This window comes from Thermogemmatispora tikiterensis (assembly GCF_003268475.1).
GTDB classification, from domain to species: domain Bacteria; phylum Chloroflexota; class Ktedonobacteria; order Ktedonobacterales; family Ktedonobacteraceae; genus Thermogemmatispora; species Thermogemmatispora tikiterensis.
The window spans coordinates 3,065,738-3,122,299 of sequence record NZ_MCIF01000002.1 but is presented as its reverse complement, the minus strand read 5'-3'; the positions used below and the strand labels follow the sequence as shown (position 1 = coordinate 3,122,299).

Genomic DNA, 56,562 nt, shown 5'->3' with positions numbered 1-56,562 from the left:
GAGGCCCGGCTGTGGGAGGCGCTGCGGCGCATCATTGAGGAGAACGAGGTTGAGGCGCTCGTGGTGGGGCTACCGATCAGCCTTGATGGGCAGATCCATCAGCAGGGAGAGCGTGTGCTAGCCTTTGTCGAGCGCTTGAAGCGCCATATCAAGATCCCAGTCGATCTGTGGGATGAGCGCCTCTCGACCGTAGAGGCGCAGCGTTTGCTCGCAGAGCGGGAGCAGGAGGAAGGAGGGAGGCGTTCCAGGCGTGGTGGCCATCGAGGTGGTCAGGGAAAAGGAGGAAGGAACCGGCAGGGAGTCGATGCTCTGGCAGCGACGCTTATTCTGCAGCAGTACCTGAATCACCGGCACCAAGCTCCAGAGGAAGCGTCACAATGAAAGTACGAGGTCCTCACCCTCCTCGCTCACGGGGGGCCATTCTCAGCGTCTTTCTGGTCTTTGCCCTGGTTCTGGGCCTCATCTATGTCTCATGGAACCTGGTCACGGCGGTCTTAGAGCCTGTAAGCCCGCCCGGCCAGGGGCATACGGTAACGATCATTGTCCAGGAGAATGAGACGGTACAGCAACTGGCGAATGATCTGCAGGCCAAGGGACTGATCCGCAACACGCTGGCCTTTCGTTTCTGGGCCAAGATCAAGGGTCTGGACCAGCATTTGCAAGCTGGCGTCTATCGCAACCTGAACAGCAGCATGAACATGAGCGACATCATCGATGCGCTCATGACAGGAGAGCCCGATGAGATTGCCATACGTGTCCCCGAGGGCTGGCGTCTGGAACAGATTGCTGACAAGATTGAGGCAGCGGGCCTGCCACGTTTCAGCAAACAGGACTTTCTGACCTACACCAAGAATCCGGCCAAGTTCCCCGATCGTAACAAATTTCCTTTTCTCAAGCAGCTCCCCTCGGGGGCGACGATGGAGGGGCTTCTCTTCCCCGATACCTACTTTTTCACGCTTGGGGCGACGACCACGGATGTGATCGATCGCCTGCTGGAGGAGTTCCAGGCCAAGGTGCAGCAGTATCACCTGGACACGCAGGCGGCAGCGAACCATATGAGTCTCTACCAGATGGTCATTCTGGCCTCAATTGTTGAACGTGAGGCAGCCTTTGACAGCGACCGCCCGTTGATCGCCAGTGTCTACTGGAACCGTGTCTATCGTCCTAATGCCGAAACAGCAGGCTTTCTCGATGCAGATCCCACTGTCCAGTACGCACGCGATTCGCAGCCCGGCACAAAGAGCTACTGGGCGCCCCTGGCCGCTTCGGGTAGTCAGGTGCTACCCGATAGTCCCTGGAACACGTATACACATAAGGGGTGGCCACCGACGCCGATCTGTAGCCCGAGTCTGGCCAGCCTGCAGGCCGCGGCGTCGCCGGCCAAAACCGACTACTACTTTTTCCTGAACCGGCCTGATAACGGACGGGCCGTCTTTGCCAAGACTCAGGCCGAGTTTGATCAGGAGGTTCAGCAGTATCTGAAGTAAGGAAGCAACAGCGAGAGTAGAGCTGATGAATCTGAATCTCGGACAGGTCATTTTTCTAGCTCTGTTGCAGGGTATCACCGAGCTGTTTCCCATCAGCAGCCTGGGGCACACAGTAGTCATCCCCGGGCTGCTGGGTTGGGGAGATCTTGTAGGCAACGAACGCTTTCTGCCTTTGATTACAGCGCTCCACCTGGGAACAGCCCTGGCGCTCGTGATCTATTTCTGGCGCGATTGGCTCCAGGTGCTGCGCACCTTGTGGAAGAGCGTCAAAGAAGGCCAGGTACAACGAGGCACGGAGGAATGGGTGAGCTGGTTGATCATTATCGGCTCAATCCCGACGGGGATTCTGGGGGTCTTTCTGGAGAAGCCGCTGAAGCAGCTCTTCGCGTCTCCTGTTATCGCCGCCACCTTCCTGGTGGTCAATGGTTCCCTGCTCTTCTTTGGGGAGGCCTTGCGCCGCTATCGAACGGCACAAGAGGAGCGTCGTCAGGCTAATAAGGACGCCAAGAGTCTGCTGCGTCCTCTGGCCTCGCTCTCCTGGAAAGAGGCGGTGCTGGTGGGTCTGGGTCAGTCCCTGGCCTTGATCCCGGGTATCTCGCGCTCTGGCGCTTCGATGGTGGCTGCTCTAGGTGTGCGCCTCAGCCACGAGGATGCGGCCCGCTATTCTTTCCTGCTAGGAACACCCATTATCTTTGCGGCGGCTGTTCTTGAAATCCCTCAGCTCTTTGGTCTTTCAGGCTCCGTCTTGCTGCTGGTCTTTACGGGCATGGTACTCTCGGGGCTAGCAGCTTACCTCAGTACTAAATTCTTACTGAAGTATTTTGAGACGGGTAACCTCTATCCTTTTGCCGTCTATTGCTGGATCGCTGGCCTGGTTGGGCTTGTTTTGCTCTTCTTCGTATTGCACACCGCTGCCTGATTAGGTAGAATTGCTTAGAGGCTGTAGGGGGAAGACAGCTGCTGTCGGCAGGGGTTGGCCCTAGCGGTGGTGGCTCCCCCCAGCCTGGCAATGGTCCCCGTTCTGAAGGAGGAGAGTCCTGTCGCCAGCCCTGACAGGGCTTGACCCCGTGAACCGAGGTCCCTATTTTGAACTTTTGAGGAAAAGGTAGGAACACCGCGTATGAAGAACCAGTATCTCTTTTATGCCGCCCTTGCTGTAGGTATTATTCTGCTCATCCTCGGCGTCGTGTTCGAGGTAACTCATCATCCTGCGCGCGGCCTGGTCGGCCTGATCGTCGGTGCGATCCTGCTGATCGTTGGGATCGTCGGTATGGTGATGGGGCGGCCCAAGACGGCCTAGTTGGGCCGAGTCCTGTGCCGGTCTGTATTGGCCTGGCCTGGCTTGTTGTCTGTCTGCTTGCTGCCGCCTCTTCCTGACTGGATGGACGGGGCAGGCGCGCTTTGAAATGATAGGCAGGCAGGGGGGACAGGAGTAGGCCCGGACAGTAGAGGGCTGGTTATCCGGCTAAGGCTTCCTGTTACCCCTGGCCTCTTTCCTGGCCAGGTAGGGCGGCGGCCTATCTAGTAGGCCCAACCAGAGCCAGATTTTTCTCATCAACAAAACAAGTGACCTATTTCTTGCTCTCAGGAAAGGGTGGAACGATGAAGAACTCTTCTAGTCCTACGGTCTTTATCCTGGCGATCGTGGTGGCGATCGTGGCGTTGATTGCCGGCATCTATTATCTGATCCCCGGCATTCCCCATGTGCTCGCTTCGCCGCCGACCGCCGTCCATGTAAAACATGCGGTGCTCTTTTTTGCGATCGCTATTATCTGCGTCATTGGTGCCCTGGTGACTCGTCCCCGCGCCGCCTGAGCGCTGGTTCGCGGAGCGGGGGCCGGGAAGAGAGAGGTCCCTCAGTCGGCATCCAGGCCAGAGGCAGGCAGAGAGAAGCGATTGATAGCTCTCTCTGCCGGTTTTTCTAGGTGTTTCCCCGTTTCAGTCCTGTCTGCCTCCCAGTGGGACTCTGGCCTGAAGCAGTTTAGCTGGAAGACCCAAGCACGCTGCCGACGATCTGAGGGTAACCGCGAAGGAACTCAGCGGCACTGACCGCCTTGCGCCCTTCCAGCTGCAGGTGGCTCACTAGGAGCCAGCCTTCCCCACAAGCGATTGCCAGCAGCTCCTCGCCGGCAAGCGTGTGCCGATGCACCGTGCCGGGAGGCAGGTTCCTTGGAAGGGGGCTCTGCTCCTCGCTCAGGGCTGTGGCCTTCAGAATCTTGAGCAGCTTACCACGCCAGAACGAGTAGCTGCCTGGCCAGGGGGTATAAGCGCGCACCATCCGCGCCAGCCAGATTGCGGGCCGCTGCCAGTCGATCTGGCCGTCCTCCTTGCGCAGCATGCGGGTATAGCTTGCCTGGCTCTCGTCTTGGGGCTGAGGCGTGATCTCACCGGCGATCCAGCGTGGCAGTGTCTCCAGCAGGGCCGTTGCCCCCAGCTCTGCCAGTTTCGCGCTCAGCGTCTCCGCGGTATCATCGGGGGCAATCGGCAGACGGCGCTGGTGGAGAATGGGACCGGTATCGATGCCAGCATCGAGCAGCATGATGGTCACGCCGGTCTCGCTCTCTCCCTGCAGGATGGCCTCGCTGATCGGCGAGACGCCACGGTATTTTGGCAGCAATGAGGCGTGGATATTCAAAGTGCCGTAATGCGGCTGATCGAGCACGGCTTGGGGCAGAATCTGGCCGAAAGCCGTGACAATGTAGAGGTCGGCATGATAGGCCGCCAGGGCCTCGATCGTTTCAGGGCGCTTGAGAGAGCCAGGCTGCCAGACGTGTAAGCCATGAGCAAGCGCAACCTGTTTCACTGGCGAAAAAGCCAGGTGGTGACCACGGCCAACCGGCTTATCGGTACGCGTGATCACTGCTACAATCTCATAGCCCTCTGCTAAGACGGCCCCAGGTCTGGCGCCGCGGATCAAGGCTTCCAGGGGAGGCACGGCAAACTGGGGAGTGCCCATGTAAATCACTCGGAGCATAGATCTGCTAAGCCTTCTCCCTTCTACGCGAATTACGTCCCTATAATAGCATTTTCAGGCTATCCGCCCCTTGAGGCGTGCCAATATGGTATACTGCACTCACCACAAGTGAAACATCGAGGTACAACGTTGTATGCAAGGGTGGGAATACAACAACCTGGTCTCGGGGGGCGGGCAGGCAGGCGGAGGAACGCCGCCCTTATCGGCTGCGCTTCAGCCAACACCTCAGCGTCGGCAGCAGTTCACATTCGGGATCTATTCGACAACACCTCCAGCGACAGAACCTGAGTGCATTCTGCAGCGCGCCGATGAGGTGAATGCGGTGAGGCGCATGCTGAGCAACCCCAATACCAGCGCTGTCTTTCTCACTGGTGAGCCGGGGGTCGGTAAATCGACGCTGGCCGCGCTCGTCTATAAGAGTATCCAGGCAATGGCCCAGGTGGCAAAGGAGCCTCCGCTGCAGCCACGTTACTTTGTTTGGCTGAGCATTAGCTCGTTCGCCAATCTACCCGATGTCATCGCCGCTATCCTGCGTAGCATCAACGTTGACACCTCTACCTTCTTTCTGCTCAAGCCCGAGCAGCAGATTGCGGCCCTGGTGCGCGCCTTGCGCCGTCCACATGAGAGCGCCTTCATTGTCCTTGATCAGTTTGAGCAGTTGCTGGACCCGGAGACGGCCCAGGGACTGGTCGGGCGTGGAGCTCTGGCGGCCTTCTTTGAGATGCTTCAGATGGATTTGGGCACCAGCCGCCTCTTGCTGACGAGCTATCTCTCGCCCTATGGACCCCTCAACGACGACGAGAAGCGCGTGCGCTCGTATCTGGTCTCGCGGGTCAGTATCCCCGAGGGGGTTTCCTTGCTGCTGCAACGTGGCCTGCAGGGCAGCTATGAGGATCTCTCTCTGGTCTGGCAGCGCTGCGGGGGCCATGTTTTTGCCCTGTTGCTCGTGTGCGCTCTCGTGCAGCTCTCGGGAATTTCTCTGTCCTATCTCTTGCACGCCGCCGAGTATCAGCCGCTTTGGAGCGGCGATGTAACCCTCCAGACTATCGCGGCGCTCTATCGCCATCTCTCTCCACTGCAGACCTTGCTCTTACGCGCCCTGGCGCTCTTCTCCGAGCCGGTCCCACTGACAGGAATTGTAACTACGGTCACGGGCCAGTATGCTTCAGCACATGCCCTGCGCTTTGAGCAAGAGCTGCTGCAGCTGGCGCAGCTTTCGCTGGTGCAGTGCTCCCTGAATGAGGCAGGGACCACCTGCTACGACCTGCATAGCCTGCTGCGCCAGTATGTACTCGCTGCCTACCTGGAGGGGAACGATCTCCAGCATAGCGAGGCGCTGGAGAACATGCTGGGCCTGCGTAGCCCTTTGCTGGAGGCCCTGGCCGGCCTGAAACCAGATGAGCCAGAGGCCCGCGAGATCGCTCTGGCGAACAGCCATTTGCAAGTTGCGGCCTACTACCGTCGCCTGGCTCTGGAGCAGTGCCCACCTCGGGAACAGCGCACGGGCCTGCAGGACGTGGTGCCGCTGTTGCACGCTATTCGCCATCTCTGCCTGGGCTGGCGCTGGCAGGAAGCCTGCGATCTGCTTTTCGACGAGAGCTTGCATGAAAGCCTTATGCGCTGGGGAACGTGGAATACATTGATGAGTATGTATACAGGGATGCTGCCGCCCAGCGGTTTGCTGACACGCCACGATGAGGGCCTGGTCAATAGTCATCTGGGCTTGCTCTATGCCCGCCTGGGTGAGTATGAGCAGAGCCAGCTCTGCTATGAACGGGCGTTCAGTATTCAGCAGGCCCTGGGCGACCAGCACGATGCGGCAGTAACGCTGGTCAACATGGGCGAGCTGTATCGCAGCATGGGGGCGCTCCAGCAGGCCCAGACCTATTTCGAGCAGGCGCTGCTGCTCAATCGCCAACTTGCAGAGCCTGACCCTGAGATCGAGTGTGTGGCACTGCATAATCTGGGCCTGCTCTGCCAGACGCAAAAGCAGTATCAGCAAGCTCTGAGTTATTATCAACAGTCGCTGAAGCTGGCGCTGCGCACCCAGGAGCGCTACGATATTGGCATGATTGTCACCAACATGGGCATGCTGCTCTATGAGCAGGGAAGGCAGGTCGAAGGACTGGCCTTGCTCTTCTTTGCGGTCCAGTGGCGCCAGGCCCTGCAGGACCCAACGGTGAGCACAGTTGAGCTGTTTCTCAACACCCTGGAGCAGCGCCTGGGGGCGGAGACCTTTGCAGGCCTGCGCCAGGCCGCCCTGCTGCAGCAGGAACAGTTGCTTAGCCAGCTCTTTGCCTGAGCTGAGCTGCCTCCTGGGCTTCCTGGGCTGGTGATCGCTAGCTGGTGCAGGCGCCCCCGCTCATAGCCCGACGGGGTCCTGGAGGGTCTGGCCGGTTGCCTCTGGCCAAAAAGGTTCTGTTTGCAAACTTGCTGGAACAGCATGCGTTATAGTAAGTGACTACGAATCAGCGACGCTTTCTTATCCGGGACCAGGGTAGCGTCCACTGGCGCTGCAGGCCTGGCCTTGCCGGGCTGTTCCGCTGACAGGGCTGTGGGCTGGCGAGAGAGAGGCTATTACCCAGGTGGGCGCTGGATGACCGTCCTGCGTGATAGGGTTCGCTGGTGTCTGCTCTGCTCGTTTTGGCATGCATGCTTGCTGGCTCGGGCAGGTTGCAGCCGAGACGATACCTCGCTTTCTGGCTAGCCATTGGCCAGGAGCAGCTTCTTTCACGGATGGGTCTATTCTGCCGATGCAGGGTCCAGTCAGCAGGAGGGTAGGTCAGGCTAGAACGCCTGCTTTGGCTGACCAGTCTGCTTGTTGACCGTGAGCTGTAACACTTGCCTTCTCCTTACGGGGTTGCTTTTGCTATCCTGCAGGATAGCCATATTTTACGATGGCCACGGGAAACGACTTGCCAAAGCGTTGTACTTAACAGTACGCAAAGAAGAGGTAAGGCCCTGTCACAGAAGGAGGGCTACGACTTACTGAGGAAGCAGATAAACGAGCCAGCGAGACTAGAAACTGCTGCTAGGAAATTGGGAGAATGATGTGGGCGGTAGCAGGGCCGGAGAAGCACAAGGCTCCTGTACTGGAGTGAAGTGACCTGGAGCAGCATCAGTGCTGTGCGCGTGTGAGAATGTAGCGCGCATGCCAACAAGGCTCTCTGCTAGGAAGTTGTCAGGAAGTGAGTTTGAATGACTGCGAAACGCCAGTTTATCAAGAATCCGGCTCAGATTCTCAATGAGCCTGTTGAGCAGGAGCCTCAGTCGGGTCTGTGGTCGCCGAACGGCGGGCAAAGGGGGGGAGAAGCCGCGGCGCAGGATCAGCAGGCGGGACCGACTGCCACACGGTCAACAGGTTCGGGTCTCTGGCAGAAGAATCCTATGGGCGGACCGCCGATGCTCTCTCTGCCTGGTCTTGCCGGGCCTGCGGCCTCTTCGCCTCTTGCGACGCCTGCTGGCCAGTCACCAAACGGAACCGGCGACCTGCCTCTGCCACTTTCTCAACAGGGTCTTCCGCCCTTCTCTCTGAATCAGGTTTCGTCGCACCAAACGGACGCCAATGTTCCTCTGAATCGTCTGCCCGATCTGTTGCAGCAGGGGCTGGCTCAGTCGCAGCCCTCGCCTGCCCTCGGAGGGCCACTCAGTGCGCCGGGCCTGGGTCCCTGGCCAGCCGCACCAGGCCTCAGTGGCCCTGGCTCCATGCCTGGTGGCATGCCGGGCTATCCTGGTCAGGGGGCTGGCCTGGCCTCGGGTCCAGGAACGGGGCCGCTGGCTATGGGAGGGGCGATGACAGCTCCTCCGACGACCCCATCAGCCACTTATCCTGTGTCGCTACCGGGCCTGGGTAATGGTCTGCCAGCGGTGGGTGCTACGCCGGGCGTTGATTGGCCGTCCTCGGCTGGTTGGGGAGCGCCTCCTCAACCGGTGCCTCTCCACTCAGCTCAGCCAGCCAGTCCCTCGCTGCCTCGCCCTGCCAGGAAGGGAAAGACACGGAGACGCCGCTTCCCTCTCTGGGTGCGGATCGTGGCCGTAGCCTGCCTGGTGATCTTCCTTCTCACGGGCGCGGCGGTGGCTTACTATTACTATGCCTTTGCCGGAACCGTCAATAATATTGTTGGTCAACAGGTTCCGCGCCTGCGCGGAGATAGCGGTTCCGACACCTCGCAGAGCCAGAGCGGTGGCTCGATCCTCAGCGGGGGGCGCTTTAACATTCTCTTGCTCGGCAGTGATACCGATGAGAAATTCGCTGGTCACTATATTGCCCAGACGGATATCGTGGTGACTATTGATCCGGCCACCCATAGCGTCGGCATGCTCTCGATCCCGCGCGATTTCTGGCTGCCAATCCCCGGGGTCGGCATGGGCAAACTGGATGAAGCCTATGGCTACGGAGGCGTGGCCCTTTCGCGCGCTACGATCCACGCCGATTTTGGTATCCCGATTGATTACTATGCCTGGGTCGGCCTCGATGGCTTTGTCAAGGTGATCGATACGGTCGGCGGGGTCGATGTCGATGTTATGCACCCCATTACAGACGATACCTATCCCGATGATGTCGGCAATACGACTGGTGATATCCATGCCTACAAGCGCCTCTATATTGCGCCAGGGCCGCAGCATTTGTCAGGTCTCCAGGCCCTGGAATATGTCCGCTCGCGCCATGCCGATCTGGTTGGCGACTTTGGCCGTTCGGCCCGTCAACAGCAGGTGCTGACGCAGCTGAAAACCAAACTCGATAATCCCGAGATTTTTGGAAAATTGCAGGAGATCGCCCAGGACCTGAATGGATACGTGAAGACCGACCTCTCTTTGACTCAGGTGCTGGAGCTGATGAATTTCGCTCGTACGATCAATGCGGCGAGCGTGCAGCGTGTGACCCTGGGCCCGCCTTACTCACATGCCGCTACAGTGACGCGCGATGGCCAGGCAGTCGATGTCGAGATCCCCAACTGCGATGCTCTCCTGCCAGTGATTGCCAAGATGTTTGCTCTGGGTGACAAGGCTCAGTGCAATATTGGAACAGCCAGCAATCCCTCGTCGTCAACAGTGGCTCAGACGACGAGCAAGACCAGCAACAGCGCACTCTCGACGGTGCAATCTACCTCGGCTGTGGCTGACAGCGCGCAAGCTGGCAATCCGCTCTCCACCGCTGGCCAGATGGCTAATCTCGGCCTGATGAGCCTGCGGGGCGGCGGCAGCGATAACCTCCTAGGTATACGCAGCCTGCTTGACTTGATGCTGGCGGTAGTCTGTGAGTCGCTGGATGCGGCGAAGGTCTAGTCTGGTCAGCCAGTAGACCACGCCGGAGACGAGGTCGCTGCCTGACCAGGGAGGGATCTGATACCTGCCTCGAAGCTCGCCTTCATCAGGCAGAAAGATATTTATTGCCTGACAGGTTGGCGAGACGAGGCGGGCCTCTATGACGATTTATCCATAAGAATGGATGACAATGCCCGGGCGATGGAGCAGAGAGAGGAAAGGAGAGGTCTGTGGGTACTGATGGTACAAGATCACAGACTTGCTTGCCTCACCTTGCTCTCCCGAGGACGCTCGGCGAGCGCAGCCGGCGCTGGGCCTGGGGCAGGTGTGCTGGTGCGCCAGCGTCCGCTTGCGCCTGCCGCGTGGGGAGATAGTGAGAACCTCGCAATCTGGCAGCATTGTTGCAGGGCTGTAGACGTTGGTTGCAGACCTGCGAGCGCGAAAGGAACAAAGCGAGGTCGCTGCAGCTCTGCCTTCCGTCGATTCACCCCGGACCCGGGCATTATCCTGACGTACGAGCAAGTGAGCGAGCGGTTCAGAGAAGAGAAGAAGAGCGATGAAGAAGCAGAGCATCTCGTGGCGCCTGGGCATCTTGCTATCATGCCTGGTGGTTCTGCTGCAGGGCTGTCTCTGGTTTGGAGGTGGCAACAGCGAGTTCAAGCAGACCACGGTCGGGAACCGCCAGGTGGGAGTCAATCAGAACCCAAATCTCTTCAGAGGGAAGATTTACTTCACCATCGATCATAACCTGTGGGTCCTGGATGGCCTGACCAATAGCTTAAAGCAGCTCACCAAAGGTCAGACTGTGAGCGATCCGGCGGTCTCGCCTGATGGTAAATGGATCGCCTTCACAGTGCGCTTCAAGAACTATTCCGACATCGAGTATATGTCGGTCAACGGCGGCCCGTGGCATATGTTGCTCGATGGCAATGGCCATTACTACTTTGTGCCTGGCCTGGATGTCCCCAAGGATGATTTCAAATGGAATGTCCAGCCACGCTGGGCCCCCGACAGCAAGCACCTGCTCTTCCTGAGCGATTTCCAGAAGGAAGACTGGTATCAGTACACGCACTACGATGCGCCAGTACTCGACCTGCAGATCTATGAGATGTCGATCGATGAGCCTAACAACTACAATGCGGTCCAGGATGTGGCTTACGCCTATGTTGGCGATGGAGGTGACAGTGATCCCAGCTTCCGGCCCGGGCATCCTGACCAGATTATCTATACCCACTATGCCTACGATAACACACACACGCAGCAGGTGATTCAGCTCTTCATGGAAGATCCCAATGAAATTGCGCGTAAGCCTCACGGCACCTACTATCCTGGATTGCCGGGCTTCGATCCGGGGATTGCGATCACTCCGCCCAACGTGCAGTGTTTAGAGCCGGCCTTCTCCCCCGATGGCAACACCATTGCCTACATCCGGCGTGAGTCGGACGGCCAGATGGGCCTCTACGTCATGCCTACTCCGGAAGGCGTTACCACGAACCCGAACGATCCGACGGTGGAAAAGCAGGCCCTCTTGCCTTACCAGCAGTCCAAGCTGCTCGTCAAAGGGGAGTTTGTCAGCCAACCTGTCTGGTCCCCCGATGGAAAAGCCATCGCCTACTTTTTCTACTCCAATGAGGAGTTTAATCTCTGGCTGCTCAAGCTCAATTACAATCAGAAGACCAAGACCTACAGTCCCGCTGGCAGCCCAATCCAGCTCACAAGCGGTGGTGTCGATGGCGATTCTCACCCATTCTGGACGGCGTGAGTGTTTTGATGATATACTTACCCTACGCACTATACTGGGAACAAATAACGATCCTTTGATATCACCTTGCTGGGGGATCTGAGGTAGAGCCTTGAGTCAGCTGGAAGGCACGCTCATCGCGGGACGCTACGAGATTCGTGAGCATATTGCTACCGGCGGCATGGCTAGCGTCTTTAAGACCTGGGACCACCGCGTGGAGCGTATTGTCGCCATTAAGGTGCTGCGTTCGCTCGATAAGAATGATCTGCGCGCCGTAGAGCGCTTTCGCCGGGAGGCGCGCGCGGCGGCAGCTCTGGCCCACCCCAATGCGGTTACCATCTACGATTTTGTTGAGGAGGGTGGGCAGTATTTCCTGGTGATGGAGTACATTCAAGGCCCCACGCTGAAGCAGCTGATCACTCAGCGCCGCCGCCTGCAGGTGCGCGAAGCCTTTGAAATCGCCTGCCAGGTCTGCTCAGTGCTGCAGGTGGCCCACGCGCGCGGCTTTATCCACCGCGATATTAAACCTCAGAATATTATGTTGACCTGGAATGGGATCACGCCGCTGTCCCAGGATTTGAGCAGCGGACTCTGGGTCAAGCTGACAGATTTTGGGATTGTGCGCGTGGCCGAAGATGCTGGACTAACGAACAGTGGTATCGTGCTCGGGACGGCGGATTATCTGTCGCCGGAGCAGGCGCGCGGCGAGACGTTGACGGCCTCCTCCGATCTGTATTCGCTCGGCGTTGTGCTTTTTGAGATGCTGGCCGGGCGCCCGCCGTTTGTGGGGCCGACCGCAGTCTCGATCGCGATGCAGCACGCCTCTACCAATCCCCCGCTGCTGCGCCAGTTTAACCCCTCGTTGCCGATCAGTGTGGAGCGGGTGGTGATGCGCGCGCTGGAAAAAGAGCCGGGGGAACGCTTCCATTCGGCCATCGAACTGCAGCAGGCTTTGCGGGCCTGCTTGCGTGAGCTGGTGCAGCAAGGACATCCCGCTGTGGCCTCTCCCTGGCAGGGCCTGGCCTCTCCCGCTGGCGGTGGTGGCCCGCTGTTCCCACCGCAGCGCCAGTATCCGTGAAGAAGGATTGGCCCCGTCGGTATCATACTCTTAGAAGAGAACCTGGATGAGAAGGAGGGCGCTCACTCAAGCGCCCACGGTTAGAATTGCTGTATGGAACGAACGAAGGTTAGTACCACCAGTGCACCTGCCGCCATCGGACCGTATAGCCAGGCGATCCGCTGCGGCCAGTTTATCTATACCTCTGGACAGATTGCGCTCGATCCCACCAGCGGCGAGCTGGTGGGTGACGATGTGGCAACTCAGACCCATCGCGTGTTGCAGAATCTGCAGGCTGTGCTGCAGGCTGCCGGCAGCTCTCTCTCGCGAGTGGTCAAGACGACCGTCTTTCTGGCCCGCATGAGCGACTTTCAGGCGATGAATGCGGTCTACGCTACCTATTTCTCCGAGCCGGCGCCGGCCCGCTCAACGGTAGCCGTGGCCGAGCTTCCGCGCCAGGCTCTGGTCGAGATCGAGTGTGTGGCGCTCGCTGAGGACCAGGCGGGAGGGTGATCCGCGTGAATCCAGCCACGCTCTGGCACAGGGCGCTCCAGCGCCTGGAGCTGTTGCCTGTCGATGTTGTGGCCAGGGTCTGGCTGCGCACTGCCCGCCTCATGCCCGTTGCTCCCGCTCGCGAGTCGCCCGCCACGACAGGAGAGAGAGAAGCTCTCTCTTTCTGGCTCCTGGTTCCCGATGCTCTGGCCTCTGCTCTGATTCAGCAGCAGTGCCAGCCTGCTATCGAGCAGGCCCTCGCCGAGTTAGTTCAGCAGCCGGTGACACTGAGGGTGGTGGCGGCGAGTGGCGCGGCGAATGATGCTCCCCGGGAGGCGCACGCTGATGAGGAGATGGAGATGGCCGCTATGGAGGACCGCCAGAGAATAACGGAGACGTTTGTCGCTCGACACAGCAGAAATGACCCTACTCCTCCTTCTCCCTACTATGATTACGATCTGCCTAGCAAGCCACCTGTGCACGCGCCGCATGACTCCACGCTGCCGGGTTCGCTGGCTGGCGGAACGCTTTCCTGGGAGCAGGAGAGCGCAGGGGCGATGCCCAACCGGCTGAACCCGCGCTATACCTTTGACGCCTTCATTGTGGGCAATAGTAACCGCCTGGCCCATGCCGCTTCCTACGCTGTAGCGGAGGCCCCCGGCGAGGCCTATAATCCACTCTTCCTGTATGGAGGGGTCGGCCTGGGCAAGACCCATTTGCTGCATGCCATTGGTCATAAGGGGGCTCAGGCCGGCCTGACGGTACTCTATGTCTCGTCTGAGCAATTTACGAACGAGATTATTAATGCAATTCGCTATCGCACCACCGAGGAGTTTCGCGCAAAGTATCGCTCCGTCGATATCTTGCTGGTCGATGACATCCAGTTTATCGCTGGCAAAGAATCGACGGAGGAGGAGTTTTTCCATACCTTTAACAGTCTCTACGAGATGAGCAAGCAGATCGTCATCTGCAGCGATCGCCCCCCCAAGGCTATTGTGAGCCTGGAGGAGCGGCTACGCTCGCGCTTTGAGTGGGGACTGATCGCCGATATTCAGCCACCTGATCTGGAGACGCGTATGGCGATTCTGCGCGTCAAGGCTGATATGCTGCATTATCCGGTACCCGATGAGGTCATTGCCTATATCGCCAGTCGCGTCCAGACCAATATTCGTGAGCTGGAGGGCTGCCTTAATCGTCTGATGGCCTACCAGCAGCTGCACCGCACCGAGCTGACGCTTGATATGGCGCGGGCGGCGATGTCATCGCTGGGCAATGGATCGCGCGAAGTGCAGCTGAGTGGCAGGCAGATTGCCCAGGCGGTGGCCGATTACTTCCATATCCCGCTGGAGGCCATGTGTGGCAAGCAGCGCGATAAGCAGATTGTGATTCCGCGCCAGATTGCCATGTATCTGATTCGCCAGGAGACCCAGCTCTCGCTGCTGGAAATTGGCCAGCTCTTCGGTGGGCGCGACCATAGCACGGTGCTGCATGCCTGTGAGAAGATCGAACGGGCTATGCAGCTTGATCCTGGCCTGCGCCGCGATGTGGTCGCCATCCGCGAGCTGTTGCTGCCGCGCTGAGCCGACTCGCTGGCTGACTGTGGGTGGGTTCGGCCTGAAATCCTTGCTTGTGCTTGCCGAACGTTACGGAAAGAAGGTCTATGCTGCCTTATACGACCTACCTGATCGATCTGGACGGCGTCGTTTACCGTGGGAACGAGCTGCTGCCAGGCGCGCGCGAGTTCGTGCAGTGGCTGGAGGCCAACGGTAAAAAGTATATCTTTTTGACGAATAACTCGTTCGCTACGGGTTCGCAGATTCTGGCCAAGCTAGAGCGCCTGGGCATCCCAGCCACGCCTGAGCACTTGATGAGCGCGGGCCAGGCGGCGATGCAGAATATCGCCCGCCGGCTGCCTGGGGCACGGGTCTACATTGTGGGCGAGCAGCCGCTGGTGGAATTAGCGCAGGAGTATGGCCTGACGGTAGTGGAGGTCGATGCAGAGGAGGCCGATGTGGTGCTGGTCGGCCTCGATCGCTTTTTCGATTATAGCAAGCTGACCTGCGCGGTGCGTATCGTGCTGGCCGGCGCGCTCTTTATTACCATCAATCGCGATCCGTTGTTGCCGATCGCCGGCGGCGGCTTCCTGCCAGGCTGTGGAACTCTGGCGGCAGCTATCGAAGCCGGTACCGGCGTGACACCGGAGGTGGTGGGCAAGCCGGAGCCAATGCTCTTGTTGGAGGCGATGGAGCGCCTGGGCAGTAAGCCAGAGGAGACTGTCATGATCGGCGATGGCCTGGATGTGGATATTCTGGCTGGCCAGGCCGCTGGAACCCATACGATCCTGGTGCTCTCGGGCCGCAATAACCGCGCCGATATCGAGGTCTCGCCGATTAAGCCCGAGCATGTCTATGAGGACCTGGCCGATCTGCTACGCCAGCTGCAGCAAGTGAAGTCCTGATAGCTCAGCACTGCAGTCTCTTGACGCTTTTCCGGTCGCAAAGGGTCTCCGCACCGTGGAGATCCTGCTCTTCTTTTTTTTGTGGGTGGATGACCGATGTACAAACTGTGCTATAATGGTAGCGCTCTGACAATTCTGTCGTGCTGAGAAAGATTATGCCGGTTCCCAATTTTCAAGAGTTCTTCTGGCCTTTGCTGGAGCTGGCTAGCGATGGTCAGGAACATGTGCTGACCGAAGTGGCCGAGATTGTGGCCCGGCGCTTCGGTCTCAGTGAGGCCGAGCGCAATGAGCCGCTTCCCAGTGGCAAACAGGCCAAGTTCTGGAATCGTCTTTCCTGGGCCCGTACCTATCTGCAAAAAGCGCAGTTGCTCGCCAGTGCAGGTCGCGGGCGCTTCCGCATTACAGAGCGCGGCAGGAGGGTGTTGGAGGAGCGACCACCCACGCTGGATGTGGCCTACTTGAAACGCTTTCCTGAGTTCCTGCAGTTCCAGGCTTCCTCAGCCCATAATGGACAGCCGCCAGCTGCGGCGCAAGAGGCGCTCGATCGCTCCGGCCAGACTCCCCAGGAGCTGTTAGAGACAACCTATCAGACACTCAAGCGCGAACTGGCTCAGGAGCTGCTTGAGCGCGTCAGAAAGGGTACACCGAGTTTCTTTGAACGGTTAGTTTTGGATTTATTGCTGGCCATGGGCTACGGCGGCTCGCGCAAGGAGGCAGCCCAGGCCCTGGGTGGTACTGGCGATGGTGGAGTCGATGGCGTCATTTATGAGGATCGCCTGGGATTGGATCGCATTTATGTTCAGGCTAAGCGTTGGCAGGGGACCGTCGGCAGGCCCGAGGTCCAGGCCTTTGCGGGGGCCTTGATGGGCAAGAAAGCCCGTAAGGGGATCTTTATGACGACTGGTACCTTCTCTAACGACGCCCAGGGGTATGCTCGTAGCGTTGATAATCTGAGCATTGTCTTAATCGATGGCGAGCAGATGGCGCAATTGATGATCGACCACGGTGTAGGCGTAACTGAAGAGACACGCTATATCTTGAAAAAGATAGATATTGACTACTTTGGAGACTGAGAGCCTTAAAGGCACATCTGATGGATAAATAGAAAGAGGGATCAGCCTGCTCGTGCTGATGCTGCCTGGCAGACTGATCTCCCCTTCTGGACCTGGCCACAACTCTGACCGTGGCAGCCTGGAGAAGCTAGTCCCAGGTGCCGAGGTGGACGTAGCCCTTCAGCAGTGCGCGGGCGATAATATAGTGTTGAATCTCGTCCGTGCCCTCATAGATGCGCGTCACGCGCACGTCGCGATACCAGCGCTCAATCGGTAACTCCTTGGTGTAGCCCATGCCGCCATGAATCTGAAGCGCGCGATCGACCACGCGGTTAACCATATTCGAGCCGTAGAGCTTGGCGAGGCTGGCCTCGTAGCGGTTATCCTGTTTCTGATCGGCTTTCCAGGCGGCATGCAGCGTCAGCCACTTCGTGGCCTGAATCTCCACCGCCGAATCGGCCAGCATCCACTGGATAGCCTGGCGCTCGGCGATGGGCTTGCCGAAGGTGACGCGCTGGCGGGCGTAATCGATGGCCATCTGCAGCAGGCGCTCAGCGGTTCCGACGGCGCGTGCGGCGATCAGCCAGCGCCCCTGACCGATCCATTGCATGCCTAATGAGAAGCCCTGGCCGACCTCGCCCAACACATGATCCTCGGGCACGTGCACGTTATCGAAGAACAGCTCGGCGGGCGACCAGCCGCCCATTGTGGGAATGGGGCGTGAGGTCCAGCCCATCGCGCGGTCCACCAGAAAGCAGGTCACGCCGCCCCGCTGAGGGGGCTTCTCGCGGTCGGTGACGGCGAAGACCATAGCGAAGTCAGCCTCATTGCCGTGAGTAATGAAGACCTTCTGGCCGTTGATCACCCAGTGGTTGCCGTCTTTGACGGCGGTCGTACGGATCGCCGAGGGATCAGACCCGGCTCCCGGCTCGGTGAGAGCAAAACAAGAGATGCGTTTCCCCTCGATCACCGGGATCACGTATTCTTGCTTCTGCTTCTCGTTGCTATAGTGCAAAAGAATATTGTCGACGCTGCCGCCGAAGCTGAAAGGCACGATGGTGCGTCCCAGCTCCATCTGGATGAGAGCGGTCATCACCGATCCCAGGTTAGCGCCGCCATACTCCTCCGGCGTGTTGATGCCCCAGAAACCCAGCTCCTTAGCCTTGAGCTGCAAAGCCCGGTAACGCTCTGGCTCGATTCCCGTCGGATAGCGCCCTTCATTGCGCAGGACCTCATGCTCCAGCGGCATCAGTTCACGCTCAACAAACTGGCGCACGGTCTGCTGAATCAGCTTCTGCTCCTCTGTCAGGGAGAAATCCACGCTGGCCTCCTTGTCGCGCACTAAGGGGACACTTCATCTCAGGTCGCCCTGGCAAAGATTATAGCACGCGGCTCGGGGGCAGAAGTGCGGCGTCCCGGTCCCGGCCTGTTCGAAGGCAATGCGTTCTTGCTGCTACTACCAGCGATGGTAGCAGGGGATTGCGGGGGAACCTACCTGAATAGCAAGCGTGGGGCGTCCAGGCTCATGAAGGCAAGAAAGGAGTGGCTTATGCGTGCGATTCGTGATTGCGCTGATCTCCCCTTGCACTGGCGCGAGGGAACTCTCCGCAGCTATCGGCTGCAGGCGGGAGAGGAGACGCTGGCGCTCATCAGCTTCCAGCGGCTCGCAGGCACCACGGCCCTGGCTGAGGTGGCCGAGGGACGTTTCTGCTTTGAGCGCCGCGGCCTCTGGCTGCCTCAAGTGGCGATTCGTCAGGACGATGAGCGCGGTGAAGAACTGGCCATCTTCGAACCTCAGCTGTGGAGTCGCGACGGCATCCTCATCGGCCTGCATGGTCCCCTCTATCGCTGGAGTCGTGTTCATGAACGGCGTGTCGAAGAAGGCGAAGGCAGCCTACCTGGTCCCTGCTGGGAATGGCAGGATCTTACCGAGCGCCCCCTGCTGCACTTCAACCAGCTCATTTGCCTGCCGCATATGCGCATGAGCGGGGTGCTGACCATTGAGCCAGCAGCCGCTGGGCTGAGTCTGCTGCCACTGCTGGCAACACTTGGCTGGTACCTGCTGGTGCTCTACGAGCACGGTGCCACCAGACCGCTGCCCGAGGCGCATTCTCCCCTCCCCCATTAAGGATCCGATGGCCACTGAGAGAAGGTAACAGGGCAGGACCGACCCGGCGTGCAAGCCCCAGCAAGGGAACTGAGGGGCCTGTTCTGCCCTCTTGCTGTGATCCATGACCCTCCTGGCTGGCGCTCTCCTCTGGGCAGATGGAGGTCAAGGCAAAGAGCGCCCGGCATCAGCTCGATGAGAGGCAGGCAGGGCCAGTGCCAGGCGCGTCGAGCAACGGTGCAGGCCCGTTATGATATACTGGCTGTAGTGTAAGCAATCATCGCAGATGAATCACTGGCTCCCCTAAAGCTAGCCTGGGAAATCGGAAAGGAAAGTCGCTTCTCTATGGATAGTCAACAGGGTCTGCAGTTGCCACCAGACTTTTTCTATCATCGCCTGCCCAATGGCTTGGAGATGATCGGGCAGTATATGCCTAGCCTGCGGTCAGTGACCTTTGGCTTTCAGCTCGATGCGGCCGTAATCCACGAGCCAGAGGATAAGAACGGACTGGCTCACCTGTTCGAATATATGCTATTTCAGGGGACGAAGGAGAAGGATGCTCGCACGCTGAATGAGGCCTTCGAATCGCTAGGCGCACGTAAAGGAACAAGCACATCGCTGGAGACAACGCAGGTCTGGGCCCAGATTGTCAATACCAGGCTCGATGCCACACTGGATCTCTTCCATGAAGTACTGCTGATGCCAACCTTCCCCCGTGACGAGTTAGAGCGGATGCGCAATATTATCCTGCAAGAGATTCGGCGACGCGACGACGAGCCAATGAGTCGCATCTTTGATCTGGCCCGCTTGCACTTCTACGCCGGCAGTGCCCTGGGACGCCCGATTTACGGAACTGCGGAGGATGTGCGCGCACTCCAGCAGGAGGACCTGGTCGCCTTCTGGCAGGAACGCTATCGCCCCAATAATGCCCTGCTCTCGATCGCCGGCAATTTCGACTGGGAGCGGGTGGTGGCCAAGATCGAGCGGCTCTTTAGCGACTGGCAAGGGGCCGCCAGCCCTTCGCCGGAACAGCATCCGCGTCCCTCTAACACCGTCGTCCTTGAACATCAGGAGGGAAAGCAGGAGCACCTGGGGCTGATGGTGCCTTTCCCGAACTACACCCATCCCGACTATTATGCAGCGCAGATCATCGGCGAGGCCCTCGGTGGCAATATGGCCTCGCGGCTCTTTGTCGAAGTACGCGAAAAACGCGGTCTGGTCTACAGCGTGTCGGCGGGCCTGAGCAGCAATAAGGCCATAGGGTCCTTACGTATCTATGCTGGCACTACCCCCGAGCAGGGGCATGAATGCCTGGCGGTTATTCTGAACGAGCTGCGGCGCCTGCGCGAGGAAGGTCTGACCGAGGATGAGCTAGAGCGCGCTCGCGTGCAGCTTAAGAGCGAGCACATTATGCGCAGCGAAGGCTCTGGCGCACGCATGAGCGCTAATGCTCGCTCGTGGTGGTATGAGCGCCGCCTGCGTACACCTCACGAAGTCAAGGAGGCCATCGACTCCGTGACCGCCGAGCAGGTCATGCGCGTACTGCAGGAATTCTCCCCATTGCAGCCACTGACGGTGGCCGCCATCGGCCCGCTGAGCCGCGAAGAGCTGATAGGTGACCTGCTGCCACTTTCCTGAGCTGCGGTAAGTGATTTGTCGCTGCCAGCGCCATCTTGACTTTCGGTGGCCCTCAGCGTACAATTTGATATGTCCATATGGATATATGGCTGGAAGTAAACCCTGGCTACCCTTGGGGAAGAGCCAGCGGCGACCTTGCCACTCGCTGGCCGGGCTGATTGCCCAGGCCGCCAGTGAGTTGGGCGGGCAGGCGGGTTCTGGAGGTGAGAGGCGTGGGTTAGCGGGCAGAAGGTGAGGCGCAACGAGGGGGCCGGGAAAGGTTTCGTTCCAAGAGCAAGGAGCAACAGCTATGGTCGCACCAGCCTTGCAGAGCGAAGAAGCTCTTTTGAATCGTATCCGCAGGCAGCAGCTCGTCGAATCGCTGGAGCACATGAGTCCGCTCTATCTGGAAGGGATCAAGCGCATCCTGACGGTCTCTGCCGATACCGAGCTGATCAGTGCCCCGGCCTATTATCATGCTGCCGTGCATGCCCCCACTTTGAACGCCTTTGGCTCTGCTGTGGCCATCATCCAGGACGAGCTAGGGCACGCGCACATTGCCTATCGCCTGCTGCGCGACCTCGGCGTTGACACCGAGCAGCTCATTTTTGAGCGTGATCCGCGCCAGTTCAAGTACCCCTATGCCTTTGATGTGCCGCTTGATAACTGGGTAGAGCTGATTGTCGCCAATGCCTTCTACGACCGGGCTGGCTATGTATTACTCAGCGACATCTATCACAGCACCACCTTCGGGCCGTGGAAGCGGGCGCTGGTGAAAGTAGACAAGGAGGAGACCTTTCATCTGCGTCACGGCGAGCAGTGGATGCGGCGTCTCAATGCTACGCCAGAAGGTCACGAGCAACTGCAGCGGGCCGTCGACTGGATGTTTCTGCTAACCGTCGAATGGTTTGGCCTGCCCGACGATCTGAAGAAGCACAGCGAGCAGCTGGAGTACGGTTTCAAAGGGCACACCAACGACGAGTTGCGCCAGATCTGGATGTCGACGGCGGTGCCGCTCTGTGAAGAGCTACAGCTGAAGGTGCCCGCGCACTACGATCCAGAGCAGCAGAAGTATGTCCTGGACTGCCCCTTCCCGGCCCATTTCGATGCCAAAGCCAAGCGCTGGCTATTAGAGGAAGGCCCCTGCAGCTGGGACGACGTGCTCAAGCGCTGGAAAGCGCGCGGCCCGGCTAACGAGGAGTTTGTCGGTCTGATCCAGCGCGGCAAGCGCGAGATGCTACGTCTTTTGGAGCAGGAGTAAGAGCCATGACGGCGGTCTATCCATCGCTGCGTACGCATCCTGCCGATGATCCCAGTTGTCCGGCCCTCTGGGATGCCCTGCGCGAGGTGACCGATCCCGAGATCCCGATTAGCGTCGTCGACATGGGGCTGATCGTTGACCTGAAACAGCGCGACGGCGTCGTCAACGTGAAGCTGACCTTCACGGCTCTGGGCTGTCCCGCTATGGACTTCATTATGGATGATATTCGGGAGCGCCTCTTGCGTGAGCCGGGGGTGCGCGCAGTGCGCATTGAGGTGGTCTGGGACCCCGTGTGGAGCAAGGAGCGGTTGAGCGAGGAAGGCATCGAGCTGATGCGTAGCTGGGGGATCTCGGCATGAAGAGCATGAAGAGCCTGAAGAGTGATCCGCAAGCCCCAGCTGGTGCTGGGGCGGAAGCCGGCCTCGGCACGGACCGGCCCCGACGAGAGGCCCTCAATGAGCGGCGCGTCTGGCATGTCTATGCGCGGCGCAGGTACGATGAGCCGCTGCACGAGATCGGCAACGTAGTGGCCGACGATGTCGAGCTGGCTCGGGTCTATGCACGCAGCATCTACGACGAGTTTACCTGGATCGAAATGGTGCTGGTGCCGCGCGATTGCATTGTGACCGTGATTGCTCCCTGAGCCGCTCGGGCTGCCTGGCTCGCTGGAGGGACCCCTCGGCCTGGAGAGAGGAGCCGGCGTCGCTTCAGCGAGGTCTGGGGTAAATCTGAAAAGGGCTGAGAGGATTGGATGGCCGCGCCGCGCTATCGGAGGCGGTTGTGGCTTCCTCCTCGACTGCAAGGTAAAGTGAGCTTGGTGCTATGACTGGTACTGCTGCTGCACGCATTGATAACGCGGCGCTCTTCGCGGTGCTGGCCTCGCTGGCGGACAATAAGCAGGCAATAGGACGGCGCTATGCCTACTGGGCCAATGGAGCGCCCGCCCTGGAGGCGGCGGTGGCCGCCGCCGCCATGACTCAGGATGAAATCGGCCACGCGCGCACGCTCTATCCGCTGCTGGAAGATTTCGCTCAGGCCGCTGCTGACCCTCGCCAGGTGGCTCCCGAAACGCGGACGTTGCGCTATCATCTGGCCTTTCTCGATAGCGAATTTGCCAGCTGGTCCGATTTTGTGGCCACGAATTTCCTGCTCGATGGAGCGCTGACGACCTTTTTCGAGGCCGCGCAGCACTCGGCCTACGAGCCATTGCGGCAACGTGCCCGCAAAATTGTGCAGGAGGAACAGGTGCACCGCACGCATGCTGAGGGCTGGGTGCGGCGTCTGGCGAAGGCCGGAGGCGCGGTGCGCCAGGCCCTGGTCTCCTCGCTGCAACGGCTGTGGCAGGAAACGCTCTGCTGGTTCGGTCCCGATGATGACCCGGTGATGAGCCAGCTCTATCGTGAAGGTTTCATCGATGCTCCACCGGCGGAGCTGCGCAGCCGCTACCTCCAGCGAGTGATGCCTCTACTAGAAAGCCTGGCCATTGAGATGCCTGCCCGTTTCGATCCCGAGAGCAAGCGCTGGCTGCCGGGGGAGGCACTTCCCTGGGAACGCTGGGAGGCCGGGAGCCGCCGCCTGCGTCCCGCCGGCCAGGAGGCGACGGAGGAGGAGCAGCCATGAGCGAGGAGACTGGTTCCAGGTGGGCACATGTTGAGGAACCCTTGCCCCGTGGCGAGCGACCGCGCTGCCCTTTCTGTGGCTCGACAGAGACAGAGTTGTTCTCTCTCTTCGGCCAGCAGCTGTTGACAGCGCAATATTATTGTAACAGGTGCCATACACCATTTGAGTACATCAAAGGCGATGATGTCCTTGAAGATGCGAAGGCGAAGCTGACTTCGTCTGAGGAGTAGAAAGGAAGAGCTGCGATGACAACGACGACAGAGCGCGAGCGGACGCTAGTCAACTATAGTGTGAGCGATGGGGTGGCCATCATCGAGCTGACGAATCCGCCGGCCAATACCTACAGCTATGAGATGATGCGCCAGCTTGATGAGGCGGTCCTGCAGGCGCGCTTTGATGAGAACGTCCATGTGCTGGTCTTGCGCGGTGCAGGCGAGCGCTTCTTCTGCGCCGGGGCAGACATCAGCATGCTCAACTCGGTCTCACCGACCTACAAGTACTATTTCTGCCTCCACGCCAATGAGACCCTGCTGCGGCTGGAGCAAACGCCCAAGCTCGTGATTGCGGCTCTCAACGGCCACACCGTCGGCGGTGGTCTGGAGATTGCTCTGGCCTGCGATATCCGCATTGCGCGGCGCAATGCCGGCAAGATTGGCCTGCCGGAGGTCTCGCTCGGCGTCCTGCCTGGCACTGGTGGAACGCAGCGCATGGCGCGGGCTTTGCCGAAGAACAAGGCCATCGAGTTAATGACCGAGGGCAAGCTGATCAGCTTTGAGGAAGCCCAGGAGCTTGGCTTGGTCAATTATATCTATGAGTCTGAGAACTACTGGGAGCAGGTCATGGCCTACGCCAGGCGCTTCTGTCCACCTAATAGCGCCTCACGCACGGTCGGGCGCATCAAGCGGGCTGTGCAATCGGGTGCGGAGGTCGCGCTGGCTGAGGGCCTGGCTCTGGAGCGGGAGCTGCAGCAGCTCTGTTTCCAGAGCGAGGATGCGAAGGAAGGGCTGGCTGCCTACATCGAGAAGCGCCAGGAGAAGCATTTTACAGGACGCTGAGCACCGGATCTCTATTGCCATGCCAGATAACCAGCCTCTATCAACGACCTAGCTCAGCGATGTAATCGGATCTGCCCGCTGTGGGGAGAGCACGGCGCGCGACGACGGCAGTCTGGCTTGGCGTAAGGTCCTTGCCTGCTCTGCAGTGGTGGTCGTGCTCTCCCCAACTCTGTCGCTTTACGCTGGCGGTTCTGAGGTGCTACAATATTCCTCAGCTTCGGCCCGGCGTCTTTTTTTCGGCAGATGCCAGTAAGCAGGGAAAGACTATGGCGGAGATTCATTTGCGGGAGCGCGATGGCGTGCTCTGGCTTATTCTCGATCGCCCTCCGCTCAATATCTTGACGATTGCCACGCTGGATGAGATCACGCATGCTTTGCGAGCTGCTGCGCAGAAGCCGCCGCGCCTGCTCGTCATCACGAGCGCGGGCGAGCGGGCATTTAGTGCGGGGGTGGACATACGTGATCATCTCGATGGGCGTGAGCGAGAGATGCTGCGCGCGGTCTACGACAATTGCGCGGCTTTTGAAGAGCTGCGGAGCCGAGGAATCCCGACGGTAGCCCTGGTCAAAGGTTACGCTCTCGGCGGCGGCTGCGAGTTAGCGGCCCTCTGCGATACGGTCATTGCGCGCGAGGACGCTGTCTTTGGCTTACCCGAAGTGACTCTGGGAGTTTTCCCGCCAGTAGCTGCCGCTTACTTTCCCTCTCTGATCGGCTATCAGGCCACCATGCGCCTCATCTTGACCGGCGAGACGCTTAAGGCAAATGAGGCTTTCCGCCTTGGTCTGGTACATCAGGTATTGCCGGCGCGGCGCTTCCTAAGCGAAGCCGAGGAGTTACTGGTGATGCTGGCCACGCCAGGCCGCTGCCAGTCACGGTCGTGAGAGCCTTCACGATGCAAAACCTCCCTCTGAACTTCTCCGCCACTGGCTCCCTTAATGGCCAATGGACTGGCCAGCCCCCGAAAGACGCAAACCTCTGACCCTGCTCTGGCCAGAGGAACTTTCTGACGACTTTCAACGTTCTTCCCATGAAGGCAGCAGCCTCCGCGGAACTGCCCTGGTGAGCTGAGCAATGAAGAAATTGTTGGGCGTAAGGAGATTGTGTATGCGTCGTAGCAAGGTTTATGGTATTCGTTGTAGATCATGGTGGTTTGTCATTGTTCCAGCCTTAGTGGCGCTGCTGATGGGACTGAGTGCCTGTGGCACTAATGCCTCAACGACCGGTGCGGCCAGTCAAGCGACTGCCTCGCCGACGAAAAGTGTATCTACACCAACGGCTACGACTGTCAAAGGCTACGGCACCAGTCATGGCTGTCCTAGCGATGCGGTTGTCAATACGCCATTGCCAGCGCAGGCGGTGCTGGTGAAGAGCACACAGAACGGCCAGACAATCAGGGTGCGCCAGGGCACGCTGGTAGTCTTTGAGCTGCCCTTTGGCCAGCGCTGGGAGACGCCGGCTGGCTCTCAGGGGGTGCTGGAGCTGCAGCAGCCAGCGGGGTATGCCTCTCAAGAGGCTCGCGCCTGCGTCTGGCGCTATGTAGCTCAGGGCAGTGGCCAGAGCGAAGTCGTCTTTACTGCCCGCGCGCTCTGTCAACCACATCAACTCTGCCCGCAGTATATTCTACGTCTCTCCTTTACCGTTGCTGTCCAGTAAGCCTGTAGTGAAATGAAATGCTGAAAGACACCGGCGAGTCTGGCGTCTGGTGCGGCGCTCTACCTTGTCTGCCCGCTTCGTTAGAGAGCGTGGCATGATGCTGGAGCGAGTAGGCCCTTTCTGAGCTGTGCTCGTCGCTGGGAAACGAGGGGCCAGGAAAAGATGCTTAGAGATCTTCTGCGGCCTGCTCAGTTCCCGGCCTGTCAGGGGCTGCCGGCGGTCGCTGTTCTGCATCAACATCAGGGTTGGTGTGGGCCTGGTGATCACGCAAAGAGGGGAGCCCGAGCAGGAGCCAGCGCATACTGAGTCCCTGGACGAGCAGCGTGAAGAGCACAACCGCACCAGTAGAGGCCAGGATGAGAGGACGCTGCGGCAGCGTCAGCGGCAGTGCCAGGGCCAGAGCGAGCGAGAGCGCGCCGCGCAGTCCCCCCCAGAAAATTACCAGTTGCCAGGCGAAAGGAAGCATGCCCTTGCGTCCGGCAATGGTTAGCCAGGAGCGCGCAGCCAGCAGCAGAACGAGCAACAGGCGTGCCAGCAGCACCACGCCGATGGCAAAGGCTGCGCTCAGCAGGCTGGCCAGAGTGCCCCCTGGCAGCGGTGGCAGTGCCAGCGGATTCAGCTGGACACCGATCAGCAGGAAAAGCAGGGCGTTGGCAATGAAGGCCACGACGCTCCAAAAAGTGTCGACCGCGGTGCGTGTGGTGAGGGACATGCCGATGCGGCGGCCATAATTGCCGAGGAGCAGACCGGCCACGATCACCGTAATGATGGCCGAGAGGTGGAGGCGGTCCGCCAGCAGGTAGAGGCCGTAGGCGGCGAGGATCGTGAGGCTGATCTCGCTCAGGGCGTCGTCGATGTGGCGGAGCAGTTGAGAGAGCAGCCAGCCGCCGACGAGGCCCAGGACGATGGCGCCCCCGCCCTCTAGCAAGAAGAGCAGCGATCCCATCAGGGGCAGCGGCAGGCCCGCAGCAGACAGGCTTGACTCCCCTGAAGAGGCCAGCAGGACGACGGCCAGGAAAACCTGGTAGAGCGCGCCCGCCACGCCGTCGTTGAAAAGGCTTTCGCCCTCGATAATCACCGAGAGACGCTCGTCGAGTTGGAGCTGGCGGAAGAGGCTCAACACGGCCACCGGATCGGTAGGTGATAGAATGGCTGCCAGCAGGAAAGCGACTCCCCAGTCAAGTCCTTCCAGCCAGTGGAGCAGGGCTGCGATCAGACAGAGTGAGAGAAGCAGCCCCGGGCCGGCAAGGAAGAAGATACTGCGCCACTCACTCTTGAGCAGCTGCCAGTTCAGTGACCAGGCTCCCTCAAAGAGCAAGGCTGGCAGGAAGACGAAGAGCACCAGCTCAGGGTCAAGCTGCAAGGGCGGAAGCAGATGGAGCGCACTTAAGAGCAGCCCGACGATGACCAGACCCAGGGTATAGGGAACGGCGATCCAGCGTGTGAGCAGGATGGTCGCCAGGGCAATCAGCAAGAAGAGGATAAGGTAGCTCTCCACCAGCGGAATCGGCATCTAAAGCGGCCCCCTTTCTTCAGACGAAGGGCAAGCGTGCCCGTCTCGATGCGCGCCTGGCTCGCTCGGCTCCCCTCCGCTCCGGCCCGGCCTAGCCGTGCTGAACTGGGCCGGATCCGCTCGCCTCAGCCAGCGCAGGCGTTGTGGGCGTGGCGTGGAGGCAGCGGCAGGAAGCAGAGCAGGGAAAGCTAGTCCTGCGTTGAGCGGAATAGCAAGACAGCGCGCAAAGAAAAGAGGAGTGCCAGGGCCGACCAGACTTCCCGGCACTCCTCAGTTTATGAGCGAGAACGCAGTGTGTGCTTCCGATACTTATCCATTCTAGTATAGGAGAGGATAGCTGGTGCTGGCAAGGGGGCGCGGCACGCAATGAGGTGCTGCAGATGGGGTTGAGCGTGTGACCAACCCTTGCCTGCCGGGCAGGCCGTGAAAGCAGATGGGAAGAGGAGGCAAGAATTTTCACAAAGATCCCCGATCCGCTTGTCAGTGAGGACCTCCTCTTCTATAATGAGGGCGGCAATTATTGATCTTTAAGGAATTATCCTATGGACGTTGAGGGAGCATACACACTCCAGGCAACTCCTGAAGAAGTATGGAAATGCCTGATGGATCAACAGATTCTCCGCCAGGCTCTGCCAGGAGTGGAGCACCTGGAGGCCCTGGGCGAGAATCGCTATGCCATCAGGCTCGCTGTCAGGCATGCCCCGCTGCGAGGCAGTTATGAAGGGATGGTCACCATCTCTGATCAAGACTATCCTCGCTGCTATCGCATCGCCGTCGAAGGTGAGAGCCGCCACGGCCCGGTGCGGGGAGAGGGTTGGGTGCGTCTGCTGCGGCGCGAGCACAATACCGTTGTCTCCTACCAGGGAGTCTTACAGGTAGGGAGGGCTGGTCTCTTGCCCGCGCCCGTGTTGCGCGGCACAACCAAAATGCTCATCCAGCAGTTTTTCCTGGGCCTGGCGGATCAGCTGCGCGCCATGCGCCCGCCTGAAATTGAGGAAGCCGCCGAGTTAGCGGTCCAGCCGGATCGGGTGAGTCCTCAGCATCAGGAGCGGGCATGGCCGTCGGAGGCCGTCAGTGACGCGGGGTCAGGCCTGCAAGCCAGGGGGAGAACGCCGCTTCATAGCCTGGTACGCCGTCTTCACCTCGGCGGTGGTGACCCGCGAGCGGAAGAGCGCTGGGTGCAGACGATCCGCCGTACGGCAATGCTGGCGGTCTTGCTCTTGCTCGTCTGGGTAGGAACCAGGCTACCACGACGATGATTGTGCTGGCTTGATGGTCCGCCAGGTTCTCTGTTCCGATTCGCAGGTCAGCCAGGTATGAGCAGAGGGAAAGGCGACTCGCCTTGCCTCTCGTCGCGCTTCCTGGTCTGGCGGTGCCTGGTTCCTCTCCTCTCTATCCGCTGGGCGGGCGTAGTCGGAGCGGAGAGCCTGCTGACAGCGTGCGACAAACACCACACCCGGCGAAGGCGAGGGTGTCCATCGCTTGCCCTCTCGCCATAGTATTAATCTGTCTATTTGCTCGTTATCTGCTGCTCTGCCTGCCCCTGTCCTGCCAGATAGTACCAGAGATCATCTGGTCTTTTTTCTCTATTGAGGAATGTCTTCTTTTCGTCACCTGATTTCTCTTGGGCTGCTCTAGCCGCAGCCCGTCTGTCTGATAAGCTTGGCTTTGTTCCTGTCTTCGCTCTGGCGGTCTTACTGGCGATGGCTGAGGTAGGTGCGCACGCAGAGCGTGAAGAGCAGGTAGCCCAGATAGAAAGCGACCAGATACTGAAGGAGATCAAAGATGCCCGCTAAGGGGCTGTCCCACACAATGTAGCCGCTGGCCGTCGCCGCGCGGGCGTAATCGAAGAGCGCGCGCACCAGAGGCGTGGCTACCAGGAGGGCGACCGCCACCCAGTGCCAGGAACGGCGATGCCAGAGCAGCCAGATGGCCAGATAGCCAATGCCACCGTAGACAAAGATATCAGGAATATAGAAAGGCAGAGGCAGATGGAGGACCAGGCCAGGAAGCGTATAATGCCACAAATGGACATAATAGGCCAGGAGATCGGCCAGCATATTGATCACTGCCATCCCGAGGCCGCCTAGCAGCGCCGCCAGCGTCGGCACGCGTCCGGGCCGGGTGAAGAGCAGCACGGCCAGGTAGACCACCAGGATAAAGGGCACGTCCAGCACAAGATAGGCTACCAGATCCATCAAGGGGAACGAACCTCCCAACGCTGAGTCAGTTGTAATATTATGGTAAAAATTTTGCCACTCTGCCAGTCGCCGGCGTTATCTGCGAGCGCAGTGGCAATCGCAGTCGCAGCGCTGGCAAGGAAGGGAGCCTTCCCATGCATATCGTACCCCTGCGTATTGCGCTAGCGCAGATCAACGTCACGGTCGGCGACCTCGACGGTAACGCCGAGAAAATCTGGACGGCGATGCGTGAGGCGCATCAGGCAGGTGCGCACATTGTCTGCACACCGGAGCTAGCGCTTACTGGCTACCCGCCCGAGGACCTGCTTCTCAAGCCGGGCTTCGTTTCTGCGAACCTGCGCCGCCTGCAGTGGCTCATCGAGCGTAGCCAGGAGCTGCCCGGCCTGACAGCAGTCATCGGCTATGTCGATCGTGACGAGGACATCTACAACGCGGCAGCAGTCATAGGCGATGGGCGCCTCTACGGCATCTACCATAAACACTATCTACCGAACTACGGCGTCTTCGACGAGTACCGCTACTTCCAGGCCGGACGGGCGGCGCCGCTCTTCCTGATTAATGGCGTCCATGTTGGCATTACGATCTGTGAGGATATCTGGTATCCGACTGGTCCTTTAACCCTGCAGGCTCATGCTGGTGCCGAGGTGATTATCAATATCAATGGTTCGCCCTATCATGCCGGCAAGCGCCATTTCCGTGAGCAGATGCTGGCAACGCGGGCCGCCGACAACGGCCTCATTGTAGCCTACCTGAACCTCGTCGGTGGGCAGGACGAGCTTGTTTTTGATGGCGGCAGCATGGTGTTCAATGAACAGGGCCGACTGATTGCCCGCGCCAAACAATTTGAAGAGGATCTTCTGGTGGTTGATCTCGACGTCGCCTCAGTCTTCCGCTCGCGGCTGCACGATCCCCGCCGGCGCCAGGAACGACTGGAGCTGCGTCCCGAAGAAGTACCCGTGATTGTCGTCTCGTCTGAGATCACGCCTCCACCAACCCTGGATGGGTGCCCGCTGCTCGGCACCGGCCAGCGTATCGAGCCGGCCCTGGAGCGACTGGCAGAGATCTATGCGGCGCTCGTCTTGGGCACGCGCGACTATGTGCGCAAGACCGGTTTCAGCAAAGCGATCGTGGGACTTTCGGGGGGCATTGACTCTTCCCTGACGGCGGTCATCGCTGCCGATGCTTTGGGACCCGAGAATGTCCTCGGGGTCTCTATGCCTTCAGCCTACTCCTCTGAGGGGAGCAAGACCGATGCCCGGCAACTGGCGGAAAATCTTGGCATCCAGCTGATCACCGTCCCCATTGAAGAGATCTTCCGCACCTCGTTGCGCGTCATGGCGCCGGCCCTGGGCGAAGGCGACCACGGCCTGGCCGCCGAGAATCTGCAGGCGCGTATTCGCGGCAACATTCTGATGACCATCTCCAACAAACTGGGGCCGATTGTGCTAACCACAGGCAACAAGTCGGAGATGGCCACTGGTTACAGCACTCTCTACGGCGATATGGCTGGCGGCTTCGCCGTTCTCAAGGATGTGCCCAAAACCCTGGTATACGAGCTGAGCCGCTATCGTAACTCCTTGGGCGAGCGCCCAGTCATTCCGCAGGCGGTTCTGGAGAAAGCGCCCTCAGCCGAGCTGCGCCCGGGCCAGAAGGATACCGATAGCCTGCCACCCTATGAGCTGCTTGATCCTATTCTCCAGGCTTATGCTGAGGAAGATCGCAGCTTCGAGGAGATGGTGGCGATGGGCTTCGACCCGGCCCTGGTCGAGCGCGTCATGCAGCTTGTCGATCGGAGCGAGTACAAGCGCCGTCAAGCTCCGCCGGGGGTGAAGATAACACCACGCGCTTTTGGGCGCGATCGTCGCCTACCGATTACCAACCGCTACCGCGATCGCCCCGGAGCATAGGGACGCTGCTGCCGCTTCCCGGGGCGGCTGGTGCCCAGCGGCACAGGGCACCAGCCCTGTGCTCCTGACCGATGGATCGAGAGCGACCGGTTAAAAAAGCTGTCTGGCGCGTTGCTCCTATAGAGGTTATCCGATCTGGTATACTTAAAACTACCAACCGGTGCTTTGATCGTCTCAGTGAGTAGCGCAAGGGCCGGGCTGCAGGAGGGGCCACGGCTGACGAGGTGGGGGCTGTTCGGACAATCAGCGGGGAGCCCCCAGGGGAGATCACTTCCCTGTGAAGGGAGCGCACAAAACTGGCTGGTAACGGCCAGGACAAAACGCTCTCAGTGATATAGCTGAAACAGGGCTATTCCGGGCGGAAGAAAGCATCGTCCAGGCACCGGGGACGGACTTTCGACGACAGCCTGGGGCAAACCTGTTCTCTCTATACCACATCACAGACGGAAAGGATACCCTGCCTCATGTGCGGGATTATTGGCTACGTCGGTGCCGCTGGCACCGATGTTACTTCCATTTTGCTTGACGGGCTACGTCGACTTGAATATCGGGGCTATGACTCTACCGGCATCGCTGTTCTGACTGCCAGTGGCGAAGTGCAGGTCTGTCGCCGCGCAGGCAAGCTGGCTAATCTGGCGGCAGCGGTCGAGAATGGGGCCCGTCCGGCCCCCGGTTCACTGGGGATCGGCCATACCCGCTGGGCCACCCACGGGCGCCCCAGCGATACGAACGCCCACCCGCATGCCGACTGCGATGGGCTGATCACCGTGGTGCATAACGGCATTATCGAGAACTATGCCGAATTGCGCCAGCGTCTGGAACAGGAAGGCCACAGCTTCCGCTCCGAGACCGACACTGAGGTGCTGGCTCATCTCGTCGAGCGCGCCTATCGAGGCGAAGCGCAGGGTGATCTGCTGGAGGCCGTGCGTCTGGCGCTGCAGCCCGTGCGCGGCTCCTACGCCATTGCCGTCCTCTGTCGCGAGCAGCCCCAGCTCCTGGTTGGGGCGCGCTACAACGGCCCCTTCCTGGTAGTGGGTCTGGGCGAGCGTGAGCACTTCCTGGCCTCCGATATTGCCGCCTTCCTCAAGTATACGCGGCGCGTCGTCATCATTGACGAAGGGGAGCTAGTGGCGCTGCGGCCCGAGGGCCTCACCATCCAACGTCTGGATGGCACCTTTGTCGAGCGTGCTCCCACGACCGTCGAATGGGATGCCGAAGCTGCCGAGAAAGGTGGCTATCCCCACTTCATGCTCAAAGAGATTTATGAGCAACCAGAGGCCTTCACGCGCTCGCTGCTAGGGCGCGTGCGGGCTGGTCAACTCTACCTGCCCGAGTTGGAGGCGCTCCAGCGCTCAGGGGCTTTGGAGAAGGTCAGGCGCATAGTCATTGTCGCCTGCGGTACCTCCTATCATGCGGGCCTGGTGGGGAAATACGTCATCGAGCGCTGGGCGCGCCTGCCCGTTGAAGTCATTACGGCGGGTGAGTTCCGCTACGCTGATCCTCTGGTTGGGCCGGACACCCTGTGCGTCGCCGTTACTCAATCGGGAGAGACTGCCGATGTGCTCGTCAGCACGCGTCAGGCACGGGAGCAAGGGGCGCCGGTTGTCGCTATTACCAACGTCGTGGCCAGTGCTGTGACGCGGCTGGCCGACGCTGTGCTCTATATCCAGGCAGGACCAGAGATTTGCGTCGTGGCCACCAAGACTTTCATCGCCACCCTGGCTCAGCTCTACCTGCTTGGCCTCTTCCTTAGCCTCCAGCGAGGCACCCTGCATCCCGAGCGAGCCGCCGAGGTCTTGCAGGCCCTGGAGCAGCTGCCCATGCAAATTCAGCGAATTCTCGACCGGGCTGCGGCAGCGGACGATCCCATTGCGCCGCTGGCCCGTGAGCTGGCTCCGCTCCACAGTGTCATGTTCATCGGGCGTGGCGTGGGCTATCCGACGGCTCTGGAGGGTGCTCTCAAGCTCAAGGAGGTTTCCTACATCCACGCTGAGGGCTTCCCGGCTGGGGAACTCAAACATGGCTCCATTGCCCTGCTTGATCCCGAGACGCCGCTGGTAGCCATCGCCACAGCCTCGCACGTCTACGAAAAGGTGGTCAGCAATATGCAGCAGGTTCGTGCGCGGGACGCACGTGTAATCGCGGTGGCCACCGAGGGGGACGAAGCCATTCGTGAGCATGCCGATGTGGTGCTCTACGTACCGCCGACGCTGGAAGAGCTAAGCCCGGTGCTGGCGGCGATCCCCCTCCAGCTCCTGGCCTATCATGCGGCGGTTGCCCGTGGCTGCAACGTTGATCAGCCGCGCAACCTGGCGAAGTCAGTCACGGTAGAGTAGCCTGGGAGTGCCTGGCCTGGTCCTGCGAGCGCAGCTCGCTCGCTATCCAGTCTGATTGTCTTGCCCTCTGGCATCCAGGCGGACGGTTGAGCTGGAGTGAAGAACAAGGGTCCGCTTCCCGCTAAGAGGAAGCGGACCCTGTTCGTTGCGAGGTGGTTGCAGTCGGAGGATTGTGAAGGAAGAAGTGTTGCAGAGTTAGAGCATAAAAAGAGTTGGCCCGACGCAACAGTGGGCGTTGCCAGCTGCTCGGAGCGGGGCTATGCCTGGTCTGTGTGCATAGCCGGATCAGATGCCCATAATGCGGTAGACGTAGTTCTGGGTCTCTGCTGGCATGCAGCTCAGCCAGGCGCCGCCACAGGCGTTCAGGGCGTTTTGCAGGTTACCGGAGCCAGCGTTGTAGGCGGCCAGGGCTTTGGCGTAGTCGCCGCCGTAGCTGCGGGCATAACTGGCCATCAGGCGAGCGGCTCCGCGCAGGGCCTCAACTGGATTCCAGGGATCAATGCCCAGGCCCGCGGCAGTACTGGGCAGAAACTGAGCGATGCCCACAGCGCCCGCGGGCGAGACCGCGTATGGGTTGAAGCCGCTCTCAACATTGATCTGGCGCACGAAGTAGACAGGCGAGATGCCGGCGTCGAGGGCGGCTTGCTGAGCGACGAGGACGTAGGGGCTGTTAGGAATGGTCATGAAAGGCAGATTGGCCGGGTTAAAATTGAAGAGCGGCGTGCCTCCTCCGTTGTTGGCGTCCACGGGTTGCTGGTGAGCGGCAATCTGCCAGGCAGTTTGCTGATTCTGAATCCATGCTCTGATCCCGCCGAGGAGAGGGACGGCGTTTCCGCCAGCCAGCGGTGAGAGGGTAAGCATCGTCACCAGGATCGCCATGACCAGCACCGTAAGAATAATGCCCTGGCGCTGGCGGATGCTCAGGCGGCGTGGATTCACCGGCTCCTGCACTGGCTGCCGGGGACGCTCGGCGGGAATAACCACCATACGTCGTGGCTGCTCCAGCGTCGCTTGCAGAGCGGCGAGCAGATCAGCCAGACTGCCGGTGGTCTGGGGCTGACGTGGCAACTCAGCGAGCTGGTCAGTCATCCCTGGGCCTTCTACCAGGACCGACGTTGACAGTGGTTGAGAGGCCACAGCAGACGGTGGGGCTGGCAGGGTTGTCGACTCAGGTCCCGCGCCTGGGGAGATGGCCAGGTATTGATCGGTCGTCGGCGTCAGCTGCCGCCGCAGCGGCTCCGTGGTGAAAGGAGCAGTGGCACCGGAAGCACCGAGCTGGCCTTGAGAGAGCGGGCGACTGGATGTGGTGGAGAGCGGCCCGGTCGCCGGCAAGGAAAGCAGCCCAAAAGGGGCAAACTGACGAGGAGCCTGCTCACCGGGCGTAGCTGTAGTCTGCGTTTGGAATGGCGCCTGTACTCCTGAAGCCGAACCTGCTAAGTGCACTCCTTGTGCCTGCTCGCCCGCCGACTCAGGCTCTCCAACATCCTGGAACGGCGGGAACGGGCGAAACTGCGGCATATGTGATCAACCTCGCTGCTCTGCTGACGTTTTACCTGGTTGTGAGTCTACCTGCATAGACCAATGTGTGTCAATTTAGCCACGCGCAGGAGCAGCGCAAATTAGTACCAAACTCCCAAACACCGGCCCCAGTCTTAACCCGGACACCCGACCTGATCCAGATGAAGCTCATGCCGCTCATATTAAGATAAAGAGCATGGCTGAGATCCGCTCAGCTTCAGCTGGCTGATAGCTGAGCGCCTGTCTCGCTAGTGCTGCCCCCTAGCAGCTCACTGGCCTGCCAGGCGCTGAGGCTGAGGCGCAGCGCCGCGAGAATAGCCTGCTGGGTTGGCGTCGTCGCCTGGAGCGAGCTACCTGGCGGCTGACTGGAGAAGCCCACATAGAGCAGCGTGCGGGCCAGGCTAAGTGCCTCATAGTAGTTGGCAGTGGCCAGAGCCTCTAAGAGCACAGGCAGAGAGAATTGCAGGCGCCGGCGCGGCAGCAGGCGCAGCAGATCGCTGCTGTCAGCGACGACACTGTTGCGCGCCCAGGGCAGGGCGTCGTAGTCGCTAGCAATGGCCTGGGGACTGGCGATTGCTCTGACGAGCAGATGCGCAGCGCGCTGAGGAGCCTTGGCGCGCAGCAGGCGCGTCAGCGCGCTGGCGGCCCCCAGGCGAACGATGGGAGCCTCGTGAGCCTTGAGCAGGGCTGACAGGCGGGAGCGCACAGACGACTGATCGCCAGCCAGCTGGGCCAGGGCGAAAGCCAGCGCGGCCCGGGTGCGGGCCTCCTCTTCCTCTTCCAGGCGGCGTAGAAGGAGGGGCAGCAGCTGCTTGCGCCCCTCGGGGAGCCAGGAACTCAGATAGAGGCTATGCAGGCGCAGCTGAGGCTCGCTGGCTGTCACTAGCTCCAGATAGAGGGGCAGGCCCTGTAACAGGGCGCGGCGCAGGCTCTCTTGCGCGCTGGTCCTACCCGCCGCACTCGACAGCGTTGACCGCTCGCGGGCCAGCCCGGCCAGCAGCAACACGAGCGCGGCCCGATCCGGCAGCTCCGGTTGACGCAGCAAGTTCAACAGGGCCGCCGCAATGCTTGCTTTGTCTTCGTCCGACCAGTCGCCCTTAAAAAGCTGATAGAGGATAACGCTACGGTGCGGCAGATCATTCCAGGCTAGCTGCTGGACCAGAGAAAGTGGCGCCGCGAGCGCCCCGGCTTCGCTTGGTATTCTTTTCTTGCTCTTCATGGTGGGCTAAAGCTTTCGCATGGTGGGCCGTCTTCGAAGCCACCTGTCCAGCCCCTGGCCGGCAGAACAGGCGCCATGTCTCGAACATATTTTCAGGGTCTCCCTCCTTATTCTCACGCCGCCCAGCCAAAACGGAGAGCGTAAAAAGAGCTAGAAAGGTTGGAATTCTCAAGAGGAGCTAATCGGGTAAGGAAGTGCCGATAGTGGTAATTGGTCAGGCAGGGTCGGTGATGAAAGCGGAGGTCAGCGTCGGTTGCACGATTAGTTGACGGTAGATGTCTCCCATGTGCTCAGGAGAATAGGGCATATCATGCTCGATCCACCACTGGATGAGGGCAATGGACGAGGCGACCAGGTGGTGAGCGGCAATTTCTGCGGGCACCGGGCTGTCCGGACGTGGCTTGTTCTGGCGCAGGACGTTTTCGCTACCGCGCTGAATCACATGCTGGACAAGCGAGGCTGGCCCACGGCTCCCCAACAAGACCCGCACTACTGCGCTATGGTCCGCCACGTAGCGAAAGATGAGCTGACCGACTGCCGCCGGCTCCTGGCCCGGCTGTTGCCCAAACAAGATCTCCAGTAACTCGTTAATGACTACATCTGCTACATCACGCAGCAATTCATCCTTATCTCGATAATGACGGAAAAAAGTAGCATAGCCGATATCTGCGCGCTCGGTGATGTCACGAATGGTGATGGCATCGTAGCCTTTCTCGGCAATCAAAGCCAGCAGTGCCTGGGCCAGCAAGTTCTGCGTGCGCTTCACACGCCGATCCCGGACGTGCATGCTCGGATGTGCTCCTCCCCCGGTAAAAAGAACTGCTCGCCGCGCCTTAACCAGCAAACGGCAGAGCTTGCCGCCTATACCGTGCTATTATAGCACGTCCGGCTAGAAGGCGCGCACCTGCTCTCACCGGCAGGCTGGCCTCTCGCCTCCCTCTTAGATTTGATATCATCAATATACTATGATATATTGTATATCATAAGGAGCGGAGGTCAGTGATCAGTTTCATCGAGTAGAGGTCCAGAGACGAGAGGAGAGGCCAACCATGGAGAACAGTATTACAGCACCGGAGCGAGAGCCAGTGTCAGCGGAGCAGAGGGCCTGGAGGCCCTGGGGAGAGGAGCAAAAGACGGCGCCTTGTTTAGAGAGAGCCGAACCGGCACTTGAGTGTGACCAGACGGGGGTCTGGCACGTACGCGCCTTCAAAGAGGCCAGAGCCATTCTACGCAGTAATGCCGTACGTCAGGCTGGTTTTAATGCCGAAGTATTGACGCGGCTACCTCGTCTGATGCGTCTGCCGTTGCTCTTCAGCGATGGTCAGGAGCATCAGCACCAGCGGCGGCAGGCGGCCCGCTTTTTCGCGCCGCGCGTCGTCAGCGAGCAGTATCGGAAGCTCATGGAGGCCGTGAGCGAGGAGCTCATTGAGAAGCTACGACGGCGGAGGAAGGTCGACCTGAGTCGGCTGACGCTGGAGATGGCTGTGCGCGTTGCTGCCGAGGTAGTCGGTTTAACCGACAGCCTACTCCCGGGCATGGCGCGCCGGTTGGAAGCCTTCTTTCGCTATCCCATTGAGCGTCTCAGTCCTGACCCACGGACCTGGCTCAATTTTCTCGGCCTGCAGTGGGCGGTTCTACGCTTCTACTGGCTGGACGTGCGCCCGGCGGTGCGGGCGCGGCGCCGGCAGCCGCGCCAGGACGTCATCTCTCACCTGTTGGCCCAGGGCTATAGTCCGCGGGAGATTCTGACGGAATGCGTCACCTATGGCGCCGCTGGCATGATTACCACGCGCGAGTTTATTAGCGTGGCCGCCTGGCATCTGCTGGAGCAGCCAGCCCTGCGCCAGCGCTTTTTACAGGCTCCGGAGGAGGAGCGCCTCTCCCTGCTAGAGGAGGTGCTCCGCCTGGAGCCTGTAGTGGGCCACCTCTATCGTCGAACCAGCCGGGAGCTGATCCTCGCCGGCCCCGCTGGGGAGGAGCAGGCCCGTATTCCGGCGGGGGCCTTGATTGACCTGCACATTTATGCCATCAACGCTGATGAGCGTGTTGTAGGAGCGCGACCACGGCGGCTCTGTCCGGGGCGGCCCTTGCATGAAGAGCGCGTTGCCCCCTCGCTTATGGGGTTTGGTGACGGCGCGCACCGCTGTCCCGGAGCGCCCATTGCCCTGCAGGAAAGCGACATCTTCCTGCGGCGCCTGCTGGCCCTGCCGGGACTGCGCCTTGAGCGTCCGCCGCGGCTGCACTGGAACGAGCTGATCTGTGGCTACGAACTGCGCGATTTCATCGTCTCACGAGACGAAGAAGGCGACTTCCGGTCTCGGGTGGAGAGGGAGAGGGCGGCGACTGGTGTGGCCACGGCGCCCCGAGAGCCTTAAGCCTTCTGCAGCACGTAGCCGGCCTCCAACAAAGCGGGCCCCTGGTCCTGACCTGGTGTGCCAGCGGGGCGTGTGCGCGCGCTGCGGGCGGTGCTGGACCGCGCCAGACGGGCGCGCAGACGCTCCTGGCGCGCCACCGTCGTTGGCAAATATGGCTCCATCGCCCGGATGGCGTTGAGATAGACCTGCTGCTGCTCCCGAATCACGCCATCCGGTCCCAGCTCCCACCACTCGCGTGGCGTAAAGTAAGCCGAGACCTCCGCCTCGGGGCCGCTGCGTCCAAACCACTGGATCAGATGCAGATTATCGGACTGGGCCAACCAGATAGCCAGATCGAGCAGCTCTGGATTCTCCGTCAGGCGCGCCATGCCGTAGACCTGGCCCATGAGCTGAAAAATCGTCTGCTGGGCGCTATTGCCCAGGAAGAACTCCATGCCGCCGCTGCCGGCCCAGGTTGTCGGATAGACCGGTAAGGGGAGATGATAGGCGCGCTGCTGGAAGCGGGCGATCAGCTCGCTGGGCGTGCGCGTCTGCACGCCACGGCGGGCCAGCTCGGCGGGCAGGGCGCGCATAAACTCGAAGATGCCGCTATCGACGCGATGGTGCTCGCCGAAGGTCTCATAGTCCCATCCGAGGAGCAGGAAATCGCCCCAGGTATGGGCCAGCCAGTCGGCGTAAGTATCGGCATAGAGCGGGTAGCCCGACCACGAGCGATTAGAGAAGCGGTAGCCCACATCGTCGCTCAGATCGAGATGACGGGCCAGCAGATAGGGACCGCGCTCGCGATCGCCCACAACCGCATTGCGGCTGCGATGATTGCCGCTGCTACGCCGGCCTGGGGCCGTCGGCGGACGGTAGGCTTGGGGAGGCAGCGCGTAGGGCTGCTCCTCGGTGTAGTGGTAGAGATGGGTGCTCTCGCGCCAACCCAGGACCCAGGGGCGGCCATCCATCAAGGCCCCGCGGAAGCCGGCCAGGTCCAGCGCATGATAAATCGTCACCGACATGCACATCTCGGTCGTGTCGGTGACCTGCGGGCGCTTCCCAAAGATGCGCTCGATCTCGTCGGCCATCCATTGCATGCGGGCGATGAAGGCCGGCAGGTCAAGCAAGAACAGGAAGCTGTGGTACGGCTCCACGCCGATAATCTCCACATTCTCATGCGCTACCAGTTCGCGGAAAAGGTCCAGCAGGGCGGGGTCCCAGGCTTCGGCCTGGCGCAGGAACGAGAGCGAGAAGCCGATCGAGAAATGGAGGCCCTGACGCACCAGGTCCAGAAACAGGCGTGTGGCCGGGTAGTAGCAGTAGGTGGCCACCTTACGAAAGTAGCGCTCGTTCATGCGCTCATCGAAGAGGCAGCGCACGATATCCTCGATCGAGGCACCCCGCGGAATTGGCTGCGCGGGCAGCTTGAGACGGCGCGGCTGATGCACCACGGTATAGATGGCAAGCTCAGCAACCATAACCCGAACCCCTACTTCAGCACGATATTCTGTTTCCGTGCCAGAAACTCCAGCTTACTGATGAGATTTTCAATGACCTGGTCCCAGAGGAATTGCTCAGCCGTGCGGAAGCCCGCGCAGCGGATGCGCTCCTGCTCCTCGGGATGGCGTCCCAGATGGAGCAGATAGCCGACGATCTCGTCGGGATCATCGGTCTCGGTCACAATGGCGTTCTCAAAGGAGATGGCATAGTCCTCGCCGGTGCAGCCGGTAACGGCGATGCCGCGGGCGGCCATCACCTCCAGGGCTACCAGGCCGAATGGCTCGTGACCGCTGTTGGCGAGGGTGGCATCGGCGGCGTGGTAGATGCTGCGCACGAACTCCTCGGGCAGGAAGAAGCGGAGATTGTAGATGTCGGCAGGGCCGGCGTTGGCAACCGCCTCGATGCACTGCTCCAGAGTGGGACGCTGGGCGATGACATCGCGAATGACCAGGCCACGATGATAGGCATGGCTGAGCACCTCGGCCCCATGCGGCTCGATGCCGCCGCGGACAAAGAGAGTCACAGGGTGGCCACTGTGTTTGAGACGGGCGACCGCTTCGATGGCCATCATCCAGCGCTTATCGGGATCGAAGCGCCCAATCTTGAAGAGGAAGAGACGCCGTGAGTCGCCCTGGCGGGCGATCTCACGCAGACGAGTGGCGATGGCCGGATCGACCGGGGCCAGGTGGCGGGCCGGGATGCCGTTGGGGATCACCAGGGGGTTGACGCCCAGCTCCCACATCTTGTGCTTCATGTACTTGCTGACCGTACAGAGCGTGGTCACATAGCTCAGGCGGCCCCAGTTGATACGGTGCAGCGACATCAGACTGTTGAGGTTCCAGAGCATCAAGACACGCTGGCGGATGCCAAACCAGTGAAGCAAATCAGAAATGCGACACATCACCTCGGCGGTATGCCAGTCTTCGCCCATGATCACCACCAGCTTCCCCTGTTCGACCGCCGGGCGGGCGATGTTCTCGTAGATGTGCTGGGGAACGCTCTCGTTATAGTCGTAGAGCTTTTGCTCCTCACCATCATAGACGCCGTTGGGATAGTATTTGCTGACCCACTGCGACCAGCGCTTGAGGATCAAACGACCATCGACACGGTGCTCCACCGGGGGCTTGTAGGGATCGCCGATGAAGATGAGGTGAGTGGTATAGCCCTGGGTAGCCAGGGCCTCGCTCAGCTCGGTGACCCGTGTACCCAGGCCGCCGGCGGTCGAGTAGACGTCTGGCCCCTCAAAGCATAACAGCACAAAGAGTGTGTTCTCTGGCGAGATAGCTCCCTCTAGTTCAATCATAGCTGGTCTGTCCTTGTTATGTTCTGTTCTAGCTAGTAAGAAGAAGGACTGGACTAAATTTGAGCCTTTTGGCTTGCTCTCGCTTCCCATCACCTTGCTAAGAGGCTGGTCTGCTGGCCAGTCCGGCCAGGGCAACATGGGCAGACAGCAGACCAGGCCATGACCAAAGCGGTCGGTCGATCGGTCGATCTGTGACAACTGGTGCAACTGACCCTGCTGGCGCTATAGATGTGCGCTCAGTTTCCTCTCTCCTGATCTGCCAGCTCTGTCGACCAGCCGACCTGTGGGCGATGAGCAGAGAGAGCGACGACCGCCGTTGCGTTGCTGCTCGCCTGGCCCGCAGGGCAAGGAGACGAGCACGAGAAGCCTTCGGTTGGTCTTCCATTGCGATCCCGTGCGTGGTCGGGCGCGATGAGCGGCTTTGCAGTGCTATGCCTGGCGCACGTGCACGACATGAATGGGTGGGCGCGTGCGCCTGCGTGCATGTATGAATCGTCTATGAGTGGAATGACTGCGGCTGTGTGTCGTCGACACTCCTTCCTTGGGCTGTCGTCGCTGGTCCGTCGGAGGGAGAGGCGAGGCTCTCCTCGGGTTGCACCACTGTCTACCCTAGCTGCGGGCCGATGGGAAGAGACGGCGTCTTTGCTCAAGCTTGCCTTGCGTCTGGCCTAGAAGCGGGCAGTGCTGGAAACATCGCCTCTGCTCATGTCTAGTATACCATCTCCTCTGCAACAGCAATCGGCCAATCCTCTCATGGTCTTAGCCCTCTCCACTTGACGGCGGCGACGGCTCACTGGGAAAAGCTTTGGCTCTGAGATGGCACTGACGTCCTTTTAATAGTGGAGGCACTGATCGATCAGCTCTGGATTGTGCTTCACTTATGGTGAACAGCCATTTATGCTTTTCGGGTAGGAAGGCTCTACAGAAGCACAGTTATCAAGTAGTGTACTTTCTGAGGGGCGATGAATGAGGTGCCGTCACAGCTCAGGAGAGCGAAGGAATGATGCATGTGAAAGAAAGTGCTGACGAGAGTGAACTTGAGCCTGGGACACGGCTTGGCAACTATTCTCTGATCCGTCAGCTGGGGGAAGGAGGGATGGCGCGCGTCTACCTGGCGCGTCAGATCTACATTGAACGTCTGGTTGCCATCAAAGTGCTGCGTCTGCGGGCCTCGGGCCAGGAGGCTGAAGAGCTACGGCGTGAGGCCAGTCTCCTGGCCAGGTTGCCGGCTCATCCTCACATTGTGCAGATCTACGAGTTTGGCTTTGCTGGTCCTGTGCCCTATCTGGTGATGGAGTATGCTCCCTACGGCAGCATGCGCAGCTACTGTGGAGGGGGGGTCTGTCTCTTGCCGCGCGAGGCCTGTCACTATCTGCTGCAAGCGGCGGCGGCCCTGCAGACGGTGCACAATTATGGGCTGGTGCATCAGGATGTCAAACCTGACAATCTGTTACTGGCCAGACCGAACCATCTGCTGCTGAGTGACTTTGGCATTGCGGCCTCGTTGCGTCTGGCGCGTCTGAGAGCGAGCCGGACACTGGTCGGCACTGCGGCCTACATGGCTCCTGAGCAGTTCGAGGGGCGGCCCAGCATGGCCAGTGATCAGTACGCCCTGGCGGTAGTCCTGTACGAGTGGCTCTGCGGGACGCCGCCCCTGGTTGGCTCATTTATTGAGCTACAGCAGTTCCATCAGCGCAGAATACCGCTCCCTGCGCCACGGGAGCATGTGCCTGCTCTGCCGCCGGCCATTGAGCCGGTGCTGGAGCGGGCCCTGGCGCGCGAACCGCGGCAACGCTATCCCAGCATCTGGGCCTTTGCCAGGGCCTGTGAGCGGGCCTTGCTGGGAAAGAGATCGGGGTGACGACCGCGATATGCGCTAGCCGACGCGGTGCCGTGACCAGCCTGGCTCTGGCTAGCTGTTGCCAGGCTGGGCTGCGGGGGGCCGGTCGGTTCCGGCCAGACCAGGCCAGTCCAGTCCAGGAAGGGAAAAGAAGGCGCAGGCGCCGGGCCGGGACTGGTTGTTAGCTCTGGATGTGGGCAAAGAGATCATTTTCGCCCGGCAGGTCGGGGCCGACGCGTGTGGCGGCGAGCTGGTAGCACTCGTACCCCCGCCAGCGGCGCTGGATCTCCTGGGGGATGCGGGCCATGATCCCCACGGTTCCGAGCTGTGTCCGATGGCAGGCCCAAGCGCGGTCTTTGAGGTCTAGCACCGAAGACACATCGAGAGCGACGCTGATCTGCTCATCGGGAATGCCGAGCTGGTCGAGGTCGCTGCCGCGCAGAGCGGTCCCCTCCAGAGAAAGATCTTGCTCTTTGAGCCATGCGGCCAGGGCCTGGATGCCGCTCCGTGGGAAGCCGGTATAATAGAGCTTTGAGACGGCGTGCGCCGGCCCTAGCTCGGGGTATTGGGCCTCGTCAGCGGCGGCGTAGAAGGCGCCAGTGGCGTAGCGGTAGATGGCGATATGGTCGGGATGGCCGTAGCCGCCGGTTTCGTCGAAGGTCACCATGACCTGGGGGCGGAAGGCGCGGATAATGGCGACCAGCTTGCCGATAACATCGGCAGGAGGAGCCTGGATGAAGGCGCGCGGATCATTGTTGTCTGGCGTGCCCGCCATGCCTGAGTCGCGGTAGTCGAGAAACCAGAGGTGCCGAATGCCAAGGACGTCGGCGGCGGCGCGCAGCTCTTGTTCGCGCACCTGGCCGAGGTTCTCCGGCGTGGCGAGGACAGGGTCAGCGATTTCCCCTACTTCTCCCCGCGTGGCACAGACCAGCCCGGTCTCAACGCCTGCCTGACCGTAAAGGATGAAGGCGCCGCTCATGCTCCCTTCGTCGTCGGGGTGGGCGAAGACGCCCAGCAGTCGCCGTGTTGCCATGTTCTCTCTATCCCCTTTGTACGAGCTAGCTGCGTGGAACCTGCTCTACTCTAGCACCGCTGCCGCCTGCTGTCAATTGGAGGCAGCGATCCGCTGTCTGGCCAGCTGCAATGCTTTTCGCCTATCCCTAAAGGTTAGAGGAGGAGATTGCAATAATACTCTATCTTTTCGGAGAAAAATGTGGTACACTGGACGGGGTGAGGGCTTGCGGCCATCGCTGCCTACTCTTATGCTGTCAGATGGCCGGTCGGGTCCGGCGGCAGCAGGGAAGCGCGGATCGCAAGGCGGCAGGTCTTGGCCAGCTCGGGCGCTTGCTCGTTGGCTAGCTAGCTAGCTGGCTGGCTGGCTGGTCTGGTAGGCTCATCCATTCTGGTTGCTTGCTGCCTGCTTAGTTGCCTGCCTGCTTTTTTAGGCGAGCTGACTTTGTGCAAGGAGAGAGATTGATGACGCGAACGTTGCTAGATAAAGAGCTACAGGAGTTGGATCAGCAGATCAATCAGCTTGGCGCGATGGTTGATGAGGCGCTCAAGAACGCGCTCGATGCCTTGCGGACAGGAGACCAGGCGCGCTCGGGCATGGTCATAGAGGCGGATGCGCGTGTCGATAGCTTGCGTGCCGCTATCGAGGAGCATACGATCCGGCTACTGACCCTCCAGCAGCCGCTAGCAGGGATGGACCTGCGCTATCTGACGGCGGCTCTCTCGATCGCCGGTGATCTGGAGCGCATTGGGGATGGGGCGGCGGGCATTGCCACGATCATTCTACGTATGATGCCGCTGCGAGCGGAGGCCGCCTCGCAGGTGGAGGTAGATAGCCATCTGGCTGACGGTGACTCTGGCAATGGTCCTGGACCGGCTCAGGTGGCAGGGCGGCAGGAGCATCATCGCGGCGTCAGCGAGGCCTCGATTATGCAGGGCATTCTTGACCTGGGCCAGGAGGCGCGACGGGTGCTGCAGGGCACGATGCAGGCTTTTGCGCAGCGCGATGCGGCGGCGGCCCGCCATCTCTGGCAAGAGGATGACGTGGTCGATGTGCGCTATCATCTGGTGCGCCATGATCTGATGGCTATGCTGGCGGGGGCGCAGGCGATTCCCGCGCTGCAGAGCGACCCGCGCATTCTGCAGCGCGCGACGTACTTGCTCTGGATTGCCCACAAGCTGGAGCGCGTTGCCGATCACTGCACCAATATCTGTGAGCGCATCGTCTTCATTGTCGAAGGCGAGGCGGCAATTGCTGAGCGCGAGCAGGAGTGAGCTGGCTAACAAACCGGCTCTGGCGGGAAGAGTGGATCGGGCAGGCTCCAGCGGGGCCTGCTCGTTGCACGTCTCGGACGACTGTGCTACACTGAGACTCATCCATCCATCCATTCGCTCACTTACTGACCTGCCTGCCTGGCCTTGCGAGGGAGGGGCGGACGTACTGAGTGGGCGGCGCTGGCGTTTGTGGAGGTACTGGCCTGCAGAGCAGAAATATTGGCGAGAGAGGCATAGTATGCTGGATGAGGTTCTGGAGCATAATCAGCGCTTTGTGGCCGAGCATCAATTGTCGCCGCTGAGCCATTTGCCCCGGCGGCGGACGGCGGTGGTGACCTGTATGGACTGCCGTTTGGTGGGCCTGCTGGAGCAGGCGCTGGGGCTGGAGCGCGGCGATGTGGTTGAGCTGCGCACGGCGGGGGCGACGGTGGCCGTGCCTGGACGTGAGGGGGAGGGAGTCAACAGCGATTTGGTCCGCTCGTTGGCGGGAGCGATCTATTTACTTGGCGTGCGTGAGGTACTGGTAATCGGCCATACAAACTGTGGTCTGGCCCATGTCGATCCGGCGGCCTTGACTGGCTCGATGCAGGCGCTGGGGGTGGAGCCGCAGGATCTGATTGAGCGCTATGGTCTGGGTGACCAGGCCGGTCTGGTGCGCTGGCTGGGGGCCTTCTCCCAGGTGGAGGAGAATGTGCGCGAGGTCGTGCACTTTATTCGCAACAGCCCTTTCCTGCCCAGGTTGCCGGTACATGGCCTGGTGATCGACGTGGTCAGCGGCAAGCTGGAGCTGGTCGACCGCGACACGCGCCCGGGGCTTGCCAGCTAGAGCTGGTGCAGCTGTCTACTGAGGGATAAAGGATCGCTGGCGTGGCTGGCGCTTTTGTCGGGTCACGCCGCCCCAGACCCTGGTGCGGCTCCGCAACTGATGCGTCGGGCATAGTGGGCCAGGGGGAGCGGGGTGAAGGGAAGCGGCGCGGTTGGCAACTGTGGTCTGTACGACAGCTCGAAAATCTGCTATAGTGGGAGACACCTCCAGGTTGATAGTCAGGTAGCGTTTCTAGCTTTTGTGACCAGGATGGCAGAAGCGTTGAAAGACAGAGATGCTTCGCCGGAACCAGGCGCTCAAGAGAAAGTTCAGCCGGGTTATCTTGGCCCGACGCCTCCGCCCGGTCGCCCGCCGGCCAAAGGGCAACGTATCTATGTAGAGCGACCGGAGCAGTTGCTCGACGCTGTCGAGATCTTACGCACGGCCCCCATCATTGGAGTCGATGCCGAGTTTGTCCAGGGTCGCTCGCGGCTCCTGGGCGAGAATGGTCCTTCTCATCGCCTGGCTCTGCTGCAGTTGGCGATCGATGGCCAGTGCTTTGTGATCGATGCCTGGCGCCTCGCTGATCTCTCCCCTCTGGCGGTGGTCACCGAGAATGCGGAGATCAGTATTCTGCTGCATGGGGCAGGGGCTGATCTGCACGTGATGGCCGAGCGCGGTCTGAATGTGGCGCACTATTTTGATCTGGAGGCCGCAAGCCGCTCGATCTTCGGCCAGAACGAGTCGTCACTGGCGGCGATGTTGCAGCGGGCCTTTGGCATCCATCTTGATAAGAGCCTGCAGCGCACCGATTGGGCGAGGCGTCCGCTGCCGCCGGCGATGGTGGCCTATGCGGCGCGGGACGCTGAGATGACGCTGGCTCTCTACTACTGGCTCGATGAGCACTATCACGATATCCTGGTGCTTCATGAGTATGTTGGCGAGCTGGAACCAGTCGCCGACTGGATTGAGCCGTTTCTGCGCGGATCGTCGTCACTGCCTGCCGAGCTGGCGGTAGCCGAGGCGCGCGCGAAGGGGCTATTGAGCGAGGAGCAGATCTACGCCGATTGCCGCGCTGCCCTACTGAGCCTGCGCCATCCCATGCGCCGCAGCCGGCTCCTGCGCCTGATTGCCGATCTCTCGCTGACTGGCCTGGCGCCCGAGCTGCAAGCCTTGCTCAAGGCGCCAACATCCGATGAACGCGCCGCCGCCGCGCGAGCTTTGGGCCGCTTGGGGCACCAGAGCAGCCGCGAGGCGATCCGCTCCCTGTTGCAGGACCCTGTCTACGATGTGCGCAAGGCTGCGCAATCTGCCCTGCGTACCCTCAATTCTTCTCCTCGCCCGCTGACCGCGCAGCCGACCCGCCTCACCGATGGCGCCCGCAGTTGGACGATCGGCGAGAGCGACGATGCGGCCAGCGACAGCGATTGGAAGGCCCGCCTCCGCTCACTTATGGATGAGTGAGTGGGTGGCGCTCGCCTCGATAGCTGGCGCTGTTGTTATCGGTCTCGATGAGCCTGACCTCGTAGAGCAGGCCCGGCGGAAGGGCCGCCTCCAGCCGCTCCCAGAACTTGATGACCAGGTTCTCTGTGGTGGGAATGCTCTCGCGCAGCCAGGGCACGTCGTAGTTGAGATGGCGATGGTCGACCTGGTCAACAATTTCGCGGTGCATGATCTCGCGCAACTCGGCCAGGTTCATCAGCATGCCCGTGTGTGGGTCCGGTTCGCCACGCAGGGTAACCTCCAGGGTATAGTTATGCCCGTGCCCGTTGGGATTGGCGCATTTGCCGTAAAGTTCCCAGTTTTCACGCTCGCTGAGGGCCTCGCTCCAGAGTCGATGCGAGGCGCTGAAGCTGGCGCGACGTGTTAAGTAGACCGTTGCCATAGTCCCGTCTTGTCTCCCGTCTTGTCCACTCACTGGTCGACTGCTGGTAGATGATGGACGGCCATCTACCTGTCGGCTCGTCTCTTGTGACTGGTTCTCCTGACTCTCCTGGCCCCTCCCCCCTCCCGGCTGACTGACCCGCTCAGCTCGCTTGCCTAGGCGTTGCTGTAGATCTCCAGGTTGGTGCCGCTGAGCAGGCGCCCGCTGTCGTCGGCCAGGAAAAGCAGGATCTCGGCCATGTCCTGTGCGCTCATGCCGGGCTTGAGATGCGGCGCAGCCTGGCGCAGCATGTCGGTGTCAACTGCCCCTGGGCTGACGGCGCAGACACGGATGTTGTGGGCTTTTCCTTCCAGGGCCAGGATCTCGGTCAGGCTGGCGACACCTGCTTTGGAGACGTTGTAGGCGCTCAGGCCAGGGAATTTTTCGACGCCCTTGACCCCCGAGAGCGATGAGATGTTGATGATGACGCCCTGGCCCTGCTCTGCCATCAGGCGGAAGGCTTCCCGACAGCACAGAAAGGTACCGCGCAGGTTGACGGCCAGAACGCGATCCCAGGTGGCCGTGTCCATTTCGCGAAAGGAGCGCACGGCCACGATGCCAGCGCTGTTGATGAGAATGTCAACGCGCCCGTAGTGGGCGCGGGCCTGCTGAAAGAGGTGCTCGACATCTTCTTCGCGAGCAACGTCTCCTGCGATGGCAAGAACCCGGCCCCCCTGGCGCTCGACGAGGGCGCGCGTCTCGTCGAGATGCTCTGGTGTGCGGCTGAACAGGACAAGAGAGGCTCCCTCACGCGCGAAGCGCTCGGCGGTGGCGCGCCCAATGCCCCGGCCTGCTCCGGTGATGACGGCGACACGATCTTTGATGCTCATGTTCGGAATTATAGCAAAGGTGGGCAGGCTTTTTCATGATCTCCCGCTGTGACGCTGCCGATCCGGCGAGAGCTGGGGAGCGCGCCGCCAGAAAGGGGGATTTGACAGCGACCAGGCTTGTGGCGCACAATGCTCCTGATGAGGGCGAGCGCGCGGGGAGGGACGGCTGAGGCTGGGCGCGACAGGGGTGGGGGGGGGCCTTGTGAGCTGAGGTGGTGAGACTTGCTCTCGTTCTGGAGGAGGCGAAGGTAGCGAAGACGATGCGACTGGCGCTGATTGCTCCCTGGGTGGTGGTGCCACCGATCATCGGTGGGCTACAGATCCGCTTTTATCAGCTTCAGTCTCTGCTGGCGCGCCTGGCAGGTGCGCAGGGACTGGCCGTCTGGGACCTGCGTGAGGGCGGCCCGGTCTCGTTGGAGGAGCCGCCGCGCTCCGATCCGCGGCGTCCCGAGCTGGCGGCTTTTGTGCCACCGCATGGTGTCCGGGCACTGGGGCTGCGCCTGCGCCATCTGTGGCCGGGCTATGTGGCTCCCTCGCTGGCTGACCAGCGTCGACGCTTGCTGGACTGGCTGGCGCAGCAGCAGGCGACGCATGTCGTGCTGGTCCATCCCTATGCCAGCGAGCTGGCGCCAATGCTGAAACGACGTGGGCTGCAGGTCTTTATCGATTGCCATAATGTTGAAAGCGAGCTGGCGCTGCAGCTGGCGGAGCTGGCCGGCTCAGCGCGCGAGGCAGAGGAGGCACGCCTGCGCCATCTGGTCTTTCGTCGGCGTGAGCGCCGCTGCTTCCCGGCTGCCGATGAGGTCTGGCTGCCGTCGGAGGAAGATGTCTGCCGTCAGCGGCAGGTGTGTGGAGCTGGTGCAGAGCTGCGGCTGCGCGTCGTGCCGAACGCTCTCGATTTGCGTCAATACGAGCCGCCGCGGGCGCTGGAGGCTGCCGGGGCTGGAGCTGAAGCCGAAACCGAAGCGGAGGAGATGCTGGATATCGTCTATCCGGCGGAGTTCGGCTATGGTCCCAATGTGGAGGCGGCGGTCTTGCTGAGCGAGCGCATTCTGCCCGCCGTGCGTCGTCGTTGCCCACGGGCGCGCCTCGTGCTGGTTGGGCGCGATCGCTATGGGCTGGTGGCCTGTCTGCGCCGTGAGCCGGAGGTCGTTGTCACGGATACCGTTCCTGATGTGCGCCCGTATCTGGCGCGGGCGGCGGTTGTGCCGGTGCCGCTGCGGCATGGTTCGGGCACCCGCTACAAGATCCTGGAGGCGCTGGCGCTGGAGCGGGCCGTGGTCACAACGCCGCGCGGTGCTGAGGGCCTGGCCCTGCGCGATGGTGAGCATGTGCTTGTGCGCGAGCCAGGGGACTTCGCTGAGGCCATCGTGACTCTGCTGCGCGATCGGCGACTGGCGCGTCAGCTTGGGCGCAACGGGCGGCGCCTGGTGGAAGAGCGCTATTCCTGGGAGGCGCTTGAACCACTGCTGCGCGCGGCACTGGAGGGAAGCGGGCGGACGTCAAGGCAGAGCGGTGCTTGTTGAAATGACTTGGCATCTGTTATAATGCATCAAGTGTACTCTCCGCAGCATCGAGCGGAGATCGGAGCGCCGAGGCACGGGCTGGCTAGCTGACAGAGAGACGGACAAACGGACAGACAGGCCTGGCCGCGTGTGACGAATAGGACAGGTGGCGAGGAGGCAAGTCCCATTCGAGGGAGAACTATGACGACGAATACCAGACTCTTGCAGGGGTCGCTGAGAGATTTCGGGCTGGTTGAAATTCTGCAGATGATGGAGCTGGGGTCGGCGACGGGTGCCTTGCACTTGAAGCACGAGCAGGGGCGGGTCGGTATTCTCTATTTCAGCGATGGCAAGATTGCCAACTGCTCTGAGCTTGATTCTTGCGCGCTGACCCTGGGCGATGTGCTCCAGCAATTGGGGATGGCCACCTATCAGGAGGTGGAGTTAGCCTTTAACCAGCAGCTGCAGGACGCTTTCGGGCGCCGCATCGGCGAGCGCCTGATTGCCATGCGCGTCATTAATGAGCAGCAGCTCTACGAGGCCCTGCGTACGAAGGCCCTCTGGACGGCGCGCGAGCTGGCCCTCTGGCGTGAAGGCACCTATGAGTTCATTACCAGTCCCAAAAAGCAGGCTTTTCTGCCCTATGGAGAGCAGTCGCTCGACCTGGAGATCGTGCGCGTGACGATGGAGATGGTGCGCTATGCGGATGAGTGGGAGCAGCTCAAGCTCTATCTGCCCAACGGCATGCGCACCGTGCTCCAGCTGGTGCCAGCGATCCCCTATCCGCTCAGCTTCAACGGGCGGGTGATCGAGGTGCTGCAGCGGGTGGCGATCCATCGCTGGGTGCGCAAGGTTGCCACCGGCCTGCGCCGGCCCGAGCTGGAGGTGGCGCGCGACCTGGCGGCGCTCGTGCAGCAGCGGCTGATTGTTCCTCTGGCCGAGGAGCCGCATCCACCCTCACGCGGCGCGCGGACGGTCCGCCTGCCTGGCCCCGCCGAACGGATGCGCATGGAGAGCTTCGAGCTGCTGAATCTGATCAGCCGTATGGAGCAGGATTGGTATAAGCGCAAGAGTCCGGTCGAGCAGTTGCCGGCCCTGGTGCACTATATTAACTGGACGATGGAGGCCCTGGCCGAGACCTGCCGCGCCAATGGGACCGATCTGGACCCCAATACGCTGGAGGCCCTGCTCACGCGCGAGCATCTGCGCTATATGGGGAACTATAAGTTCATTATCCAGAATAATCGCATCGATGTGGAGAATTTCACGGCCCTCTGCCATGAGGTGCTCCACGGTGATCTGCAGCGCTCCAAGGAGTTCTACGAGGAAGCGCTCTCGGTGCTCTCGCGCATCTTGCGCGTAATCTTTGAGACGATTAACTCACGCGTGGCCTCGCTCTACGAACGGCTGGAGAATCAAGAGGTCTGGGAAGCCTTCTTCTCGCTCTTTGAGCCGCCTCAGAACTGAGCCTGAACCGCGCTGGCCTGGAGAAGAGAGCGGCGGAGGAGGGCAGCGGCGCGGCGGATCAGGCGCTGCTCGTCGTCCTGGGCCGGCATGATCCGGTCGGTTCCTGGAGCCGCCAGGCCGCTGCCTGTGATTGGGTTGGTTTGCCGTAGTAGAGGAGGGAAGGCTATTCGTAGACGACGGCGACGGTCTTGACCTCGCTGTAGTCGGCGACTGCGTTGGGGCCCAGCTCGCGGTGACCGTTGCCGCTGGCCTTCATTCCTCCAAAGGGCATATGGATCTCCGAGCGCGTGGTTGGCGCGTTGACGTAGATCAACCCAGACTGGATGTCGCGCATGGCGCGGAAAGTGTAGTGAGTGCTGCGGGTGAAGATGGCCGTCGAGAGGCCGTAGATCGTGCTGTTGGCGACGGCGACGGCCTCTTCGTAGGAGGCCACCGGGATGATGGAGACGAAGGGACCGAAGATCTCTTCGCGGGCGATACGCATCTCGGGCTGGACCTCGCCGAAGATGGTCGGTTGATAGAAGGCCCCGTCGCTGTATTCTCCCTCGCGCAGTGGATTGCCGCCATAGAGGAGCCTGGCCCCTTCGTGCTTGCCCAGCTCGGTGTACTCGTGCACGGCCTGCACGCGCCCCCGGTTGACGAGCGGTCCCATGTCGACATCTTCGCGCAGGCCATCGCCGATGCGCAGGCTGGCGGCGGCTTCGATGAGGCGCTCGCTGAACTCGGAGACAACGGCGCGGTGGACAATGACGCGACTGGTGGCCGTGCAGCGCTGGCCGGTGGTGCCAAAGGCCCCCAGAGCCACGCTGGCGACAGCGCGCGGCAGGTCGGCGTCCTCCAGCACGATGACGGCGTTCTTGCCGCCCAGCTCCAGCGCGCAGCGGCGCAGGTCGCGCCCGCACAGCTCGGCGACGCGCCGTCCGACCTCGGTCGAGCCGGTCAGAGAGATCATATTGACGTCGGGATGGCTGGCCAGGGCCTCGCCCAGGGTGCCACCAGGCCCGGTGACGACGTTGAAGAGGCCGTCGGGAAGACCAGCTTCCTGCAAGACCTGGGCCAGTTTGAGGGCCAGCAGGGGGGTGTCGCTGGCGGGCTTCAAAACCACGGCATTGCCGGCCTGCAGGGCCGGGAAGGTCTTCCAGGCGGGAATGGCCAGAGGGAAGTTCCAGGGGGTGATCAGCCCAACGACGCCTAGCGGCTGGCGCACGGTCAGATAGAGCTTGCCACGCTGAACCGAGGGGACGGTCTCGCCTTCGGCACGCCAGCCGTCGCTGGCGATGTAACGGGCAACATCAATGGCCGTCTGCACTTCTCCCCGCGCCTCGTTGAGGATCTTGCCCATCTCGCGCGTCATGAGGACCGCCAGCTCTTCCTGGCGCGTCTCCAAGATCTGAGCCGCCCGCTGCAGGATCGCGGCCCGCTGCGGCGCCGGTGTGGCCGCCCAGGCGGGTTGCGCCTGGCGCGCGGCGCGCACGGCCTCATCGAGGTCAGCGACGCTCGATTGCTGGTAGTAGCCGATGATTTCGGAGCAATGGGCCGGGTTGGTGCTGACGAAGGTGGCTCCACTTGCCGAGGGGCGCCACTGGCCACCGATGAAGTTATAGAAGACCGGCGGCTCGCTGCGCGCCGGAAGGTCTGTCTGGACGTATGGCTGTGTCATAGAAAAGGTCACTCCTCGCTGAGAATCGTCACATTCACGTCATCCTGTGAGAACAGCACGGGATCGGCTCTGATCAGCGGCTGCTGGCTGCTCCGGGGGACGGCTGGCTGGTCTGGCCGCTGGGCCGCTGGCAGCCGATCCTCATTATAGCATACCAGTACCTGTGCTCCTGATCTGCTGAGTCAGGTCGATCTGCTCACACCTTGACCCAGGCTGCTCGTCTGACCTACATTCTCTACGTGTGACTGGTCTGCATAGTTCGGAGGAGAGACCGACCGGGTGAGCGGGTCAAGGCCATACTGACGTGACGACCCTCCCCCGCCTCGGCAGGCGGTCGCTCTTCTGCAAAAGGGAACGAAAGGAACACGCGCATGAGTGGATCAAACACTGCGGAGCAGCGAGGCAAAGTACAGGTCGGTGACCTGGCCCCAGACTTCACTCTGCCCGATCAGACAGGTCGTCAAGTCAGCCTGCACGACTTTATTGGTAAGTCTGTGGTCGTCCTCTACTTCTATCCCAAGGACAATACGCCCGGCTGTACCGCAGAGGCGGTCTGCTTCCGCGATAGCTATGTGGTCTTCAAGCAGGCGGGGGCTGAAGTCATAGGCATTAGCTCGGACTCGACCGAGTCGCATGAGCAGTTTGCCAATCAGCATCGACTGCCCTTCATCCTGCTGAGCGACCGGGGGGCTGCCGTGCGCAAGCGCTATGGGGTACCGACAACCTTCGGCCTGCTGCCGGGGCGCGTGACCTATATTATCGACAAGCGTGGTGTGGTGCGCCACATCTTCTCATCGCAGTTCAACCCTGAGAAGCATGTTGAGGAGGCCCTGAACATCGTGCGGACCTTGCAAGATGAGGAAGGAGCCGGTGCCTCGCAGGCTCCTGCCGGGCAGGCCTGAGAGCAGACCTGAGCTGAGCGCTAGCAGCCCGCAGCCCTGCAGGCGGGCCAGCGACAGCCGGAGCCGGCAGCCGGTCACTGGCCTGCCTGTTGCAGGAACTGATCAAAGAGAGCGCGGCCCGGCCTTCTCTTTCCGCCACCGCTCTGGCAGACCGGAGCAGGCGGTCGGGGGAGGAAGCCGGGTCGCGCTTTGCTATGCGTGGTGATCGACTGGCGCCCAGGCCGAGGGCCGGAGCACTTAGGCTGTCTCGATGGTGGGGCTGCCGCTGCCTGGCTCGGCGCGCGGCTGCTCCGCGGCGGGAGCCGACTCGCTGCTGTAGTCGCCTTCCTGAGCTGGACGCTTGAAGACATAATAGGCCGAGGTTGAGGTCAGGGGCTGAATGCCCACCAGCTCCCAGCCTTCGCGGCCCAGGCTGCTCAGATAGCGGCGCACGAAGGCGCTGCGTCGCTCGTTGCCGATCAGCGTCTCCAGACCTTCGCAGGAGATGCGCCCACGGGTATCAATATAAGCGACCTTATAGGCCCACTGCTGTGGCATAGCGCTTACTTACTCCTTTCAGCTCGCTCGCTGGACCGCAGCCCGGAAAGGCTGAGGAGAGACCAGGCCAGGCGCAACGGGCGCGGGGTCAATGGGGCCTTGTCCTCTGTCTGGCTCCTCTGCTCGACAAAGGACAGGGGCAGGTGTGCGACCCGTGGCAGTCGGACCGTGCCGGAACCCTTGAAGCCACGTCCGGTGACTTCCCTGGCGCCGGGCAGGCCAGCCTGACGCCTCGCACGCTTCTGTCAGAGAGTATGGCCTGCCCGCCAGACGCCGGGGCCTGCCGGGTTCCACAATGCAACAGGCTCCGGGCAGGGGGGCATGGTACGCTCCCACGGGTCTCGCCGCCCACGAAACAGTATAGTCTTGCGTCGGAGGGAGCGCACCGTCAGAAGGCCGGGGAAGAAGGCCGGGAAAATCCCCAGGTTGGCACCTGGGCGAATCACCAGGGAGGGAGGCAAAAGGGCAAGGCCGGAGGAGGGTGAAGCGACGGCGGGCAGGATCAGGAGGGCAGAGGGAGATCGAACGAGAAAGTAGTGCCCTGGTCCTCGGCGCCGGGACGCTCCAAACGCAGCGTGCCACCGTGGGCCTCGACGATGCTCTTCGTAATGTAGAGGCCCAGACCCGACCCCTGACGGCTGCGCGCTGCCTGCAGACGCACGTAGGGGCGGAAGATGCTGTTGATCTCCGCCGCCGGAATGATGCGCCCCACGTTGTGCACGCTCACGCGCACCAGATGCTCCTCTGGCTGACTGACACGGACGGTAATGGTCGTATGCTCGTCAGAGTACTTGATGGCGTTATCCAGCAAGTTGCCAACAGCCTGCTGCAGGCGCTCGCCATCCCAGCGACCGATGAGCGGCGTCTCGGGAACCTCGACTTCGAGGCGGTGGTAAGGGGCCAGCGGGCGGAACTGCTCAACCAGCTCACGGATCAGCGCGACGATATCACACTCGGCTAGCAGGAGTTTGAACTGGCCAGTGGAGAGATAAGAGGCGTCGAGCAGGTCATTGACCAGGCGTTTGAGACGCTGGGCCTGGCTGATAATGATCGCCGTGCCCCGCTCGACCGTCTCGCGGCGGCAATTGGGGCGGGCGATCATCTGGGCATAGT

At 61.0% G+C, this 56,562-nt stretch carries 49 protein-coding genes (2 of these 49 only partly in view); 34 read left to right on the top strand and 15 right to left on the bottom strand.

The window, feature by feature from the left end:
* The 5 genes from ruvX to A4R35_RS12550 form a co-directional block, all read left to right on the top strand.
* Positions 1–381, top strand: partial view of a Holliday junction resolvase RuvX gene (gene ruvX, locus A4R35_RS12570; RefSeq protein ID WP_112429869.1) — the 3' portion only. The gene continues 114 nt to the left of window position 1, outside the view; the window shows 381 of its 495 coding nt (coding positions 115–495); its start codon lies beyond the left edge, outside the window; its stop codon occupies positions 379–381.
* Positions 378–1,487 (top strand): endolytic transglycosylase MltG, encoded by a 1,110-nt coding sequence (mltG, locus tag A4R35_RS12565; RefSeq protein ID WP_112429867.1) that lies wholly within the window; start codon positions 378–380, stop codon positions 1,485–1,487. Before ruvX ends, mltG begins: the two co-directional genes overlap by 4 nt.
* Before the next feature lie 25 nt (positions 1,488–1,512).
* Positions 1,513–2,406, top strand: a complete 894-nt coding sequence (locus A4R35_RS12560) for an undecaprenyl-diphosphate phosphatase (protein WP_112429865.1) — start codon at positions 1,513–1,515, stop codon at positions 2,404–2,406.
* Positions 2,407–2,607: 201 nt separating this feature from the next.
* Positions 2,608–2,787: a hypothetical protein gene (locus tag A4R35_RS12555; RefSeq protein WP_112429863.1), complete on the top strand. Its 180-nt coding sequence runs from the start codon at positions 2,608–2,610 to the stop codon at positions 2,785–2,787.
* A 302-nt stretch (positions 2,788–3,089) separates the two neighbouring features.
* Positions 3,090–3,302 carry a hypothetical protein gene (locus A4R35_RS12550; RefSeq protein WP_112429861.1) on the top strand — a complete coding sequence of 71 codons (213 nt, stop codon included), beginning with the start codon at positions 3,090–3,092 and terminating at the stop codon, positions 3,300–3,302.
* 166 nt (positions 3,303–3,468) lie between these two features.
* Here the strand turns inward: A4R35_RS12550 and fmt are convergent, their stop codons facing one another.
* Entirely contained in the window at positions 3,469–4,461 is a 993-nt protein-coding gene (gene fmt, locus A4R35_RS12545) for a methionyl-tRNA formyltransferase (protein ID WP_112429859.1), read from the bottom strand.
* A gap of 133 nt (positions 4,462–4,594) precedes the next feature.
* Between fmt and A4R35_RS12540 the strand changes: the two genes are divergently transcribed.
* The 8 genes from A4R35_RS12540 to A4R35_RS12505 all read left to right on the top strand — a co-directional run bounded on the left by A4R35_RS12540 (position 4,595) and on the right by A4R35_RS12505 (position 16,547).
* A complete protein-coding gene (locus A4R35_RS12540) occupies positions 4,595–6,763 on the top strand; it encodes a tetratricopeptide repeat protein (RefSeq protein WP_112429857.1) in 2,169 nt (722 codons plus the stop codon).
* Between the two features lie 896 nt (positions 6,764–7,659).
* Positions 7,660–9,747, top strand: coding sequence for an LCP family protein (locus A4R35_RS12535; protein WP_112429855.1), 2,088 nt, complete (start codon positions 7,660–7,662; stop codon positions 9,745–9,747).
* Between the two features lie 535 nt (positions 9,748–10,282).
* The gene (locus A4R35_RS12530; protein ID WP_112429853.1) at positions 10,283–11,488 is read left to right on the top strand and encodes a TolB family protein; all 1,206 of its coding nucleotides are present in this window, start codon (positions 10,283–10,285) and stop codon (positions 11,486–11,488) included.
* Positions 11,489–11,579: 91 nt separating this feature from the next.
* On the top strand, positions 11,580–12,545 hold the full coding sequence (locus A4R35_RS12525) for a protein kinase domain-containing protein (RefSeq protein ID WP_112429851.1): 966 nt from the start codon (positions 11,580–11,582) through the stop codon (positions 12,543–12,545).
* A gap of 93 nt (positions 12,546–12,638) precedes the next feature.
* Positions 12,639–13,037 (top strand): RidA family protein, encoded by a 399-nt coding sequence (locus A4R35_RS12520; protein WP_112429849.1) that lies wholly within the window; start codon positions 12,639–12,641, stop codon positions 13,035–13,037.
* 5 nt (positions 13,038–13,042) lie between these two features.
* Positions 13,043–14,596 carry a chromosomal replication initiator protein DnaA gene (dnaA, locus tag A4R35_RS12515; RefSeq protein ID WP_399358722.1) on the top strand — a complete coding sequence of 518 codons (1,554 nt, stop codon included), beginning with the start codon at positions 13,043–13,045 and terminating at the stop codon, positions 14,594–14,596.
* Between the two features lie 80 nt (positions 14,597–14,676).
* On the top strand, positions 14,677–15,474 hold the full coding sequence (locus tag A4R35_RS12510; RefSeq protein ID WP_112429847.1) for an HAD-IIA family hydrolase: 798 nt from the start codon (positions 14,677–14,679) through the stop codon (positions 15,472–15,474).
* 155 nt (positions 15,475–15,629) lie between these two features.
* On the top strand, positions 15,630–16,547 hold the full coding sequence (locus A4R35_RS12505; RefSeq protein WP_112429845.1) for a restriction endonuclease: 918 nt from the start codon (positions 15,630–15,632) through the stop codon (positions 16,545–16,547).
* A 127-nt stretch (positions 16,548–16,674) separates the two neighbouring features.
* On the opposite strand, the gene A4R35_RS12500 is transcribed toward A4R35_RS12505, so the two are convergent.
* Entirely contained in the window at positions 16,675–17,847 is a 1,173-nt protein-coding gene (locus A4R35_RS12500) for an acyl-CoA dehydrogenase family protein (RefSeq protein ID WP_112429843.1), read from the bottom strand.
* A 228-nt stretch (positions 17,848–18,075) separates the two neighbouring features.
* Between A4R35_RS12500 and A4R35_RS12495 the strand changes: the two genes are divergently transcribed.
* The 10 genes from A4R35_RS12495 to A4R35_RS12450 all read left to right on the top strand — a co-directional run bounded on the left by A4R35_RS12495 (position 18,076) and on the right by A4R35_RS12450 (position 25,839).
* Positions 18,076–18,654, top strand: coding sequence for a hypothetical protein (locus A4R35_RS12495; RefSeq protein ID WP_112429841.1), 579 nt, complete (start codon positions 18,076–18,078; stop codon positions 18,652–18,654).
* A 324-nt stretch (positions 18,655–18,978) separates the two neighbouring features.
* The gene (locus A4R35_RS12490; RefSeq protein WP_112429839.1) at positions 18,979–20,271 is read left to right on the top strand and encodes a M16 family metallopeptidase; all 1,293 of its coding nucleotides are present in this window, start codon (positions 18,979–18,981) and stop codon (positions 20,269–20,271) included.
* A 289-nt stretch (positions 20,272–20,560) separates the two neighbouring features.
* Positions 20,561–21,511, top strand: coding sequence for a Phenylacetic acid catabolic protein (locus A4R35_RS12485; RefSeq protein ID WP_112429837.1), 951 nt, complete (start codon positions 20,561–20,563; stop codon positions 21,509–21,511).
* Between the two features lie 5 nt (positions 21,512–21,516).
* Entirely contained in the window at positions 21,517–21,870 is a 354-nt protein-coding gene (locus A4R35_RS12480) for a metal-sulfur cluster assembly factor (RefSeq protein WP_112429835.1), read from the top strand.
* A complete protein-coding gene (locus tag A4R35_RS12475; RefSeq protein WP_112429833.1) occupies positions 21,867–22,154 on the top strand; it encodes a hypothetical protein in 288 nt (95 codons plus the stop codon). The genes A4R35_RS12480 and A4R35_RS12475 overlap by 4 nt, the downstream gene beginning before the upstream one ends.
* 179 nt (positions 22,155–22,333) lie before the next feature.
* Positions 22,334–23,131 (top strand): Phenylacetic acid catabolic protein, encoded by a 798-nt coding sequence (locus A4R35_RS12470; protein ID WP_112429831.1) that lies wholly within the window; start codon positions 22,334–22,336, stop codon positions 23,129–23,131.
* On the top strand, positions 23,128–23,361 hold the full coding sequence (locus A4R35_RS12465; RefSeq protein WP_223258313.1) for a PaaD-like zinc ribbon domain-containing protein: 234 nt from the start codon (positions 23,128–23,130) through the stop codon (positions 23,359–23,361). Before A4R35_RS12470 ends, A4R35_RS12465 begins: the two co-directional genes overlap by 4 nt.
* A gap of 15 nt (positions 23,362–23,376) precedes the next feature.
* Positions 23,377–24,186 carry an enoyl-CoA hydratase/isomerase family protein gene (locus A4R35_RS12460; RefSeq protein ID WP_112429829.1) on the top strand — a complete coding sequence of 270 codons (810 nt, stop codon included), beginning with the start codon at positions 23,377–23,379 and terminating at the stop codon, positions 24,184–24,186.
* Positions 24,187–24,452: 266 nt separating this feature from the next.
* Positions 24,453–25,067: an enoyl-CoA hydratase/isomerase family protein gene (locus tag A4R35_RS12455; protein WP_112429827.1), complete on the top strand. Its 615-nt coding sequence runs from the start codon at positions 24,453–24,455 to the stop codon at positions 25,065–25,067.
* A gap of 223 nt (positions 25,068–25,290) precedes the next feature.
* On the top strand, positions 25,291–25,839 hold the full coding sequence (locus A4R35_RS12450) for a hypothetical protein (RefSeq protein WP_112429825.1): 549 nt from the start codon (positions 25,291–25,293) through the stop codon (positions 25,837–25,839).
* A 166-nt stretch (positions 25,840–26,005) separates the two neighbouring features.
* On the opposite strand, the gene A4R35_RS12445 is transcribed toward A4R35_RS12450, so the two are convergent.
* Entirely contained in the window at positions 26,006–27,352 is a 1,347-nt protein-coding gene (locus A4R35_RS12445) for a cation:proton antiporter (protein WP_112429823.1), read from the bottom strand.
* A 542-nt stretch (positions 27,353–27,894) separates the two neighbouring features.
* Between A4R35_RS12445 and A4R35_RS12440 the strand changes: the two genes are divergently transcribed.
* Complete coding sequence (locus A4R35_RS12440; protein ID WP_112429821.1) at positions 27,895–28,611, top strand: CoxG family protein; 717 nt, start codon at positions 27,895–27,897, stop codon at positions 28,609–28,611.
* A 435-nt stretch (positions 28,612–29,046) separates the two neighbouring features.
* Here A4R35_RS12440 and A4R35_RS12435 read toward each other — a convergent pair whose 3' ends face one another.
* Positions 29,047–29,550, bottom strand: a complete 504-nt coding sequence (locus tag A4R35_RS12435; protein WP_112429819.1) for a hypothetical protein — start codon at positions 29,548–29,550, stop codon at positions 29,047–29,049.
* Positions 29,551–29,687: 137 nt separating this feature from the next.
* Between A4R35_RS12435 and A4R35_RS12430 the strand changes: the two genes are divergently transcribed.
* Together A4R35_RS12430 and glmS are read left to right on the top strand one after the other, a co-directional pair.
* On the top strand, positions 29,688–31,460 hold the full coding sequence (locus tag A4R35_RS12430) for an NAD+ synthase (protein WP_223258312.1): 1,773 nt from the start codon (positions 29,688–29,690) through the stop codon (positions 31,458–31,460).
* Positions 31,461–31,924: 464 nt separating this feature from the next.
* Complete coding sequence (glmS, locus tag A4R35_RS12425; protein ID WP_112429817.1) at positions 31,925–33,796, top strand: glutamine--fructose-6-phosphate transaminase (isomerizing); 1,872 nt, start codon at positions 31,925–31,927, stop codon at positions 33,794–33,796.
* A gap of 285 nt (positions 33,797–34,081) precedes the next feature.
* On the opposite strand, the gene A4R35_RS12420 is transcribed toward glmS, so the two are convergent.
* From A4R35_RS12420 to A4R35_RS12410, 3 genes are all read right to left on the bottom strand, one after another.
* On the bottom strand, positions 34,082–35,314 hold the full coding sequence (locus tag A4R35_RS12420; protein WP_112429815.1) for a lytic transglycosylase domain-containing protein: 1,233 nt from the start codon (positions 35,312–35,314) through the stop codon (positions 34,082–34,084).
* Between the two features lie 217 nt (positions 35,315–35,531).
* Positions 35,532–36,533 (bottom strand): hypothetical protein, encoded by a 1,002-nt coding sequence (locus A4R35_RS12415; RefSeq protein WP_112429813.1) that lies wholly within the window; start codon positions 36,531–36,533, stop codon positions 35,532–35,534.
* A gap of 214 nt (positions 36,534–36,747) precedes the next feature.
* A complete protein-coding gene (locus tag A4R35_RS12410; RefSeq protein ID WP_112429811.1) occupies positions 36,748–37,320 on the bottom strand; it encodes a TetR/AcrR family transcriptional regulator in 573 nt (190 codons plus the stop codon).
* Positions 37,321–37,582: 262 nt separating this feature from the next.
* Here A4R35_RS12410 and A4R35_RS12405 point away from each other — a divergent pair, with 262 nt between their 5' ends.
* On the top strand, positions 37,583–38,908 hold the full coding sequence (locus A4R35_RS12405; RefSeq protein WP_112429809.1) for a cytochrome P450: 1,326 nt from the start codon (positions 37,583–37,585) through the stop codon (positions 38,906–38,908).
* On the opposite strand, the gene A4R35_RS12400 is transcribed toward A4R35_RS12405, so the two are convergent.
* Positions 38,905–40,368 carry a glycoside hydrolase family 57 protein gene (locus A4R35_RS12400; RefSeq protein WP_146747208.1) on the bottom strand — a complete coding sequence of 488 codons (1,464 nt, stop codon included), beginning with the start codon at positions 40,366–40,368 and terminating at the stop codon, positions 38,905–38,907. The genes A4R35_RS12405 and A4R35_RS12400 overlap by 4 nt on opposite strands.
* An 11-nt stretch (positions 40,369–40,379) precedes the next feature.
* Complete coding sequence (locus A4R35_RS12395; protein ID WP_189361731.1) at positions 40,380–41,693, bottom strand: glycosyltransferase family 4 protein; 1,314 nt, start codon at positions 41,691–41,693, stop codon at positions 40,380–40,382.
* Between the two features lie 1,000 nt (positions 41,694–42,693).
* Here A4R35_RS12395 and A4R35_RS12390 point away from each other — a divergent pair.
* Positions 42,694–43,554 carry a serine/threonine-protein kinase gene (locus A4R35_RS12390; RefSeq protein ID WP_112429805.1) on the top strand — a complete coding sequence of 287 codons (861 nt, stop codon included), beginning with the start codon at positions 42,694–42,696 and terminating at the stop codon, positions 43,552–43,554.
* Positions 43,555–43,714: 160 nt separating this feature from the next.
* Here the strand turns inward: A4R35_RS12390 and A4R35_RS12385 are convergent, their stop codons facing one another.
* Positions 43,715–44,566, bottom strand: a complete 852-nt coding sequence (locus tag A4R35_RS12385; protein WP_112429803.1) for a PIG-L family deacetylase — start codon at positions 44,564–44,566, stop codon at positions 43,715–43,717.
* Between the two features lie 443 nt (positions 44,567–45,009).
* Between A4R35_RS12385 and A4R35_RS12380 the strand changes: the two genes are divergently transcribed.
* The 3 genes from A4R35_RS12380 to A4R35_RS12370 all read left to right on the top strand — a co-directional run bounded on the left by A4R35_RS12380 (position 45,010) and on the right by A4R35_RS12370 (position 48,088).
* Complete coding sequence (locus A4R35_RS12380; protein ID WP_112429801.1) at positions 45,010–45,819, top strand: phosphate signaling complex PhoU family protein; 810 nt, start codon at positions 45,010–45,012, stop codon at positions 45,817–45,819.
* Between the two features lie 238 nt (positions 45,820–46,057).
* The gene (locus tag A4R35_RS12375; RefSeq protein ID WP_112429799.1) at positions 46,058–46,645 is read left to right on the top strand and encodes a beta-class carbonic anhydrase; all 588 of its coding nucleotides are present in this window, start codon (positions 46,058–46,060) and stop codon (positions 46,643–46,645) included.
* 261 nt (positions 46,646–46,906) lie between these two features.
* Positions 46,907–48,088, top strand: a complete 1,182-nt coding sequence (locus A4R35_RS12370) for a HEAT repeat domain-containing protein (RefSeq protein WP_189361729.1) — start codon at positions 46,907–46,909, stop codon at positions 48,086–48,088.
* Here A4R35_RS12370 and A4R35_RS12365 read toward each other — a convergent pair.
* Positions 48,075–48,509 (bottom strand): 6-carboxytetrahydropterin synthase, encoded by a 435-nt coding sequence (locus A4R35_RS12365; RefSeq protein WP_112429794.1) that lies wholly within the window; start codon positions 48,507–48,509, stop codon positions 48,075–48,077. The two genes, A4R35_RS12370 and A4R35_RS12365, sit on opposite strands and share 14 nt — an antisense overlap.
* 155 nt (positions 48,510–48,664) lie before the next feature.
* Positions 48,665–49,378, bottom strand: a complete 714-nt coding sequence (locus A4R35_RS12360) for an SDR family NAD(P)-dependent oxidoreductase (protein WP_112429792.1) — start codon at positions 49,376–49,378, stop codon at positions 48,665–48,667.
* Between the two features lie 260 nt (positions 49,379–49,638).
* On the opposite strand from A4R35_RS12360, the gene A4R35_RS12355 reads away from it, so the two are divergent.
* Both A4R35_RS12355 and A4R35_RS12350 read left to right on the top strand, forming a co-directional pair.
* Positions 49,639–50,904 (top strand): glycosyltransferase family 4 protein, encoded by a 1,266-nt coding sequence (locus A4R35_RS12355; protein WP_112429790.1) that lies wholly within the window; start codon positions 49,639–49,641, stop codon positions 50,902–50,904.
* Positions 50,905–51,084: 180 nt separating this feature from the next.
* Positions 51,085–52,350 (top strand): DUF4388 domain-containing protein, encoded by a 1,266-nt coding sequence (locus tag A4R35_RS12350; protein WP_112429788.1) that lies wholly within the window; start codon positions 51,085–51,087, stop codon positions 52,348–52,350.
* A gap of 163 nt (positions 52,351–52,513) precedes the next feature.
* On the opposite strand, the gene A4R35_RS12345 is transcribed toward A4R35_RS12350, so the two are convergent.
* Positions 52,514–54,010 carry an aldehyde dehydrogenase family protein gene (locus A4R35_RS12345; protein ID WP_112429786.1) on the bottom strand — a complete coding sequence of 499 codons (1,497 nt, stop codon included), beginning with the start codon at positions 54,008–54,010 and terminating at the stop codon, positions 52,514–52,516.
* Between the two features lie 371 nt (positions 54,011–54,381).
* Between A4R35_RS12345 and A4R35_RS12340 the strand changes: the two genes are divergently transcribed.
* The gene (locus A4R35_RS12340; RefSeq protein ID WP_112429784.1) at positions 54,382–54,912 is read left to right on the top strand and encodes a peroxiredoxin; all 531 of its coding nucleotides are present in this window, start codon (positions 54,382–54,384) and stop codon (positions 54,910–54,912) included.
* Positions 54,913–55,149: 237 nt separating this feature from the next.
* Here A4R35_RS12340 and A4R35_RS12335 read toward each other — a convergent pair whose 3' ends face one another.
* Both A4R35_RS12335 and A4R35_RS12330 read right to left on the bottom strand, forming a co-directional pair.
* On the bottom strand, positions 55,150–55,449 hold the full coding sequence (locus A4R35_RS12335) for a hypothetical protein (protein WP_112429782.1): 300 nt from the start codon (positions 55,447–55,449) through the stop codon (positions 55,150–55,152).
* A gap of 502 nt (positions 55,450–55,951) precedes the next feature.
* A protein-coding gene (locus tag A4R35_RS12330) for a sensor histidine kinase (protein WP_112429780.1) crosses the window boundary here: on the bottom strand, positions 55,952–56,562 show its 3' portion. Its footprint extends 169 nt past the window's final position; the window shows 611 of its 780 coding nt (coding positions 170–780); the start codon falls outside the window, past its right edge; the stop codon is at positions 55,952–55,954.

Excerpts from the sequence above, each read along its gene's own strand:
- mltG (WP_112429867.1), top strand. The coding sequence starts at position 378 with ATGAAAGTACGAGGTCCTCACCCTCCTCGCTCACGGGGGGCCATTCTC.
- A4R35_RS12560 (WP_112429865.1), top strand. The coding sequence starts at position 1,513 with ATGAATCTGAATCTCGGACAGGTCATTTTTCTAGCTCTGTTGCAGGGT.
- A4R35_RS12555 (WP_112429863.1), top strand. The coding sequence starts at position 2,608 with ATGAAGAACCAGTATCTCTTTTATGCCGCCCTTGCTGTAGGTATTATT.
- A4R35_RS12550 (WP_112429861.1), top strand. The coding sequence starts at position 3,090 with ATGAAGAACTCTTCTAGTCCTACGGTCTTTATCCTGGCGATCGTGGTG.
- fmt (WP_112429859.1), bottom strand. The coding sequence starts at position 4,461 with ATGCTCCGAGTGATTTACATGGGCACTCCCCAGTTTGCCGTGCCTCCC.
- A4R35_RS12540 (WP_112429857.1), top strand. The coding sequence starts at position 4,595 with ATGCAAGGGTGGGAATACAACAACCTGGTCTCGGGGGGCGGGCAGGCA.
- A4R35_RS12535 (WP_112429855.1), top strand. The coding sequence starts at position 7,660 with ATGACTGCGAAACGCCAGTTTATCAAGAATCCGGCTCAGATTCTCAAT.
- A4R35_RS12530 (WP_112429853.1), top strand. The coding sequence starts at position 10,283 with ATGAAGAAGCAGAGCATCTCGTGGCGCCTGGGCATCTTGCTATCATGC.
- A4R35_RS12520 (WP_112429849.1), top strand. The coding sequence starts at position 12,639 with ATGGAACGAACGAAGGTTAGTACCACCAGTGCACCTGCCGCCATCGGA.
- A4R35_RS12510 (WP_112429847.1), top strand. The coding sequence starts at position 14,677 with ATGCTGCCTTATACGACCTACCTGATCGATCTGGACGGCGTCGTTTAC.
- A4R35_RS12505 (WP_112429845.1), top strand. The coding sequence starts at position 15,630 with ATGCCGGTTCCCAATTTTCAAGAGTTCTTCTGGCCTTTGCTGGAGCTG.
- A4R35_RS12495 (WP_112429841.1), top strand. The coding sequence starts at position 18,076 with ATGCGTGCGATTCGTGATTGCGCTGATCTCCCCTTGCACTGGCGCGAG.
- A4R35_RS12490 (WP_112429839.1), top strand. The coding sequence starts at position 18,979 with ATGGATAGTCAACAGGGTCTGCAGTTGCCACCAGACTTTTTCTATCAT.
- A4R35_RS12485 (WP_112429837.1), top strand. The coding sequence starts at position 20,561 with ATGGTCGCACCAGCCTTGCAGAGCGAAGAAGCTCTTTTGAATCGTATC.
- A4R35_RS12480 (WP_112429835.1), top strand. The coding sequence starts at position 21,517 with ATGACGGCGGTCTATCCATCGCTGCGTACGCATCCTGCCGATGATCCC.
- A4R35_RS12475 (WP_112429833.1), top strand. The coding sequence starts at position 21,867 with ATGAAGAGCATGAAGAGCCTGAAGAGTGATCCGCAAGCCCCAGCTGGT.
- A4R35_RS12470 (WP_112429831.1), top strand. The coding sequence starts at position 22,334 with ATGACTGGTACTGCTGCTGCACGCATTGATAACGCGGCGCTCTTCGCG.
- A4R35_RS12465 (WP_223258313.1), top strand. The coding sequence starts at position 23,128 with ATGAGCGAGGAGACTGGTTCCAGGTGGGCACATGTTGAGGAACCCTTG.
- A4R35_RS12460 (WP_112429829.1), top strand. The coding sequence starts at position 23,377 with ATGACAACGACGACAGAGCGCGAGCGGACGCTAGTCAACTATAGTGTG.
- A4R35_RS12455 (WP_112429827.1), top strand. The coding sequence starts at position 24,453 with ATGGCGGAGATTCATTTGCGGGAGCGCGATGGCGTGCTCTGGCTTATT.
- A4R35_RS12450 (WP_112429825.1), top strand. The coding sequence starts at position 25,291 with ATGCGTCGTAGCAAGGTTTATGGTATTCGTTGTAGATCATGGTGGTTT.
- A4R35_RS12445 (WP_112429823.1), bottom strand. The coding sequence starts at position 27,352 with ATGCCGATTCCGCTGGTGGAGAGCTACCTTATCCTCTTCTTGCTGATT.
- A4R35_RS12440 (WP_112429821.1), top strand. The coding sequence starts at position 27,895 with ATGGACGTTGAGGGAGCATACACACTCCAGGCAACTCCTGAAGAAGTA.
- A4R35_RS12435 (WP_112429819.1), bottom strand. The coding sequence starts at position 29,550 with ATGGATCTGGTAGCCTATCTTGTGCTGGACGTGCCCTTTATCCTGGTG.
- A4R35_RS12430 (WP_223258312.1), top strand. The coding sequence starts at position 29,688 with ATGCATATCGTACCCCTGCGTATTGCGCTAGCGCAGATCAACGTCACG.
- glmS (WP_112429817.1), top strand. The coding sequence starts at position 31,925 with ATGTGCGGGATTATTGGCTACGTCGGTGCCGCTGGCACCGATGTTACT.
- A4R35_RS12420 (WP_112429815.1), bottom strand. The coding sequence starts at position 35,314 with ATGCCGCAGTTTCGCCCGTTCCCGCCGTTCCAGGATGTTGGAGAGCCT.
- A4R35_RS12415 (WP_112429813.1), bottom strand. The coding sequence starts at position 36,533 with ATGAAGAGCAAGAAAAGAATACCAAGCGAAGCCGGGGCGCTCGCGGCG.
- A4R35_RS12410 (WP_112429811.1), bottom strand. The coding sequence starts at position 37,320 with ATGCACGTCCGGGATCGGCGTGTGAAGCGCACGCAGAACTTGCTGGCC.
- A4R35_RS12405 (WP_112429809.1), top strand. The coding sequence starts at position 37,583 with ATGGAGAACAGTATTACAGCACCGGAGCGAGAGCCAGTGTCAGCGGAG.
- A4R35_RS12400 (WP_146747208.1), bottom strand. The coding sequence starts at position 40,368 with ATGGTTGCTGAGCTTGCCATCTATACCGTGGTGCATCAGCCGCGCCGT.
- A4R35_RS12395 (WP_189361731.1), bottom strand. The coding sequence starts at position 41,693 with ATGATTGAACTAGAGGGAGCTATCTCGCCAGAGAACACACTCTTTGTG.
- A4R35_RS12390 (WP_112429805.1), top strand. The coding sequence starts at position 42,694 with ATGATGCATGTGAAAGAAAGTGCTGACGAGAGTGAACTTGAGCCTGGG.
- A4R35_RS12385 (WP_112429803.1), bottom strand. The coding sequence starts at position 44,566 with ATGGCAACACGGCGACTGCTGGGCGTCTTCGCCCACCCCGACGACGAA.
- A4R35_RS12380 (WP_112429801.1), top strand. The coding sequence starts at position 45,010 with ATGACGCGAACGTTGCTAGATAAAGAGCTACAGGAGTTGGATCAGCAG.
- A4R35_RS12375 (WP_112429799.1), top strand. The coding sequence starts at position 46,058 with ATGCTGGATGAGGTTCTGGAGCATAATCAGCGCTTTGTGGCCGAGCAT.
- A4R35_RS12365 (WP_112429794.1), bottom strand. The coding sequence starts at position 48,509 with ATGGCAACGGTCTACTTAACACGTCGCGCCAGCTTCAGCGCCTCGCAT.
- A4R35_RS12360 (WP_112429792.1), bottom strand. The coding sequence starts at position 49,378 with ATGAGCATCAAAGATCGTGTCGCCGTCATCACCGGAGCAGGCCGGGGC.
- A4R35_RS12355 (WP_112429790.1), top strand. The coding sequence starts at position 49,639 with ATGCGACTGGCGCTGATTGCTCCCTGGGTGGTGGTGCCACCGATCATC.
- A4R35_RS12350 (WP_112429788.1), top strand. The coding sequence starts at position 51,085 with ATGACGACGAATACCAGACTCTTGCAGGGGTCGCTGAGAGATTTCGGG.
- A4R35_RS12345 (WP_112429786.1), bottom strand. The coding sequence starts at position 54,010 with ATGACACAGCCATACGTCCAGACAGACCTTCCGGCGCGCAGCGAGCCG.
- A4R35_RS12340 (WP_112429784.1), top strand. The coding sequence starts at position 54,382 with ATGAGTGGATCAAACACTGCGGAGCAGCGAGGCAAAGTACAGGTCGGT.
- A4R35_RS12335 (WP_112429782.1), bottom strand. The coding sequence starts at position 55,449 with ATGCCACAGCAGTGGGCCTATAAGGTCGCTTATATTGATACCCGTGGG.